Genomic DNA, 57,671 nt, shown 5'->3' with positions numbered 1-57,671 from the left:
CATTGTGCACAGCTTGTGCAGACAAACTAATTTTCCTACGCCGGCATGATCCGGATCAGGTTCATTTATAGGTCATAAGGTATATGGTTTAGGGCATAGGGTTTTAACCTGTCGCCTTTTACCTCTTACTTTTCACCTATAAAACGGGTATATTCTCAGCCAACTGTTTTGAAGGCACCCCTAAAGTTTATTTTATGGCGCAATATAAGGCTTAGTTTTTATTATTGGGGGGAAAAAAGGTGAAAGACTAAAGAGCAGAGGTGAAAGCGCCCCAATTCGTGATGTCGACCGCAGCATAGCGGAGCACCCGCCTGCTACGGGCAGGGAGAGATCTACCTCGCAATAGATCTCTCCACTTCGCGACGCTCCGGTCGAGATGACGTAATTATAATAAATGAACTCTGGAGTTTAAGAATTCGCGATTGGGTTGGGGGTGATGTAACTGGATAGATATCTCGACTACGTTGCACTCCACTCGAGATAACGGAAAAATTAAACAAAAAATCCCGGTATAAATACCAGGATTTTTTGTTTAAGATTTATTAAGCAGATACTGAAACAAGTTCAGTATGACGACCAATAGTTAAATGTGTATCGCCCTGTTATCAGTTGCAGCAAGCGCCGCTTCTTTTAATGCTTCGGTATAAGTTGGGTGAGCATGGCAGGTACGTGCAATATCTTCGGCAGAAGCACGGAATTCCATTGCAATAACAGCTTCAGCAATCATATCTGCAGCACGCGGACCGATCATGTGTACACCTAAAACTTCGTCAGTAGCAGCATCGGCTAACACTTTAATAAAACCATCGGTATCCATACTCGCTTTTGCGCGTCCACTTGCTTTAAAAGGGAATGAACCCGCTTTATATTTTACGCCTTTTTCTTTTAATTGCTCTTCGGTTAAACCTACAGAAGCAACTTCTGGCCAGGTATAAACCACACCAGGAATTAAGTTATAGTTGATATGCGGTTTTTGTCCGGCAATGGTTTCGGCAACATAAGTACCTTCATCCTCTGCTTTGTGTGCCAGCATGGCACCGGTAATAACATCACCAATGGCATAAACACCTTTAACCGAAGTTTCCAAATGTTCGTTAACCGGGATTTTTTTACCTCTTTCTTCTACCGTAATTCCGATTTTATCTAAACCTAAACCTTCGCTATAAGCCGTACGGCCCACAGCAACAATACAGTAATCAGCATCTAAAGAAATGGTTTCGCCTTTTGGTGTTTCAGCAGTAACCGTTACAGTTTTACCTTTATTGGTTGCGCCGGTAACTTTGTGGCCCATGTAAAACTCCATGCCCAAAGTTTTCTTTAAAACACGTTGAAGTTCTTTACCTAAACCAGCATCCATTGTACCGATAATTGAGGGTAAAAATTCTACCACAGAAACTTTTGTACCTAAACGGGCATAAACTGAACCCAATTCCAGGCCGATTACACCACCACCAATAACCACCATTGTTTTTGGTACTTCTTTAATATTTAAAGCTTCGGTTGAAGTAATGATGCGTTTTTTATCGATTGGTAAAAATGGTAAGGCTGTTGGTTTAGAACCTGTAGCAATAATGACATTTTTAGCAGATAATGTTTCAGTAGAACCATCAGCTTTGGTTACCAGAATGGTATTTTTATCTATAAAAGAACCAACGCCTTCAAAAGAATCGATTTTGTTTTTCTTGAACAAATAGGTGATACCGGCTGTATTTTGAGCAACAACGTCGTCTTTACGGGCGATCATCTGTTTCATATCAACCTTTAAATCTTTTAAGTTGATACCGTGAGTGGTAAATGTATGGGCAGCGTTGTGGAAATGCTCTGAAGAATCTAACAAAGCCTTAGATGGGATACAGCCTACGTTTAAGCAGGTACCTCCAAAAGTTTTATATTTTTCTACTACTGCAGTTTTTAAACCTAACTGAGCACAACGGATTGCGCCTACATAACCGCCCGGCCCTGAACCGATAACAACGACATCGTATTGCATAATTTCTTGATAATTTTAATTAGCCAAATGTAGGGAAAAAAGGCGGAAAGCTGAAAGCAAATTGGCCAATACTAAATGATGCATTAACAGGTAAGCAAGGGCTGAGCCTCAATATAATGCCATAACAAAGCACAAAAGTCCGTTGGTTTGATGAGCGTACAAAACATTTTACTTTCAACGTATAAAATGTGCTGTTAAATTCAAACCTAACGGACTAATGAACGGGGGCGTTAGTCGGAAGTTTTTAGTCGGAAGTCCGGAGTTGGTGTTAAGCGATTGGCGTTTCGCGTCTGGCGTTAACTAAATGATATACAATCCACGCCGTGAACCATCAACCATTAAACCATCAACCATCAAACTAATGACTATTGACCAATGAACTAATGACCAATAAACTACAAACTATACGATGCCGAAGCACTCAAAACCGCCCCGCTTGATGTACCTTCACTTTTCAGTTCCCCGTCAACATAAATGCGTGCTTTTAAGGTAGAAGTCGCATTTGCACCTGTTGCACCGGCAGCAATATTTAAAGAGATGGTTCCGGCAGGTACCGTAATTTCCTGACTCGTCCAGGTAGTGCCGCTTAAGCTGGTTGCAGTGGTTACCTGGGTATCATAACCATAAACTACTGTACTGATGTTGCTACCGGCAGAGGCTTCAAGTTTAAAAACTACCTTGTGCGAACTTTTTGAAGGAGTTTCTGCATCGTCTTTTTTACACGACATTAAGCCGGTAAATAAAACCAACGCAAAGAAAGAAAGTACAAATGTTTTAATTTTGATGTTTTTCATAATTAGATTTTAAAAAATAGAACTGCAAATAAACAAATGCGTGTTTTGCTGTGCAATAACCGGAAAACACCATTTTTTTCTACCTGATTTCAGGTATATTCTGACTTTAATTTCTGGTTGATGGATAAAGCATGCATTTTTAGTTTTAATGAGAAATTACATCACCCTGTTTTTATCCCTGATTTTCTGTTCTTTATATGGCAGGGCACAGTTGCAACCAGCAGATAAACAATATACCGACAGCCTGAACAGCCTAATTAATGGCAATGCACCGGATAGTATAAAAGCTATAGCCGGTTTTAAACTAACCGATTTTTGGGCTGATAATGATAGTACAAAAGCAGTAGCTTTTTTAACTAAGGCAAGAAACCACAGCAGGAAAAACCCGGTTCTTTTTGCCAGGTCATACTGGTACGAATCTTTAATTTACCTGGAAAAGGATTACCCAAAGGCAGAAAAGCTTCTCATCCATGCCGATTCATTATTGAGCAGGTTTAACACAAAAGGCATTTACCGTTTAAGATCGATGGTTTGGCATAACTATGCTTTAATACAACAACATAAGGATGACCTCAAAACCACGCTGGATATATTGATCAACCGCGCTTTACCCCTTTCTAAAAAGGCTGGCGAAAAAGAATTTATCGGTACAGAATATGTTTCTATTGGTACCATACTGATGAACATCGGTCAATACGAAAAAGCAAAGCCATACCTGCACCAGGGCCTGAGTGCCTTAAAAGACGCTACTCCCGATAAATATTACCTGCTCGTTAATCTATACATCACCATATCTCAAAATTATTATCATTTAAAGCATTACAGCGAAACCAAAAAGTACCTCGATCTTGCAAAAATAATATTGGATAAGTCGGATCATGTTCGCACAGGTTATCCAATGGCAGTATTCTGGCTCGATTACTATAAAAGCACCACCCGTTATTTCATTAATACAAAGCAGGAAAAACTGGCCCTGGCAGATGCCGGCAAGGCAATTAAACTAGCTGAGCAGCTGAAAGATAATTATACGCTACAGGAAATTGTATTTGAGAAATACCGGATCCTTTTCGATCAGAAAAAATTTGCCGAAGCCAGAAAAACATTGTTACAGGTAGTCGGTCAGCCAGAAATTAACACGCTTGCAACCAACAAACTCCGGCTAACCGAGGCGCTTTCGGAGGTAAATTACGAACTGGGCAACTTTAAAGAAGCTTACCAATTGCTCAAAAAAAGCAAGTTGCTTAACGATAGCCTCAACGAAGATAAAACCAAAGAAGATATTAATGCGCTGGAGATTAAATATAAAAATGCCGAAAACCAGAAAAAGATTGCCCATTTAAACGCAGAAAAAAAGCAGCATGCAGCGATTATCAAAAACAATAAAATAACTACCCTGCTGCTCATCGCCGCTTCATTTTTTCTCCTGGTAATTATTATTCTTTTGTTCTTCTATTTTAATGGCTATAAAAAACTGGCAGAACAGCGGGCCATTAACTATAAGCAAAAAGTGGATGATTTACAGCAGAAACAACAGCTGGAAATTAGCCGGGCGATGCTTAATGCCGAGGAAAAAGAAAGAAACCGGGTAGCACAAGACCTGCATGATGGGCTTGGCGGCATGCTATCGGGACTGAAAATAAACTTATCCAATTGGGCAAAACACCGTGAAATGCAATTGCACGATGTAGAATTACAACGGATTGTTACCCAGTTAGATGGTTCTGTTACCGAGCTAAGGCACATTGCAAGAAACATGATGCCGCAGACTTTATTAAAATTCGGACTGGAAACGGCACTGAAAGATCTGGCAGAATCGGCCATGAGCCATGAGCTGCATATCGATTTTCAGGCATTAAATATCTCAAAAAACATTGCGCTCGAAGAACAGATCATCATTTACCGGATTGTACAGGAAATCCTGACCAATACCTTAAAACATGCCCGTGCTACTGAAGTAGTTTTGCAGTGCAGCGAGAACGAAAACCACTTTTACATCACCATAGAAGATAATGGAAAAGGTTTTGATACTTCAACATATAAAAAGGGAATGGGCATAGAAAACATCAAAAACAGGGTGGCTTACCTCAAAGGAAATTTTGAAATTGATGCTCAACCAGGCAATGGTGCAACTTTTAACATCGAAATCCCAATTAGTTATGAATAAGAACATTAAACTAGCCGTTGTGGACGATCACCCGATTGTGATCCAGGGAATTGTGTCGCTAATTAACAACCTCGGCAATATGGAAGTGGTGGGCAGTTTCCAGTCGGGCAGCGAATTAATTATTTTTTTAAATGATCATGAACTGGATATCCTGTTGCTTGATATCATGCTGCCCGACATTAATGGCATTGAACTTTGCGCCCAGGTTAAGAAAATATCGCCGGCAACGGCAGTTATTGCCATTAGCAACCATACTGAAAGGAGCATTATTATGCAGATTTTACAAAACGGTGCCAGTGGTTATATTTTAAAAAATGCTTCAGTAGAAGAACTAAAAAACTGCATCGAAACCGCGCTTAACGGAGAACTGGCTTTTAGTAAAGAAGTGATGGAAATTATTGCCAAACCATCAATCAACGATTTAAAAGGCCGCCCCAAATTTACCAGGCGCGAAAAGGAAATTTTACGTTTAATAGCACAGGGAAAAACCACAACAGGCATAGCCGACGAACTTTTTTTGAGTCCGCTTACCGTAGAAACCCACCGCCGCAACATGATGCAAAAACTCGACGTTAAGAATTCCATTGAGCTGATTAATATGGCTACAGAACAGTTGCTGATTTAGCCGGGAGTTTTGAGTTGGGGGTTTTGAGTTGGGGGTTGGGAGCTGGGAGTAAATTTTTCTGTAAACTATAAACCATTGACTAATGGACCAACTAAACTATCAACCGTCAACCAATAAACCATTGACAAATGACTAATAAACCATTGACTAATGACCAATAAACCCCTCTTAAACCTCCTGCCCAAAAGTCAGCAAATTACTATCCGGATCAAGCATGGCAAATTCTTTCTGCCCCCAGGGTTTCGTTTGCAAACTTCCGGCCGGATGGATACTTTGTTGCGTATCTAACATCGATTGGTAAAGCCCGTTTATATCATTGGTACGGATATAAACCTGGCCATAGTTTTCTTTGGGATCGAGTGCTTCGAATAAAAAGAAGTGAATCTGCACATGGTCTTTCTGCACCATCAGGTAATCACTAAAATCGGCACTGCCAATATCTTTAAAACCCAGTTTATTTACATAAAAGTTTCTGGTAACTGCTTTATTCCGCATGGGCAGTTTCGGATTGATTGCTGTAAGCATATTTTTTTTATTTCAAAAATGAGGATTTTTCTCAAAAGCAGCACTTGATCGAAATCAGGAAATTTAATGGCTTGCCCTAACCCGACTTAAGGTTTCAGGAGCGATTTTAAGATAAGAAGCAATCATTTTAACCGGAAAAACCTGAACAATAAGGGGTTTGGCATTTGTAATGTAGCCATACTTTTGTGCCGGACTTAATGCATGATCGAACAGGTAAGTCCGGTGGTTTGGTTGGTTAAAAACCCGACCGAAGCTTAAAAAAGATTGTGATTTTACAATCAGTTCATGCAGGTGCTGTAAACTCAATTCAATAACTTCAGCAGCCTCAAATGCTTTAATGGCGGTGTGTGATGGTTTTTGATCGATCAAGCTCGGGTGGTTATACATCCATTCTTCCGGCAGGTGCAAATCGATAATTGTTTCATTTATGCCATCAGATTGAAACTGAAAAAAGGATCCCGACAAAATGAAATAAACAGATTGACAAACCTCACCCTGGCGCAATAGCAAATCATTTTTCCTGAATACCTTCCGCCGGATTTTTTCTTCAAAAAGAAGCATATCCTGAACTGAAAACGATCCGACACTGGCTAAAATTTCCTGAACAGACATGGCATTAAACTTATTGATCAGCAATTTTTCTTGTTATTAAATACGCAACAATCAAATTGGGTATCCAGCATAACCAGGCAACAACCAGATAGGCTTTTGAAAAATCGCCATAAATCATTATCAAAACCGGAAGCCATATCCTCAAAGTAACCGCAGCAAAGCAGGCCGCATAACTATAAATCATCATTTTTTGATGTTTTACGATTTCGCCGTTTTTAATGGATAAATAAGCTTTTAGGGTGGTGTAGAACCAAATGATGCCTAAACAAATAAATCCTGCAGAAGAAACCACTCCACCGGTGGCGAAAAAACCAATATAAATACCTGCCAATGCACTAAGCAGCACCGCAACAACATATACTTTACCCAGTTTTCGGTGTAATTCAATACGTCTGTTTCTCATTTTCGGACTGAACTGTATCCAGCCAATAAACAAGGCGATTCCCCCTAAAACAATGTGCGTATAAAAACCGATGTTCCAGAAAGTATTGGTTAAGAGTTCAACAGATTTTGAATTTAAAAGGCCAAATTTTCTGTCGATCAAAAAGTAAATTATCGGATAAAGTCCAATCAGCATCGAGAAGGTAGCCAATAAAATCCATAATCCTTTTTTCACCATAAAAATTTCTATTGCTTTCCGCTAAGCTAGTTAATTTTCCAAAACTAAATCAATCCCTTTTGCAGCATAAATTCTTTGGCATTGGCAAAACTAAGGAAAAGCTCATCAGCTATTTTTAGTTTTTGATGTGCACGTACATTGTTCTGTATCGCGTAACAGGTAATGCCTGCAGCCATGGCCGATTTAACGCCGTTTAAGGTATCTTCAAAAACAATGCATTCGTCCTTTTCCAAACCCAATCGCGCTACGCAGAGGTTATAACTTTCAGGATCAGGCTTTGATTTGCTTACATCTGTCCGCGTGATAAACAAACTGAAATACTTCGCCAAACCATTACGCTCAAAAACTGCTTCGACATCAATTTTCGGACTGGCAGTAACCACTGCAAGCGTAAGTCCTTTTTCGTAAGCAAACTGCACAAATTCTAAAGCAAAGGGCATTAACCGGATATCCGTTGTTCTAAAACCATCAAAAGTTATTTTCTCCCTCCTATCAATAAAGCTATCTAAATCTTCATCAATTTTGTACCGGTCGATAATCGTTTTTGCGTTTTTCGGTAGTGGAATGCCCGCATAATTGCTTAGCCAATCTTTAAAATCGATGCTTACATTATAGTCACACAAAAAGGTGTTCCAGCAATCGAAATGAAATTTCTCCGAATCGATTAATGTACCATCTAAATCGAAAAGCAATGCTTTTATTTTACTCATTATAAGTTAGAATTGGTTTAAGGAATAATTTCGAACAGGAAAAACTGCTGTACCTGCGATTTCCCGAAATTATTATCGACACAAAAAATTAAAGATTGATGTCCGTTTGCAAGTTCCGGACCAAAAGTTACCCCTTCAAAATTATCGATATGCCTGTTTAAAGTATCAAAATCGAAAAGTAGTTTTTTGGTTAAAGGCTTCGGCGGATTTTTCACAAAAGATGCATTATCGATTTCATTTTCTGCACCGTTCAGGTCAACAAGGTAAAGCTTTAAAAAAGTATGGTCATCATGCCCTTTTGCCCAGGCTCTTTCCATAACCAGAAGCGTATGGTTGTTAACCGCCAGTATTTCAGAAATGCCGTTGATATTCCAGTCGTTATTTACAGTAGGTTTAACCGGTAAATCGCCCAGGTTGTACGCATATTGCGCAACATTCTTTTTTGTGGCCACATCGAATTTCAAGATCCGCGTTAAAGCCTTATCATATCCAAAAGAAGATTGCGGGCCATCCTGATATAAAGGTTCTTCCAGGCTGGCATATAATGTTTTGTAATGATCGGCATAGGTCAGTCCTTCAAACAATGCATTTTTACGTGCACCGCTCTCCTTCTTGGTAAAGTGAAAGCCTTTTGGCAGTGGTAAAGTATCTAAAAATTTTCCGGCCGTAGAAATAAAAGTTAGGCTGGGCTGAACGATTGTAGTATCGCCATTTTTAAATAACCGCTCTCCCTCACTGCTCCAGATCATCTGTTTAGTAAGCGGATTATAACGTACCGATTCGCCATCTGGTTTTACACTTTTATCCGTACCATATTTGGGATATTGCTTTCCATTTTCCTGTAGGAGATAGGTAACACCGGTAATCCGGATGGTATCAATTTTATTTGCTTTGAGATCAATCTGTGCGGTATAAATCCTCGCCGGACTAAACTGCGAGGGATCATCACTGATGAGGTAATATTGATTTTGCGCTGCATCATAATCAATGCCCGATAAACCGCCCACCACTGTATTTTGAAAATTTAAGTTTAGCGGCAAAACGTATTCGTGAAGAAATTTAACCGATGAGATACTGGTTTCTACCTGCTTAACCGCCACATTTTTGGTTACCGAACAGGAGGAGAATACAACAGCAAAAAGAGCATAAACAAAAAAGAACTGGCGTATGGGTTTCAAATCGACATGTTTAGGATGTAAAAATATGGATTTTGCGGCAACAATTAATAGTTTTTGCCACGGAGGCTCAAATGGGCACGGAGTAATCTCATCTTGGATAAGGTATTGACTACCAAAAAATATCTCCGTGCCAATCCATACATCTGTGGCTAAAAAAAAGTCGGATGGCAATATCCAATTTCACTTATAGTTTTTGCCACGGAGGCTCAGATGAGCACGGAGTAATTCTATCCTGGATAAGGTATTGAATACCAAAAAATATCTCCCTGTCAATCCATACATCCGTGGCTAAAAAAAAGTCGGATGGCAATATCCAATTTCACTTATAGTTTTTGCCACGGAGGCTCAGATGAGCACGGAGTAATCTCATCCTGGATAAGGTATTGACTACCAAAAAATATCTCCGTGCCAATCCGTGCATCTGTGGCTAAAAAAGTCGGATGGTAATATCCAATTACACTTATAGTTTTTGCCACGGAGGCTCAGATGACCACGGAATAATCTCATCCTGGATAAGGTATCGACTATCAAAAAATATCTCCGTGTCAATCCGTGCATCTGTGGCTAAAAAAAAGTAGGATGGCAATATCCAATTACACTTTATAGTTTTTGCCACGGAGGCTCAGATGAGCACAGAGTAATCTCATCCTGGATAAGGTATTGACTACCAAAAAATATCTCCGTGCCAATCAGTGCATCTGTGGCTAAAAAAAAAGTAGGATGGCAATATCCAATTTCACTTATAGTTTTTGCCACGGAGGCTCAGATGAGCACGGAGTATCTCATCCTGGATAAGGTATCGACTATCAAAAAATATCTCCGTGTCAATCCGTGCATCTGTGGCTAAAAAAACAGTGGGATTGCAACATTCGACTACACATTTATAGTTTCGCCACGGAGGCTCAGATGAGCACGGAATAATTCTATCCTGGATAAGGTATTGACTACCAAAAATATCTCCGTGTCAATCCATACATCTGTGACTAAAAAAAAAGTAGGATGGCAATATCCAATTTCACTTATAGTTTTCGCCACGGAGGCTCAGATGAGCACGGAATAATTCTATCCTGGATAAGGTATCGACTATCAAAAAATATCTCCGTGCCAATCCGTGCATCTGTGGCTAAAAAAAAAGTAGGATGGCAATATCCAATTTCACTTATAGTTTTTGCCACGGAGGCTCAGATGAGCACGGAGTAATCTCATCCTGGATAAGGTATTGACTACCAAAAAATATCTCCGTGCCAATCCGTGCATCTGTGGCTAAAAAAAAGTCGGATGGTAACATCCGACTTCACGCTAAACCCACTATTTCTAGAACAACTTACCAATTACGCGGTAAGTAACATTCGTCCCATCCACTATTTCTTCATAATACACATCATCAGGCGAAACAAAGTATTTCTCATTTTTAATCGTCACCTCTCTGCAACCTTCAGGCAATTGGTTAATGATATCACCGATATTGTGCGTATCCACCGGACCATCTGTCGTATTTAAAACCCCATCTTTTCCGGCTACCACATACACTGTTTTACCATCCGCATTTTCTTTTTGTGTATAGTAAACACCTTTATATTCGTAATAATCTACCCCGTTAATGGTTACCTGATTTGCATCCGATGGTAAATTCGGAACCTCAGCACCAACTGGCGGCGTTACCACTTCATATTGATCATTGTTTTGCTGATAGAACAAACCACCGGAATAATAAAACTGGTTCGGACCATAATAAAAAGGATAATAACCGTAAGGCAATACACCGATCCTGAAACCTAAAAACGGTCTGTAAAAATTGTAGTAACTATAGTATGGTCTGTAATATGGCCTCCCGAAACCAGGTCTGTAACCATAACCCGGTCTGCCATAACCCGGACGATAGCCCGGCCTGTTGTAACCATAACTTGGTCTGCCTGAACGGATGCCCGGAGAATAACTGCCCCTGCCGGGTGCACGCATAGATGGCTGACGGGAAATGGAACCCCCGCCCCTTGATGAGCCAATAGAACCTGATCTGCCTCCGCCGAAAGAACCTCCGCCACCACCACCTCTGCTTGCCCGCTGCGCAGAAACACTTTCGATACTTAAGGTTGCAATCATCGCTGCTGCAGCGAAAACAACCAATCCTTTATTTAATAACCTATTCATTTTTTTGTGTTTAATTCGATTATCAATATGACGGTTAAAATTCTTAAAAGATTATCCCTTAACAACATTTAACTAAATTTTGATAAAGCAATGACGAATAGAAGGTTATTCACCACAAGTCAGGAAGACACAATTTCTTTTTCACCCCCAAACCTCCAACCCCGGTCCCCCGACTTTCGGACTATTCCATCTTACCTCTTCCAACCTTACCCCCTAGGCCTCCAACCCCGGTCCCCCGACTTTCGGACTATTCCATCTTCCATCATTAACAAACCTTTTACCGGCTATTTTTTCTAATCAATCACTAATCACCTATATTTAAATTTTATTCCCAAAAACTAAAACAAATGAATCTTCAAAGAATTTTTGGCCTGTTGTTTTGCCTGTTTATTTCCAGCGAATTATTTGCCCGGCAAACTGATTCGGCCTATGTGAGAGAGAACTATACCAAAATAGAACGCCAGATCCCCATGCGTGATGGAGTTAAGTTATTCACTTCCATTTACATACCCAAAAATCAAACCGAAAAATATCCTTTTTTAATTAACCGTACCCCCTATACCGTTGCCCCTTACGGCGAAGATAAATATAAGCTGAGCCTGGGCAATTTCCCGGCCATGATGCGCGAAGGATTTATTTTTGTTTACCAGGATGTGCGCGGCCGATGGATGAGTGAGGGCACTTTCGCCGATATCCGCCCGCAAGTACTGGGCAAAAAAGGTAAAACAGCCATTGATGAGAGTACAGATACTTACGACACCATTGATTGGTTAATAAAAAATGTAAAAGGCAATAACGGTAACGCCGGCATTTATGGCATTTCGTACCCGGGTTTTTACTCTACTACTTCCTTGCCAAATGCGCACCCGGCTTTAAAAGCCGTTTCGCCACAGGCGCCCGTTACCGATTGGTTTTTAGGAGATGATTTTCACCATCGCGGCACTTTATTTTTAATGGATGCCTTTAGTTTTATGGGCAGTTTCGGCGTTCCGCGACCTCAACCCATTACACCTGATAAAGGGCCAAAAGGCTTTCAGTTTCCGATTCAGGACAATTACCGTTTCTACCTGGAAGCCGGATCAGTTAAAAACCTTAAAGACCGTTATTTTGCAGACAGCATTAAATTCTGGAACGATTTATTTAAACATCCAAATTTAGATACCTTCTGGAAATCGCGTTTAATTACCCCACATTTAACCAATGTAAAACCTGCCGTTATGGTAGTGGGCGGTTTCTTCGATGCTGAAGATGCTTATGGCACTTTTGCCACCTACAAAGCCATTGAAAAACAAAATCCAGGTGCAAACAATATCCTGGTAGCCGGCCCCTGGTTCCATGGTGGCTGGGTACGCAGTGATGGTTCTTTTCTTGGCGACATCAACTTCGGCAAAACCACCAGTATCGATTACCAGCAACAATACGAGCTACCTTTTTTTAAACATTATTTAAAAGGTGAAGGCGATTTTAATGCTGCAGAAGCAAACATTTTCGTAACGGGAAGTAACGAATGGAAAAAATTTAAAACCTGGCCACCACAAGATGTAGAAACCAAAAACCTGTACTTACAACCTAATGGAAAACTGGCTTTCGAAAAGGTGGGCAGAACCGATAGCTGGGACGAATATGTAAGCGATCCTAATAATCCGGTTCCTTACCAGGATGGTATTCAGGCTAAACGAACCCGCGAATATATGATCGACGATCAGCGTTTTGCTGCCCGCCGGCCAGATGTTAAAACCTACCAGACCGATGCTTTAACAGAAGACATTACCCTAACCGGACCGGTACTGGCCAACCTGGTAGTTTCTACCACCGGAACTGATGCCGATTACGTGGTAAAACTGATTGATGTTTACCCTGAAGATGCCCCTAACCCGGTACCAAACCCAAAAAACCTGATCATGGGCGGTTACGAGATGCTGGTACGTGGAGAGATTATGCGTGGCAAATACCGCAACAGTTTCGAAAAGCCCGAAGCTTTTGTTCCGGGAACAATTACCAAAGTAAATTATCCTTTGCCAGATGTAGCCCATACCTTTAAAAAGGGACATAAAATTATGATCCAGATCCAGAACTCCTGGTTTCCTTTGGCCGATCGCAATCCACAGAAATTTATGGACATTTATCAGGCCGAGCCACAGGATTTCCAGAAAGCAACACACAAGATTTATCATGATGTACACAACAGTTCTTTTATTACTGTTTCGGTATTAAAATAAACCCGTCCGCCCCGGTTCGTGTCCCCACGAACCGGATGAGCAAAACTTTACTTTTGAGTTGTCCATCCTGAGCCTGTCGAAGGACCGACAACAACAACTTAGCTTATTATTCTTAAAAAATGAAATACCTTAAACTCATCATCATCCTGCTTTCAGCCTCCACGGCCTTTGCGCAAAGCGATGCAGGATACCCAAAGTTAAACTACACCAAAAAAGAAGTGTATATCCCCATGCGTGATGGCACCAAACTTTTTACCGCCATTTATACGCCCAAAGATGCCTCAAAGGATAAAAAATACCCGATGATTATGCAGCGCACCTGCTATAGCGTTGCCCCTTACGGCGAAGATAAATTTCCGGCACGTTTAGGCCCTTCAGAATTAATGATGAAAGAAGGATATATCGTGGTAATGCAGGACGTACGCGGTCGCTGGAAAAGTGAAGGTACCTGGACAAACATGACACCTGTAATCGACAATAAAAAAACAAAGAAAGATGTAGATGAAGGTTCAGACACTTACGATACCATCGATTGGCTGGTTAAAAATGTAGCCAATAACAATGGCAAAGTAGGCCAGTGGGGAATCTCTTATCCGGGTTTTTATACCGCAGCCGGCATCTTAAGCAATCACCCTGCATTAAAAGCTTCTTCGCCGCAGGCTCCGATTTCCGATTTCTTTTTTGACGATTTCCACCACAATGGCTCCTTCTTACAAAGCTATTTCTTTACCTTCCCGGTATTTGGTGTTCAGAAAACCGATACTACTTCAAAAGCCTGGTACAACAACCAGATGATTTTGCCAAAAACAAAAGATGGCTATCAGTTTGCTTTAGATCTTGGCCCTTTAACCAATGCCGATAAATATTATAAAGACAACTTTTTCTGGCAGGAAACCGTAAATCACCCAAACTACGATGAGTTTTGGCAAAAACGCGGATTGTTAAAACACTACAATACCGTTAAACCTGCCGTAATGCTGGTGGGTGGCTGGTACGATGCCGAAGATTTATCAGGTCCGCTAAACATTTACAAAACCATCGAAAAGAAAAACCCCAATGCCTATAATACCATTGTTATGGGACCATTCGGACATGGAAGATGGAGCCGCGAAACCGGCCATACCATGCACAGCAATGTTTATTTCGGCGATAGCATTGCCACTTTTTATCAAAATGAAATTGAAGCCAAATTCTTTAACCATTTCTTAAAAGGCAACGGAGATAAAAACTCTGGCCTGCCAGAAGCCTACATGTTCGATACCGGTAAAAAACAATGGGAAACCTTTACAAAATGGCCAACTGAAAAAGCCGGCAAACAAAGATTATATTTGGGTGCCGATGGCAAACTGAGCATGACTGCCCCATCAGCAGCTGGCTCAGTAAATTATATCAGCGATCCTTTAAAGCCAGTTCCATATACCGAAGATTTAACCACTAGCTTAGGTTTTACCCCGCACAATTACATGAGTGAAGATCAGCGTTTTGCGGGCAGAAGACCAGATGTGCTTGTTTACCAAACCGATGTATTGGATAACGACATTACCTTAGGCGGCGAAATCATGTCGCACCTTAAAATTGCCACTACCGGTACCGATGCCGATTTCATTGTAAAACTGATCGATGTGTATCCTGCCGATGAACCGAACAATCCTTACATGCCAAACAAGAATATTACCTTAAGCAATTACTGGCAAATGGTACGTTCGGAGGTAATGCCGGCCCGTTTCCGCAATAGTTTTGAAAAACCTGAAGCTTTAGTGGCCAATCAAAAAACCGATGTTAATTTTCAGTTGCAGGATGTATTGCATACCTTTAAAAAAGGACACAGGATTATGATCCAGGTGCAGAGTACTGCTTTTCCATTGTTTGCGCGTAACCCTCAGAAATTTGTAGAAAACCCCTATAAAGCAACAGAAGCCGATTATATTAAAGCCACACAAACCGTTTTTAACGACAGCTTTATTGAGGTTGATGTGATCAAATAAGCTAAATCGTCATTGCAAAGCCCCGGTTCGTGTCTCCACGAACCGGAAACTTATCCAATCAATAAATAAATGAAAAAACTATTTATTCTTTTCGCCCTTGCTTTCAGCATTCCTGCCACAAAGGCACAAATGCTGGGCAAAAACCAGGTAAACTCCAGGGCCGATAGCCTCCGTGGAACACTTACCCCTTTGCGTACCTGTTACGACATTAATTATTACCATTTAGATGTGAAAATTGATATTGATCAGAAATCCATCACCGGCAGCAACGAATTTGCCTTTACCGCCGCACAGGATTTTACTAAACTTCAGTTCGATCTCTTCGACAACCTTAAAATAGAAAAGGTAGTGTACAGGGGCACAGATTTACCTTTTACAAGAGAGTATAACGCTGTTTTTGTCACCTTCCCCAAAGCCATTAAAAAAGGAAGCAAAGATAAATTCACTGTTTTTTATTCAGGTAACCCAACTGTGGCCAAAACCCCGCCATGGGATGGTGGTTTCATTTTCAAAAAAGATGCCGCAGGCAATCCCTTTGTTTCTGTAGCCTGCCAGGGGTTGGGAGCCAGTGTATGGTGGCCAAATAAAGATCACCAGAGCGATGAAGTAGACAGCATGTTAATCAGCATCAGCATACCGAATACTTTGCAGGAAATATCAAACGGAAGGTTAAGAAATACCGTCGATAAACACGATGGTTACAAACAATACAACTGGTTTGTAGGTAACCCCATCAACAATTATGATGTAACTTTTTATATCGGTAAATATGCACACTGGCAGGATAGCTTTGCCGGCGAAAACGGAAACCTGAGTATCGATTACTGGGCATTACAAACCGACAGTGCAAAAGCCCGCCCGCACTGGGATGCAGATGTTAAACCCATGTTAAAATGTTTCGAATATTGGTTCGGTCCTTACCCATGGTATAAAGATGGCTACAAACTGGTACAGGCGCCGCATTTAGGAATGGAGCATCAAAGTGCCGTTGCCTATGGCAATCAGTTTAAACAGGGTTATTTAGGCAGAGATTTAAGCGGTACCGGCCATGGATTAAAATGGGATTTCATTACCATCCATGAGAGCGGACACGAATGGTTTGGCAATAACATCACTTCAAAAGATATTGGCGACATGTGGGTGCACGAAGGTTTTACCAATTATTCTGAAGTGTTGTTTACCGAATGTACCGAGAACAAGGCAGCTGCCGATGAATATGTTATCGGATTACAGAGAATCATTCGCAACGATATTCCTGTAATTGGTCCTTATGGCGTTAACAAAGAAGGTTCAGGCGATATGTACCCCAAAGGTGCAAACCTGATCAGCATCATCCGTCAGCTCATTAATAACGACGAAAAATTCAGGCAGATCCTCCGTGGATTAAACAAAACTTTTTATCACCAGACCTTAACCACTGCCCAGATCGAAAATTACATCGCCAAACAAAGTGGTTTAAAATTAGATAAGATTTTCGATCAGTATTTACGGTACACCAAAATACCGGTTCTCGAATATAAAATCGAAAATGGCAGTTTATCTTACCGCTGGGTAACCGATGTTAAAGGTTTCGATATGCCTGTGCGCGTAACCCTAAAAACCGGTGCTTATACTTTAATTAAACCAACAAACAATTGGAAAGCCATTAAAGTTGATGCCAGCATAAACGCCGGTAACTTTAAACACGATCCGCTGTTTTATATTAATGTTAAGAAAGGGTAATACCCGCCAAACTTCGGAAGTTTCCCCGGCCCTGTAACCCGGTAACTTCCGAAGTCGCCCAGGAACGATAATTTTCAACTTGTGCAACTTTTCCCAAAAACAACCGTCTTATAAGAAAAGCTCATTATTTATCTAAAAAATAAAATCTATAACCATGAAAAAAGTATTTGCAATATTATTGGCATCATTAACACTAACCGCTGGCATTAACGCAATTGCAAAAGACGGCACAGGCATCAATGTATCAGGCAAAAGGAACGACGACCGCAACGTTAAAAATTTTAACGGCGTAGCTTCAGCAGGCCCCATCAATGTAATTGTAACTTTAGGCAATACCGAAAGCTGCCGCTTAGAAGGCGATGCAGAAGCAATTGCTTCGATTGTTACCGAGGTAAAAGGCAATATTTTAATTATCCGCCCACAAACCAGTATCAGAAGCTGGTCTAACAAATACGAAGGCAAAAAAATTACGGCTTATGTAACCGCAAAAGAGCTGGCCAGCTTAACCATAAGCGGCTCCGGCAACCTCACCGTTAACGGAAAAATCAGCACAGGCAGTTTAACCACAACGGTAAGTGGCTCGGGCAATATCAAAGCTTCTGCCGATGTAGATGACTATAGTGGTGTAATCAGTGGTTCTGGTTCCATAAGCATCAATGGCGGTGCAGATCATGCAAAAGTGGTCATCAGCAGTTCAGGTACATTTGCCGGTAAATCTTTTTCAACAAAAACACTAACCAGCACCATCAGCGGTTCGGGCACTGTAAATATTGCCGTAAGCGAAAGCATCAGGGCGGTAATCAGCGGATCAGGAAATGTAAATTACTCCGGCAACCCTACTATCGATAAAACCGTTATCGGTTCAGGCGGTGTAAGAAAAGTATAAAATCAGATTCCTCATATAAAAACGCCCGAAGCAATTCAGGGCGTTTTTTTTTGCGTTTACATTTTCCCTCATAATGAATAACCTTATAGGCCCTTATATGTCTTACATGGTTAATATATTAAGAAAAATCGTAATTGCGAGGCACGAAGCAATCCTACTACTATGGGTGCACATTTAAGCTATGCTCCGCAACAAAAACCCATTGTAATGTAATAACCTTATATGATCTTTATACTTGATTTTTACCTAAAAATCTTTCACCGGGCACAGCCGGTTAATGATGGATTATGTAGGTTTGTTCATTTGGTGAAACAGAGGGAGCTCTGCAGAGGTGCAACTTCAAAGGGATGATCGGTGCTTTTAATGAATGTAAAAAAACCAATGAGCCTTAGCCTTGGGATTCTTTTAATTTTATTATGATTAAGTTGATATATATTTTTTAATTGCTTTTACCACGAAATATGTGATAAATGCTAAAATAATACAATAATACCTATAATTATTTTAAATGCTAATATTTGCCATATGAAATGGTTGATTTCAATATTTTTCATAACTCAAAAAAAATGGGCAAGAAAAGCAATTCCATGATATGCAGTATTGCTTTTCTATATGGGTTTTTTAATTATTCTATATCTGATCTAATAATTTTAAATAATGGAAAAATCGTTATATTTTTTTGTAGGATATCAGGATACAATAATGATGATATCATATTTATAGTGGTATTGCTATCTAATATAATATTTTTAGCATTCGGATTTTGGCCATATTCAGGGCTGTTTAAAATTATAATTGGAATCAATAAAATATTTTTTTTAAAATTTTTATCAACAAAAGATTCATAGGCTATATTTCTAAGCTGTTTATAATTTGGAAATACTTTATACCCTATGCTATCTGATGATAGTATATCTGCAACCTTTATTGTATTTCCATTCTTTTCTAAATTAATCTTGATATTAAATGTATATATATCTTTTTTCCCCTTCAGTATGTCAATATTCGTCTGAGATCCTAAAAGCTTTACAATTTTATTTACCAGATAAGTATTATTATCATGGGATGTATAAGATTGAGCCGAGCTATCTTTTGATAATATAAAAATTAGAAGAAACATTGTAGCTAGTGCTATTGTTTTATTTTTCATATATAACTATAATTATGGACATTTTGTACCTGTATAACCTGGTTTGGTTGTATCTCTTTCCTGGTCATTAATTAATCTGTCACTTGGTGAAAGTTCAACAATTCCTCCGTGTGCAAGAGCACTGGCACGGTCTGAATTGTAATTTGTATTAAAAGTTTTTATTGCTTCAGAGAGTCCGTTCAAATAGTTATTTGCAGCAAGTTCATAATGCCCATTAATCTCCTTGAAAAGTGTTCTACCTCCATTGAATTCTAAGCTTCCAAAAGTTGCGGCAAAAACATCTGCAGATAAGGTTGCTTTTGCATAAGCAACATATGCATGTAATGCTTCGTGATACATCGTTACTAAAATGTATTCCTGACTAGATTTGCTCAATACATCAGGATTTAAACTTATTGTATAAGTTGCTCCAGAATTTGGAGCACTCCCAGAAAACTGATCATATCTTCCATCAATTGCAGTATTTTTAAGAGTATTATCCACACGGAATTTCAGATCAATAGGATCTATACCAAAAGTTTTTTTTATGAGCTTTGCTATATTAGTATTCAAATCAGGCAACTTGGCTAAAAGTGCCTGTGCACAGGGATATCCCCGTAAACTGTCTATTATATCTTTGTTTTTTCTTGCTGCATCAACAGGCAAAGGTTTTCTACCTACACCAAAGCCTCCATCTCCTGAAAATCCCCCTCCATCTCCATTATCTGGCTGAAGTGTTTTATCACACTGATAATACCCCCCGCCAATCTGCTGAGAATAGCAGGAGAAGGTGCTCTCTCCTGGCCCTGGACATATTGTTTGATAAACCGGTTGAGATCCGCAGATACCTTCCGTTGTAGGTTTATCCTTATCATATTGAACTTCAGAATAATGTGTATCTATTTTACCATTTGTATAATGCCAACCAGTATTGTAGCTACTGTTCAAATTATAATACTGGATCACTCCGGAGAAATTACCTGTTTTTTGGTAATGGACATCGGATAGGATCTGATTTTTATCTTCGCTTAAAATGTTCATATAAGCAGACCTGATTGAGCCAGCAACCTTATCCTTGATGATGACCAACTTAAATATACTTAATTTATTGTAAAGTTCAGCGTCTTTAAGATCTATTAACTTACCTGTAGTAAAGATATTCCTAGTATTTTCCAGATTAACCTCATAAATATATTCTTTGTTGGTTTCACTCATTTTGGCTTGATCCCAAAGCGGGTTGAAGCCTTTAAGCATGCCTTCATCAGTTAAAGCTGCCGTTTGATCCGCAAACCACGATTTTAATTCTAAGACATTAAAATTTATATCCTGATCACCCTGTTTATTATTATTTTTCTTACAGGATGTGACAAGTAAAATTAATGCTGCCAGGATAAGTGATATTCTTTTGGCGTCATGTAATTTTTTGTTTTTTTCATAGTTGATTGTTTTCATACATAAATAGATTTTATAAATCAAATTTATTTATAGTCTATTTTATTTAAAAATAAAATAGACTATAAATTTACACCTAATAGATTGGCTATATATATTATTTTATCAATAATTTAAAAAGACCCCTTTTCTTAATTTCTTACATGGTTAATACATTAAAAAATGATTATCTCGTGGTTCCTGTCTCCACCAGCCACAATTCTTTGAAAACAGCATCCGGTTATTTAAAGAAATTCAATTTAATATCCCTTCATTTGTATATTGAAACCGGCTTAACACAACATTGACCAGTAAGCATACCAATCATGAGTTTATTCAACCTATTTAAAAAGAAAAACACTGCAGAAGAAAATGCCCCGTTAACAGAAAATGATCCATTGGAGAATTTTCCTGAGCTCCTTAGCGCCAAGCTTTTATTCCTTAAAAAACCAATTCTCGATAGCAATCTGCTTTTAACTGAAGTAGAAAAACATTTTGCGAAAGTCGACCATTCCTTCACAAAAAGTACCCTGATTTTTTCTTTCCCCGATCATACCATTCAGCTGGCCGACGGAGCCGTTCCGGCACAATGCACCATCATGATACCCGATCAGGAAGAAGCCGAAATCGACCTTCCAGATGCTGCCTTTCAACAAAACTGGCATTGGCCCGAAGCCAATCAGACGGCTAAAAACTGCACCTATGAAATATTGGTAACAGATTTCATGTCGAGGACATTACCCTATAAGGAAAGGCTTAATTTATTTATGGATTTCCTGGTGGCGGTGATCAGGGTAACTCAACCAAATGCAGTTTATTCCTCACCCGCACAGAAAATTTTAAACCCTGCCAATATCACCAGCATTTGGGATACTGATAAAATGCAAACCCTAAATGCCATCTGTAATGTACGGCTTTACAATGTGAGCAACGATGCAGATCACAAAGAATTATTAATGGATACCTTAGGTCTTCACACCATCGGATTGCCGGATTTTCAAATCAGGTTCTCTGTGGCAAACGAAAATGAAATCGCAAATTTATTATGGACATATGCTTACTATGTTTATGAATACGGCGATGTGATCTTAGATGGAAATTCACTCGAAGGAGTAAATGCAGGTTCAAAATGGAAATGTGAGAAACAACTCTCTCTTGTTGCCCCCGGGAGAGTTGTAGTAAATGTTATTCCGGATTAATTATCTTCGCTTATCTACCTGCCCTCATGAAAAAAATAGTATTAGTTTCTTTATTGATCTGCACCGTAAGCTTTGTTTATGCGCAGGAGCAAACGCTCGATAAAAAATACCGCCCCGTGGTAACCAGTTTCATTAATGCGGTTAAAAGCGGAAATATTGAAAAGCTGGGCAGCAAAATCAGCTACCCTTTAAACAGGGCCTACCCCATCCCGCCCATTAAAAACAAGCAGGAATTTGTTAAGCGTTACAAAGAGGTTTTTGATGATAATTTAACCAAAAAGATCATTAACTCTAAAGTAAATACCGATTGGGATGCCGTTGGCTGGCGTGGCATTATGTTGCTAAATGGCGAATTGTGGCTTGATACCAATGGCAAACTCCTTGCCGTTAACCACCAATCGAGGTTAGAAGCCAAAGAGCAGGCCAGGTTAATTAATGTTGAAAAAAGCAGTCTGCACCCATCCATCAGCAATTTTATTCAGCCTGTACTTGTTTTCGAAACGGCACAATACCGGGTGAGGATTGATGACCTTGGCAATAACAATTACCGCTACGCTTCATGGCCTATAAAAAGTAAAATGAGCGACAAACCCAAACTGGTTTTAAGTAATGGGAAATGGGCACCCGATGGCAGCGGCGGTAACCACAATTACCAGTTTAAAAGCGGCGATTATTTATATACCTGTTTCATTAACGTAATGGGCGAAGAAAGTACGCCACCAGCTTTATTGGTGATTAGTAAAGCAGGAAAAGAAATTTTATCCCAGCCCGCAAAGAAACTGACCCCTTAAATATGCGCTTATGCTTACCGAAACCTTAAAAAAACTTTTTAACAGGGACCTTACCAGACTAAAATCGGAAATTGAAGCCTACCGGAACGAAGCTAATTTATGGCGGATAGATCGCGGTATTGCAAATTCGGCCGGAAACCTTTGCCTGCACCTCATCGGTAACCTGAATACCTACATCGGCGCTACTTTGGGCGGCACCAGTTACATTCGCAACCGCGAACTCGAATTTTCCTTAAAAGATCTCCCGCAGCAGGAGTTGCTTAAAATGATCGACGAAACAAAAACCATCGTTAACCAAACTTTGGAAGGACTAAGTAACGAGCAAATAAGCGGCGAATACCCTTTACTCGTTTTCGATGAAAAAACTTCCACCGAATTTTTCCTTGTGCACCTCACCACACATTTAACTTATCATCTGGGGCAGATTAATTACCACAGAAGGCTGTTAGATCAGGAATAAGTGTAAGCGTGAGGCGTTTAGCATAAAGCGAGCCGTTTTAGATTTTATCACAAAGAGTTACGTTACCGTAGTTACGTCATCCCGACCGGAGCGTCGCGAAGTGGAGAGATCCATCCAGTTACCTCACCCCCAACCCAATCGTGAATTCTTAAACTCCAGAGTTCATTTATTATAGTTACGTCATCTCGACCGGAGCGTCGCGAAGTGGAGAGATCTATCCAGTTACCTCACCCCCAACCCAATCTCGAATCTTAACCAAAGAGTTTAGTCACCATAGTTACGTCATCTCGACCGGAGCGTCGCGAAGTGGAGAGATCTATCCAGTTACCTCCCCCCAAACCCAATCGTGAATTATTAAACTCCAGAGTTCATTTATTATAGTTACGTCATCTCGACCGGAGCATCGCGAAGTGGAGAGATCTACATAGTTACATCACCCCAAACCCAATCGCGAATTATTAAACTCCAGAGTTCATTTATTATAGTTACGTCATCTCGACCGGAGCGTCGCGAAGTGGAGAGATCTATCCAGTTACATCACCCCCAAACCCAATCGCGAATTCTTAAACTCCAGAGTTCATTTATTATAGTTACGTCATCTCGACCGGAGCATCGCGAAGTGGAGAGATCTACATAGTTACATCACCCCAAACCCAATCGCGAATTCTTAAACTCCAGAGTTCAGCCCTTATCGTTACGTCATCTCGACCGGAGCATCGCGAAGTGGAGAGATCTACATAGTTACATCACCCCAAACCCAATTTGACAATCAGAACTCATTAAGGATTCATCCAGTCCACACATTCCATGGCGATCTATTCCATTACAATAACCTACATTTTAATTTTTCACAAAAAACATTTAACTTTTTACAAAATCAATCGAATTTATTAAAACATACATCGAAGTTTTTACAACTTACATTATACTTTTTAAAACAGTATTTACACTATTATAAAGAGACATTTAAAATCTTTCAACTGCATTTACATTTCTTTCAACTTCAATCATAAAATTTTCATAACTAATTCAAAATCGTTCAAATATATTTGCAAATCTTTGTACCGCATTTACATTTTTTTTAAAGCATCATTTAATTTTTTTAACCTATATTTAAAACATTCAGTGATGCATTGCCGTACAGGCAACCGCATTACCTATTGTTAAATCATCCCCGATAAACTGAATACTTTTTTTATCACTTAACAGATTTACAATATGTTGATTCTAAATTTAATCCCCATCTTCGTTGCAAGGGGTATCGAGAGGCCTTCAACCTATCTCATTAAAGCTGGTTTCAGTGCACATTCTGCACACTATCTCTTACATGGCAAAACCCGGTCTGTCCGGCTAGACCATATCGAGAAACTATGTAAACTTTTAATCTGCGAGCCAAGCGATCTTTTTGTATGGTATCCCGAAAAAAATGAAAATATCCCCGATACCCACCCCATTACCAGACTGAAAAAACCAGAGATAAACGAAAGCATCACAAACCTGATAGCCGATTTACCATTTAAACAGCTTGCAGCAGTAGCAGCAGCAATTAAAGAAAAGAAAGAAGACGGGCTTGCACCCCAAACAAAAAAGGAGGCTTAAGCCTCCTTCAATATCTTTTAAAACTGAACCCCGATTAACCACATATTTTCGATGTAATTAATTTTTTGGCTTGCCTTATCGTATTCATCCCAGCCTGTAGTATGCACATTGGTTAAATTAGTTGCTCCAAACTTAGTGGTATTCTGTAAATAAACATTTTTCCAAACGTAAAACTTAAGCCCGATTTTAGCCGAAACCCCATAACCCGAGATATTCCAGTGGTTGTTTCTGCCCAGGCCAAATAAACGCACATCAGAACGGGGAACCATCAACCCTCCGCCTAAACCGGTTTCTAAAGTTAGCGAAGTATTGCCGCCAGGTGCCACCCAGATATCATCATAACGCTCCACCTCAATATTGGCGTAGTTAAAACCATCGGTATGTTCGTAAGTAAGCATGCTTTCCTTAACGTTTATACTTTGACCATTGTAATCACCAGCCAATGCGCCCGTAGCCACATTTTCAGGGGTAATATTTGGTCCGATATGACCGGTAATGGCCACCGTTTGAGGAATATCCATTACATATTTCATGTGGTCCCAGCCGATAGAAATACTGTAATTATCTTTGATAAAATAACCCACGCGAATATTATATTGTGGTACCGTAATTAATCCCGGGTTTAAATAATCCCAGCTTAATTTTGATTGCCTGTCGTGTGCAACCACATCTTTTAAAGTAAAATCATAATTCGGCCCCTGAAACCTGATATCACTCTTACCGTACCAGGAACTGTTATAGCCCCAGTGAAAAAAGAAATCGCCCTTACGCGAAAAATTCCTCTTATGCTCAGGATTAAATAAGCTTTTCGAAGTGGGTGTATGATCTGTTGTTGAGCTTAGAGCCTCCTGTGCCTGCATCCGCTTGCCAAACAAGAGTGCTAAAAATAGAATGGTAAATTTTTTCACGCGGCAAATTGAGCAAAAAGACCAGTCATTTACAACACCTTTAACATTTGGTAAGCTTTATGATACAAAAAATGACTTTAAATCATTAAAACCTCGTATAAACTGCCAGCTGAATAATGTTGTTGATGGTGTTATGGGTTAAACCATGACTAGCCTGATTCATATAGCCGGCCTCCAGATCAAACTTTTTCGAAAAGCGGTATCCCACAGCAAGATAGGCCCTGTTCTGATCGAACACACTATTATTGATTTCGCTCTTATTTTGAAGATTTAAAAATACCTCATTTTGCAAAGCCACAAAAGGCCCCTTTGTAAATGTAGGCTGCGTTTTTTGTAAAGGCTTGATTAACCTGAAGAAATAACGGAACCGCTGCGAAAACACATCTTCACCTGTTCTGCCGATAAAGCGCTGCTCTACCCTAAACCTGTGACTGGCAAATACCGAACTGATTTTATGGTTGTAAATATACTGCTCAAAAATGCGGTGCTCGTGTAGTGTCAAATCTGCCGCTCCGGCAACCTCCGTGGTTGTAGTTTGCCACAAATACCCCAGGGCAACATTACTTTTATCATTAATGAAATATTGTACCGCAGGCCTCACCAGAGTATTGCGCACATAACCCCAGTCATCCGCAGAACGAACCTGAAAATCGAACTGTAATCCCCACTTATCATTAAATTTAGTATTGTTTAAAAACATAAACCAACCCGAATGATGATATTGGGTTTGCGCATACAGCTTTCCTGATGCCATGATGAGAACCATCGCGGCAGATAATAATATTTTTTTCATAAAAAGATAAACCGGTTTTATCTGTGTGCCGCTAAATTAAGAGATTTATATTAAAATAAAGGAACAGTCTTTTAATTAGTCCCGAAGTTGGAGGACAGATGTCCGAAGTTTTCAGCCCTGATTCCAATTTATTAACCTCTTTGCGCCTTTGTGGTTAATTAAACCGAAATGTAATCGCCTGATAAAAAACGTTCAGTAACACTCACCTCTGTGTGTGCGCTGTGCCTTTTCTCTATTAACGCTATGGTAAAAACAGGCGATACCGTCTCCTCCTTTGCAGTTAAAAACAAATTTCATTTAACGTTAAACAATTAAAAATATATCTTCGTTAAAGATTTGGGCATTAGGGCATTTTCAATAACCTAAAAATTGCGCTTATTTTAACATTACAAAACGTAAAAAAGAACAAAAATGATTATCGAACCTAGAATGAGGGGCTTTATCTGTTTAACCGCACACCCTGATGGTTGCGCACAAAACGTAAAGAATCAAATTGAATATGTAAAATCAAAAGGAGCTATTGATGGTCCTAAAAAAGTATTGGTAATTGGCGCTTCAACCGGTTTCGGTTTAGCTTCACGCATTGCTGCTGCTTATGGATCAGGCGCTTCTACCATTGGCGTATTTTTCGAAAAAGCTCCTTCTGAAGGAAAAACGGCTTCACCAGGCTGGTACAACAGTGCCGCTTTTGAAAAAGAAGCACATGCTGCCGGTTTATATGCAAAAAGCATTAACGGCGATGCCTTCTCAAAAGAAATCAAAGAAAAAACCATCGAACTGATCAAAGCCGATCTTGGTCAGGTTGATCTCGTAATCTATAGTTTAGCTTCTCCGGTAAGGAAACATCCTGATACCGAAGTATTGCACCGTTCTACTTTAAAACCAATTGGTGGTACCTATACCAACAAAACTGTCGATTTCCATACCGGTAATGTGTCTGAAATTTCTATCGAACCAGCTACCGAAGAAGATATTACCAATACCGTTGCCGTAATGGGCGGCGAAGACTGGGCCATGTGGATTGATGCCCTTAAGGCAGAAAACTTGCTGGCCGAAGGTGCCACTACCGTAGCATATTCTTACATCGGCCCTGCATTAACCGAACCGGTGTACCGCAAAGGAACCATTGGCAGAGCAAAAGACGATTTAGAAGCTACCGCTTTCAAAATCAGCGATAAATTAAAAGATATTGATGGCAAAGCCTATGTATCAGTTAACAAAGCATTGGTTACACAGGCAAGCTCAGCTATTCCTGTAATTCCATTGTATATTTCATTATTGTACAAAGTAATGAAAGCCGAAGGCGTACACGAAGGTACCATTGAGCAGATCCAGCGTTTATATGCCGATCGTTTATATACCGGCAGTCCGGTTCCTGTCGACGAAAAAGGAAGAATCAGGATCGACGATTGGGAAATGCGTGAAGATATCCAGGCTAAAGTTGCAGAACTCTGGAAAGAAGCCACTACCGAAACTTTACCAGCAATTGGTGATTTACCAGGTTACAGATCTGATTTCTTAAGCCTTTTCGGCTTTGAAATTGATAAAGTAGATTATCAGAAAGATGCACAGGAAGTAGTGGAAATTGAAGGTTTGGTAAACTAATAACATCATAACCACGAGATATCTTCATTTCGACTGTAGCGCAGCGGAATGGAGAAATCTATAAGTTAATTACAAACGGCTGGCCTTATAGCCGGCCGTTTTTATTCCCCCGATAATATGAATTTCGATTTACAACCTACACTAGAAAACGATCTGATTAAAGTAGTTCCATTAAAAGAGTCTGACTTTGAAGCACTTTTTGCTGTAGCTTCCGATCCGCTGATCTGGGAACAGCACCCCAACAAAGACCGCTACAAAAGAGAAGTGTTCGAAAATTTCTTTAAGGGTGCAATCGAATCGAGGGGCGCTTTTATCGTTTACGAGAAAGAAACCAATAAAATAGTGGGCAGCTCCAGGTACTACGAACCCGATGAGGCAGACAATTCTGTTGCAGTTGGCTATACCTTTATTGCACGCGAATTTTGGGGCAAAGGACACAACAGGGCTTTAAAAACCTTAATGCTTGATTATGCTTTTCAGTTTGTAGATAAAGTAATCCTGCACATCGGCGCAACCAATTTCCGTTCGCAAAAAGCATCAGAAAAGCTCGGCGCAATTAAAATCTCCGAAATCGAAGTAGCTTACTACGGCGAACCCATAAAATGGAACTTCGTTTACCAGATTGATAAAGCAAACTGGGTAGCTTAATCTCTGGTATCGCCATTTCGAGCGGAGTGCAATGCAGCCGGGAAGTCTAACAGTTTAACCACAGATTTACACCGATAAACACAGATGCAATTACCTTATCTGTGTTCATCCTTTCATCTTGGTTAATACAGCAGAGAAAACTGCCACAGAAACGCAGAAACACGGAGAATCTTAGCGCAATTATAAGCCGCAAAATTCGTCATTGCGAGAAGGCTTTTTCAGCCGACGAAGCAATCTTTCCAGCAAGGATCATCAACAGGAAAGATTGCTTCGGCCGTTCCTCCTCAGCAATGACGACCCTATTCATAGGTCTGTAAATATATCATAGCCGAAAGAAGTGAATCATCCCGGAGTGCTGTCATTTCGAGCGGAGTGCAGCGCAGCCGGGAAATCTAACAGTTTAACCACAGATTTACACCAATAAACACAGATGCAATTACCTTATCTGTGTTCATCCTTTTCATCTTGGTTAATACAGCAGAGAAAAACTGCCACGGAAACGCAGAAACACGGAGAATCTTAGCGCAATTATAAGCCGCAAAATTCGTCATTGCGAGAAGGCTTTTTCAGCCGACGAAGCAATCTTTCCAGCAAGGATCATCAACAGGAAAGATTGCTTCGGCCGTTCCTCCTCAGCAATGACGACCCTGTTCATAGGTCTGTAAATATATCATAGCCGAAAGAAGTGAATCATCCCGGAGTGCTGTCATTTCGAGCGGAGTGCAACGCAGCCGGGAAATATAACAGTTTAACCACAGATTTACACCGATAAACACAGATGCAATTACCTTATCTGTGTTCATTCTTTTCATCTGTGGTTAATATAACCGGCTCTTCCCCCAAAGTTTATCTTTCAATCTGTGTTAACCATATCGTTAAATCCCATTCGTTATGTCATCCTGAGCGGAGTCGAAGGATCTAAACAGTGCCAATAATACTAAATGAATTAATTCCGGGTGTTTTGGCCACCAATAAACACAGATGCAATTACCTTATCTGTGTTCATCCTTTTCATCTGTGGTTAATATAACCGGCTCTTCCCCCAAAGTTTATCTTTCAATCTGTGTTAACCATATCGTTAAATCCCACTCGTTATGTCATCCTGAGCGGAGTCGAAGGATCTGCACAGTACCAATAATACTAAATGAATTAATTCCGGATGTTTTGGCCACCAATAAACACAGATGCAATTACCTTATCTGTGTTCATCCTTTTCATCTGTGGTTAATATTCCCTTATCCAAACCTAAATCACAAGAGCATAACCGAATAAAATCGTATTTATCCTTTAGTATTGTTATCTTTGTTTAATTCTCCATTCCACTCACCTTTCAAAACAAAACAATTAAATAAAATATGGCTAAATCTCAGGCAACATACAGTAAAAAAGAGAACGAAAAAAAACGATTAAAAAAGAAAAACGACAAACAAGAGAAAAAAGAAGAGCGTCAGGCAAATGCTAAAAAAGGCTTATCTCTTGAAGACATGATGGCTTACGTTGATGAAAACGGAAACATCTCCTCTACCCCACCAGATCCGAAAAAGAAAGTGGTAATCAATACAGAAGATATTCAGATCGGTATTTCAAGACAAGAAGACATCATTGATGAAAATCCTGTTAAAAAAGGAACAGTTACTTTCTTTAACGACAGCAAAGGTTACGGCTTTATTAAAAACACCGAAACCCAGGATAGTATTTTCGTTCATGCAAACGGTTTAATCACCCAGATTAAAGAGGGCGATAAAGTTACCTTCGAAGTAGAAATGGGCCAAAAAGGACCAACTGCTGTTAAAGTTTCAAAGGTTTAATTACCTTAATCCAATTCTTTTTGCAATTCCGGATTGCAAAACATGATTAAAATTCTGCAGAAAACTCTGCTGCGCTTGGTTTTATAACCATATATAATTCCGTCTATTAAGCATAAAACCTTGCGCATAATTTTATTCATCATACTTATTTTCTGAAAACCCGGTTTAGAAAATAAATAATCTCCACACATTCCTGTTATATGCAGTAGCCCGAATAATTTAAAATGGGCAACCTATATTTCGTGGCTGTCTTTCTTATTTTTTCTTTACACATTAATGCTTATTTTATCTTGCTGTAAGTAAATGACATAGGATTACGATGTAACAAAATTGTAGCTTTTATCAGGTCGCAACCGTTTATAAAAATAAAAAAGATGTAATCCCGGTGTGGAATTTGCATAAGGTTTACATCATTACAGTACACACAAAGAAAAATACATTATGAAAAAGTTAATAGCATTTGCACTGGTTGCATTTTTAGGAGTATCAACAGCGATGGCCCAACAAGTAGATTTACGTAGAAAAATTAATGTTAGCGGAACTGCAGAAACTGAAGTTACTCCCGATATTATCTACATCGGCATTTCACTTAAAGAGTATTTAAACGGAAAGAAAAAAACAGACATTACCGAACTGGAAAAACAACTGTTTGCCGCAGTACAAAAAGCAGGTATCCCAAAGGAAAACTTAACCATCAGCAATTTGAGCAGCTGGAATTACGAAACAGAGAAAAAGAAAAACCCTGATTTTTTAGCAAGCAAACAATACCGTTTAAAAGTAAGCGACCTGAATAAGTTCAATGCAATATTAGAAGCTATCGATGCCAAAGGAATTGCCAATACAAATATCGAAAGCTACGATTATTCTAAAATTGAGAGCTTAAAAAAAGACCTTAAAATTAAAGCCTTATTAGCTGCAAAAGATAAAGCAACTTATATGGTAGAAGCTTTAGGTAATAAATTAGGTGGTGTAATTGAAATCCAGGATGGTGGAGACAATGTGATACAACCGGTTTACAGAAATTTCGCAATGAAAGCTGAAATGGCTGATGCTGCTGGCGCTCCGGAAATTGATTTCAAAAAAATTAAACTGAATTTCACAGTAAATGCCATTTTCGAGATCAAATAATCATTTTAACACTTAATTTAATCCTTTTTAAAACCTACCAGAACAATTTGGTAGGTTTTTTGTTAGGTAGAGGTCGAACACTAAAAAATTAGATATTATGAAAAAATTCATCTACACGTTAGCCTTGATTTTCTCTTTAGGCATTAGTTTTAATTCAGCTCAGGCAGCTGATAAACCTGCGAAAAATCCTACAGAATTAACTGCAGAACAGGCAGTGAAACTGGAAAAAATTAAAACCCGTGTTGAAGAAATCAGAGACATGGATAAATCTAACTTAACCAAAGCAGAACGTAAAGCTTTACGCAACGAGTTAAGAGAATTAAAAGGTCAGGCCCGTGCCGTTTCCGGAGGTGTTTACCTTTCAGTTGGTGCCATTATCATCATCATTTTATTATTGATCTTGATTTTATAAGCAATACACAACACTCATCTATCTATAAAAACAAAAAGCTTTGCATTACTGCAAAGCTTTTTTTATGCACCTCACCCTTGTCAACGGGCGAAGAATATGCAGTGTCTGTGCTTTCCCTCTCCTGCAGGAGAGGGATGCAAAGACAGAAAAATTAGCAATTCCTTTAATAGGGTGAGGTTAATCAATCATTTCAAACCCTGTATATTTCACCAATGCCTCCGGAATTTTAATTCCGTTTTCGGTTTGGTAGTTTTCTAAAATGGAAGCCACAATACGTGGTAAAGCCAATGCACTTCCGTTTAACGAGTGTGCCAGTTGTGCCTTGCCTTCTTTTCCTTTAAAACGCAGTTTTAAACGGTTACTCTGGTAAGTTTCGAAATTTGATACAGAAGAAACCTCAAGCCAACGCTCCTGTGCAGCACTCCAAACCTCCATATCATAAGTCATGGCAGAGGTAAAGCCCATATCGCCACCACATAAACGCAATACGCGGTAATGTAGCCCTAATTCTTTTAAAAGTGACTGAACGTACAGGCTCATATCTTCCAGCGTTTCATAAGATTTATCCGGATGGGTAATCTGTACCACTTCAACCTTATCAAACTGGTGTAAACGGTTTAAACCGCGTACGTGTGCCCCATATGAGCCTGCTTCTCTACGGAAACAGGGCGTATAAGCTGTATTTTTGATCGGTAAATCTTCTTCCTTAACAATTACATCGCGGTATAAATTGGTTACCGGAACTTCGGCCGTTGGAATTAAATATAAATCATCAACGGTTGAGTGATACATCTGTCCTTCCTTATCAGGTAACTGTCCGGTACCAAAACCCGAGGCCGCGTTAACCAAGTGTGGTACCTGCATTTCTTTATAACCTGCAGCTGTAGCATGATCTAAAAAGAAATTGATTAATGCACGTTGTAATCTGGCTCCTTTTCCTTTATATACCGGAAAGCCGGCACCGGTAATTTTTACACCTAATTCGAAATCGATAATATCATATTTTGCAGCCAGTTCCCAGTGCGGTAATGCTTTGCTGGGTAACTGAGCAGGCTCACCATGTGTTAATACAATTTCGTTCTCTTCTGCGGTAGATCCTTGTTTTACTAAATGATATGGTAAGTTTGGCAACTGAACAATTAAGTTATGCTGAGCAGTTTCCAGCTCATTCAGTTTATCGCCCAGGTTTTTGATGTTTTCTTTATGAGAAGCCGTTTGTGCTTTAATGGCTTCTGCCTCTTCTTTTTTACCCGTACGCATTAAATCACCAATTTGTTTAGCGGCTGCATTCGCCTCAGCAGAAATATTATCCAGCGAAGTTTGAGTGGAACGGCGGTCTTCATCAATTTTAATGATTTCGTCTACCAGTTCGGGTTGTTTAAAATTACGGATACTTAAACGTTCTAAAACTTTCTCTCTATTTTCGCGGATATAGTTAACTTGCAGCATTATTTAATTTTTTAAAGCAAAGATAATAATTAAGTCGTCATTGCGAACGCAGTGCGGCAATCTCTCTAAAAAAGATTGCTTCGTTGTTCCTCCTCGCAATGACGAATGTAGAAAAATATGGATGGCAAACTATTTCTCGTACCAACGCCCATAGGCAATTTGGAGGATATGACCTTTAGGGCAATCCGTATATTAAAAGAATGCGATTTGATCCTCGCCGAAGATACCCGCACCAGCGCCCCGATGCTCAAACATTTTGGGATCGATAAAAGGGTTTTCTCGCATCACCAGCATAACGAACATAAGGCAACTTCGGAGATTATAAAGTTTTTAAATGAAGGACAGAAAATTGCGCTAATTTCTGACGCCGGCACACCAGCCATCTCCGATCCAGGTTTCTTTTTGGTGCGTGAAGCCATTAAAAATGATATTGCAGTTGAATGTTTACCGGGAGCAACCGCTTTTGTACCGGCTTTGGTAAACTCGGGCTTACCTGCAGATGCCTTTTGCTTTGAAGGATTTTTACCAGTAAAAAAAGGCCGGCAAACCAAGTTTAAAAAGTTAGCAGAAGAAGACCGCACCATTATACTTTATGAAAGTCCGCACCGTTTATTAAAAACCTTAGAAGAATTTGCACAATATTTGGGGGCAGACAGGCAGGCATCGGTAAGCAGAGAACTCACCAAAATGTTCGAAGAAACCGTACGCGGCACTTTGGTAGAAATAAAATCACATTTTGAAAACAATACATTAAAAGGAGAATTTGTAATTTGCATAGCGGGGAAACCCAATGTTAAGAGCAAAAACAAATACGAGGATGCTGAGGAATAGCTTGTTTTAAATTAGAAATATGGAAAGTTTAATTTCAAATCATTTACACGAAATAAAAAATCTCTTTAAAAAATACGATGTTAAAGAGGCTTATTTATTTGGTAGCGCTGCCAAAAACAATCTAAAAGAGGACAGTGATATTGATTTTTTAATTAATTTTTCTAATCAATCTGATTTTGAAAGCTACGGAAATAATTATTTCGATTTACTTTATGCCCTACAGGATTTATTAAAAAGAGATGTTGATTTATTGGCTGAAGAAACATTAAGTAATCCTTATCTTATTGAAAGTATTAATCAAAGTAAGATTCAATTGATATGAGTACGTTAGAAGAAAAGAAACTGCTTACCGATATTAAAATTTCGATTGAATCTATTTATGAGCATTTGGAAAACAACTTCGCTTTTGAAATTTATAAAGCGAACAAAACCAAACGAAGAGCGGTTGAACGTGAACTTGAAATTATAGGAGAAGCCATTAATAAGCTACTAAAGATAAATCCCGAAATCATCATTTCATATTCAAGACAAATTGTTGATTTAAGAAATAAAATAATCCATTCATATGACAATGTTAATGATATGGTTATATGGAAAATTATAATTAAAGACATACCAGTTTTACAAAAAGAGGTAGAAAATTATCTCGAAGACAAAATTTAAAAATATTATGACAAGTATAGATAGATTTTTAAGTGACGAACAAGATCCTAAAGCGGTTGAAAAAGTTATTGGAAAATTAAACGACCTGTTAACTACGGGCGAAGAGCTTTTATATTTAGCGGTACAAAAAAAACCTGCAGTAAATTTAATGCCGGATAGTATCGCGATCTCTAACAAACGTATTTTCTATTGCGAGCCTGGTAATTTAGGCCTAACGATGAATTTTAAAGATATATCGTGGAAAAACATTAAGGAAGTTTCTTTCAAGGAAGATTTTTTTACCTCTAAGTTTATCTGTGTACCACAGAGCGGTGAAAATATTGTAACCGAATATATTCCAAAAGTACAGGCCCGTAAACTACATCAGTCAGCCAGCCAGCAACTGGAAGAATATAAAGAAATGCTGCGTCAGCAAAAATTGGAAGAAAACCGTGCAACGGCGTCTCTTACCAGCGTAAATGCGCAACCTTTAGCCGAAATTCCGGCTTATGAGCCAACTCCGGAGCCTGTTCAACCTGTTATTCAGCTGGCAGAAGTTGTAGAAGAGCCGGAAGATGAAACGACCTTAAAATTACGTAAACTTAAAACTTTGTACGATAAACACCTGATTACGCAAGAGGAATATGAAGCTAAAAAAGCGGATATTTTAGATAGTTTGTAATTAATACTGTCATGCTGAGGCAATGCTTGCCCCGATCTATCTCGGGAAAGCATCCCTAACATAATTGCACTGTACTTATAATAACAAAAACAAGGTCAGTTCTTTGTCGCTTAGAGATTCTTCCTGCGTCAGAATGACAAGTAATTTTATATGAAATCTAAACAAACCTATCTCCTCGCCTTAGCCAGTGCATTTTTACTTTGGCTGGCCTGGCCGCCGATGCCTTTTACCACTCCGCTACTATTAATTGGCCTGGTTCCGCTTTTTGTTGCTATTGAAGCCATCGCCAGTGATACAGCTAAGAAACAGGGCAAAAGGATTTTTTTAACTGCAGGTTTAACCTTTTTGGTTTGGAATACCGCATCTATTTATTGGGTGTATAATGCCATAAGTGCATATAATGGATGGATTGTAGCTTTACCGGTTTCATTAATTCCTTATGGCTTAGGTGCGTTATTAATGACTTTTGCCTTTTGGTTATATTACCGCCTGGGTAAATATGTAAATAAAAAAATTGGTTACCTGGGTTTAATCGCCTTTTATATTGCATTAGAATATTTACAACAAACCTGGGATTTAGCTTTTCCCTGGATGACTTTAGGCAATGGTTTGGCCGGCATGCACCAATTGGCGCAATGGTATGATCATACCGGAATTTACGGTGGTTCATTATGGATCTTAGTCAGTAATATTTTAGCGTTCGAAGCCTATAAAAAACTGAAATCACAAACTGGTTATTTAAGGTTCAGAACTTTGGGCATTTGGGTTTTGGTGGTGATTATTCCCATTGGCATCTCATTAACAAAATATTTTAACGCTGAACAAAAAGGAACACCAAGCAATGTAGTGGTGGTTCAGCCTAATATCGATCCTTATCAAAAACTGGAGAATATTCCAGCAGCCGAGCAGATCAGAATTTTAACACACCTATCCGATTCAATCGGACAACCGAATACTGAATATTTTATCTGGCCGGAAACGGCAATCCCTAATTACGCAGATGAGGATAGAATCAGAAGCAATAATGATTTCATTAACCTGCAAAGCTTTTTATCAAAGTATAAAAACGGAACATTGATTACCGGTATTGAGAGTATTAAAACTTATCAGGATAAAAAAACCATCACCGCAAAATTTGATAATCAGAGCGGTATTTATTTTGATAATTTCAATACGGCCATGCAGGTGGAGAATTCTGCAAATGTTCAGTTCTACCATAAATCGAAATTGGTGCCTGGGGTAGAAAAAATGCCCTTCCCAAAAGTATTTTCATTTTTAGATGGTGTTTTTGCACAATTAGGCGGAACTGTGGGCGGATGGGGCTGGCAGGATAAACCCAGCGTACTTTATGCCCAAAGTGGTATTGGAGTTGCTCCGGTGGTTTGTTATGAAAGTTTATGGGGCGATTGGATCGGCGAACAGGTTAAAGATGGCGCACAGTTTATTGCCATTATTACAAATGATGGCTGGTGGGGAAATACCTCCGGAAAAGACCAGCACATGATGTACGCCAAACTCAGGGCCATTGAAAGCCACCGCGATGTAGCCCGTTCGGCGAATACCGGAATTTCCTGCTTCATTAACCAACGCGGTGATGTAATACAAAGCACTAAATGGTGGACCAGAACTGCCTTGAAAGCAAATATTAACTTAAACGACGAGATTACTTTTTATGTAAAAAGCGGAGACATTATTGCCAAAATATTCAGTGTTTTAGCGGTAATTTTAGCTTTGATTATTCCTTACAGAAAATGGGTAAAAAAGTAAAATTAATTCCGTAGTTATCTTCAATTTTAAATCCATGCAACAAATAAAAAATATTAGATGGTCTTTCCTGTTATTGATGTTAACCCTAAATTTTGGTTGCGATCAGATTTCAAAAAAAATTGTCCGTACCGAAATCAGCGATTACGAACACATCAGCATTATTAAAGATCGTTTCACCTTGCTTAAAGTAGAAAATACGGGCGCTTTTTTAAGTTTAGGCGATCAGATGCCTTATATTTTCAGACTGATTATTTTAACAGGCTTACCACTCTTATTTTTGTGCTACGGCCTATATTATCTATTTGCTAAAAAGAATCTCCCCGTTATGATGCAAGTTGCCCTGTGTTTCTTAATCGGCGGAGGCATCGGCAACCTGTACGACAGAATTATCTACGGATCTGTTACCGATTTTATGCACATGGATTTTTATATCTTCCAAACAGGTGTTTTTAATTTTGCCGATATCTCAATCATGATCGGAATCGGAATATTGCTTTTTCAATCCATCAGAAGTAGTACCACAAAACAACAGGAGGAGCAGGAACAATTAGAACGCAATACTAATTAAAAATACAAAATTTACGTATTAAACATACGTTTATATATTTTTTGTAGTATATTTAGTGTTGTAATACTCAATTACAGCACATTACGATCTAACTAAAAAACCTAAACTATGAAAAACCTGTTAAAAAAAATTGCTGTGATGGCTTTGCTCTCAGCAGTAATGATCTCATGCTCTAAGAAAAATGACATCTCAACCGATCCGGAAACCGAAACCACACAAAATCAAAAAGTTCTTGCCTACATCAAAAATCTTGGATTTACAGATGCACAGATTGTAGATAGCGGGGATAATTATGTGGTTGACGGCGATATTGTTTTCAATAAAAAAATGGAAGTTCCGGCTGATTATGGAAAAGCGATAACAGAGCAATATTACAATGGTTATATTGTAACCAATAGCAATAATATCCGCGTAAAAATCGATCCTTCGATAACCAGCATGACCAGCGAAATCAATTCTGCAATTAACCAGTGGAATACAGTGCCCAATTCTAAAATCAAATTCGTAATTACAACAGGCACCGTTTATGATATTCTGATCAAGGTGGATAATACAATCGGAGGCTCTACTTGCGGACAAGCCTATCTGTCGACCTCTAACGGCAAAGCCGGTAACACCGTTTGGATTAATCAGGCTTTGATCCAGAACAATTCTTTCGCACAGCGTACAAGAACCATTACACATGAATTTGGCCATACCATTTCATTTAAGCACACCAACCAATCTACAACAACCAATGTTCCGGGAGTTGGCGGAACCGATGCACAATCATTAATGAACGGCGGGCAATGTGGAAGTGGCGCTACTGTTTTATCGGCCAAGGATAAACAAGCTACTGCAGTATTGTATCCTTTATAATTAAAAATCAGATAAATAACCTAACAAGATCGTAATGAAAGAGAAGCTGTTTCTTTGAGGCAGCTTCTTTTTTTTAAAGCTTTACAGGAAGCTAAAAATAATTTTGCATAAGAATTTCTTAACAAAGAATTCCACCATTTAAACAAACATATATTTATCTTTAGGTGTTAAACAATTTAAAACAACCAAAAATTAAATTCCATCATGAAAAGAAATGCAACGGCCGTATGGCAAGGTTCTATTAAAGAAGGTAACGGTAACATCACTACACAAAGTACTACTTTAAACAATACTCAATACTCATTTAATTCGCGCTTTGCTGAAGGTGTAGGCACAAACCCTGAAGAGTTAATTGCTGCTGCACATGCAGGCTGTTTCACCATGAAATTATCTGCCAATTTAGCCGAAGCTGGTTTTACGGCTACCAAGCTGGAAACCAAATGCGAAATTAACCTGGATCCATCAAAAGGTGAAATTGTAGAATCGCACTTAACTTTAACAGCTTCTGTACCTGACTTAACACAAGAAAAGTTTGATGAACTGGTAGCAGATGCGGAGAAAAACTGCCCGATTTCTAAATTATTAAATACAACCATTACAGTTGATGCTACTTTAGCATAAGTTGTAATAACCCAGAGTTCGTCATTTCGGGCGGAGTGAAACAAAGTTGAGAAATCTAACAAGATAGATCTCTTCGCTACGGTCGAAATGACGTTCTTTTATGGTATAATTACAAAAACTAAAAATTAAGATTTATCATAACTTAGCTTAATCATCTTAGTTAACAATTCCCTAAAACAATCAAACCAACAAATAGACAGTTTTCAATTGGCAATTTGCACTACACAATTTAAACAATTAACCGTTTAACCAGTTAACCAACAAGTAAACAGTTTTCAATTGGCAATTTGCACTACACAATTTGAACAATTAACCGTTTAACAGTTAACCAACAAGTAGACAGTTTTCAATTGGCAATTTGCAGTGCACAACTTAAACTATTAACCGTTTAACCAGTTAACCAACTAATAAACAACAATTGAACAATCAAATTCAAACCTTCTAACATTTCAACCGCTACACCATATACTTCCCTACAATCGGCATTCTTCTACCCATACCGAATGCTTTAGGCGATACCCTTAAAATAGGTGGTGTTTGATAACGTTTAAATTCGGCAATATTTACCATTTTCAATATGCGCTGTACCAAGGCCTCATCGAATCCCTGGGCGATGATGGCTTTTGAGCCTTGTTTCTTTTCGATATGCTGGTACAATATTTTATCGAGGATTTCATATTCAGGTAGCGAATCAGAATCTTTTTGATCAGGCCTTAATTCTGCCGATGGCGGTTTAACTATCGTATTGACCGGAATAATTTCCCTTTCCTTATTAATGTATTTTGCCAGCTCGAAAACCTGCATTTTATAAACATCACCAATAACCCCTATGGCACCGCACATATCTCCGTATAAAGTACCATAACCTACCGCGCATTCGCTTTTATTTGAGGTATTGAGTAAAATATAACCAAACTTGTTGCTCATGGCCATATTTATAATTCCGCGGATGCGGGCCTGAATATTCTCTTCGGTAAGATTAAAAGGCAAGCCTTTAAAAGCCGGCGCTAAAATATGATCAAAAGCTTCGGCAACTTCTTTAATCGGCACAATTTCGTGCATACAGTCAATATTGTTTACCAGATCCAAGGCATCCTGAACGGAGTGATCGGATGAAAATTTTGAAGGCATTAAAACCGCCATTACATTTTCTGATCCTAAAGCGCGACAAGCCAAAGCACAAACCACAGCAGAGTCAATTCCACCGGATAAACCTAAAACCGCTTTACTAAAACCTGATTTCCTGAAATAATCCTTGATACCTAAAACCAGTGCATCATGAATCTGCTCAATATCCGTCAGCCTTTCCGATTTGGGGTATTTATTACGCACGCTTTCAACCTCGTCTAAATCAAAAACCTGCAGATCTTCCTCAAAATATTTCATTTCTGCTTTCATTTCGCCATCAGCATCAAATACCAGCGAACCACCATCAAAAATAATTTCGGTCTGTGCGCCAACCTGATTTACATAAAATACCGGAAGTTTATATTTTTTTGCATTATCGGCCAATACCTGTATCCGCTCATCATCATGTGTATAAGAAAACGGCGAAGCAGCAATATTGATCATCACATCCGGCTGTTCTTTAATCAGCTCATCCATTGGATTCGACACGTACAATGGATTATCATTGATGTTCCAAAGGTCTTCGCAAATGGTTAAGGCAATTTTTTTTCCTTGAAATTCGATACAGCTAAATTGCGTCGCAGGCTCAAAATAACGGTACTCATCAAACACATCGTAGGTAGGCAGTAGCGCTTTTTTTACCACCGCTTTAACTTTTCCCGCTTCGATAAAATAGGCTGCATTAAATAAATCTTTTCCCTGTAATACCTCATTTTTAATTGGTAAACCAACAATACAGGCTATATCCGTACAATATTTGGCTATTTCCTGAACGGCATCTTCGCAAAGCACGATAAATTCATCAAATTCCAAAAAATCCCTCGGCGGATACCCGCAAATGGCCAGTTCGGCAAATACAACGAGATCAGCACCTTTAGCTTTCGCCAGCTGGATATGTTCGGTTATTTTTTGGGTGTTGGCCTCAAAGTTTCCGATATGGTAATTGAGTTGTGCTAGCGCTATTTTCATGTTTGTAGTAGGTTTTAGGAGTATCGGGTATTAGATAATAAGTATCAAGAAAATATTTAAGACTAAAAAAACACGCCAAAGTTGAGTGCCAGATAGTGGTTTTTAACATTTCTGCCTTTATCGGTTACAATATTGGTAAAACCGTTGTTAAAAGTTAAACCGGCTACGATACTGGTATTTCCGGAAACATCAAACTCTCCACCGCCACCAATAATTAATCCGGCACGGTAAAGTTTAATATTATCAGATACATTCAAATTATCGCCTGCAACCGCTCCATCGGTTACAGCATCCTGCTTGGCACTGATGTTAAATGAATTAGACAATCCAAACTGGCCATACCAGCGTTTTCCATCTGCCTTTACGGTCTTTAATTTAACCGTTAGTGGCAGGTCTACGTATTGCAGCTTATATTTTAAATCATAAGCTTTTGGAATAGAGCCACCTGCATAATATGGCTGCGCATTTACTTCTGTACTTTTTCCATTTATAGATGTAATGGTTAACGCGGTAGAAAAACTATAATTAGGCGCAAAATTGAAATCGCCGATCAATCCATAAGAAAACCCCAAAGTTATTCCATCTGTTTTTCCCTGCTCGGGTTTAATCCAGCCAAAAGTTGGTGTAGCGGTTAAACCTAACCTGAAGCCGTAATTGGTTAAAGATGAATTTTGCGCCCATGCGCCGAAACTTAAAAGAGATAAAATTAAAATGGCCGATATTCTTTTCATGCTATAGCTGTTTATATATATTTGTTCTACATGACATATAACGTAAAACAATGGCAAATTTATCTAATTTTTCTTTTTGCCATGGCATTTATTTCCTGCAAGCAAAGTAAGCGGCCTGATGTAAGTAAAATACAGGTAGATATTAAGATTGAAAGATTTGATAACGAGCTATTTGCAGGAAAAAACAAAAACATTACTGAAGTAGATCAACAGCTTCGCTCCAGGTATGGCGTATTTTATGATGATTTTATTCACCGGATATTAGACAGTAAATATTCCAATACCGAGTCGCTGGCCAATTTATACCACGACCAGGCTTACACCGATTTAACCAAAGAAGTGGATAGCGTTTTTCCGAATCTAAAGCCTCAGGAAGAGGGATTAAGCGAAACTTTCAAATACATCAAATACTATTACCCGAAAGCAAAAATCCCAAGATTTATTTCTTTTGCATCGGGTTTTGCCTACCAGATGCCTGTTGGCGACAATTACCTTGGCATTGGTTTGGATATGTTTTTGGGCAAAGACAGTAAATTTTACAAAGCCATTGTACAAAGTGTTCCATTATACCTCTCCAGGAGATTCGTCCCTGAATATATTGTACCACGCGTGGCAGAAACCTATGCCCATGAAGAACTTTTTACCGAACCCGACGAAAACAGAACACTTTTATCTAAAATGATTTTTCAGGGCAAAATATTGTATTTTCTTGATCAGGTTTTACCCGAAAATGTAAGCGATTCGACCAAAATAGGTTATACCCAACAGCAATTGGATTGGGCACAAAATTTTGAAGGCGACATTTGGGCATATTTTTTGGAGAACAACTTTTTGTATGAAACCGATTATCAAAAGATCCAGGTATTTTTATCTGAAGGACCTTTTACTCCGGGTTTAGGCGAAAACAGAGATTCGGCACCAAAATTGGGTGTATGGATGGGTTGGCAAATTGTAAGAAAATACATGGCAGCACATCCTGAAGTTACTTTACAAAAATTAATGGCAGATAATGATGCACAGAAAATATTAAATCAATCGAAATACAAACCGAAACAACAGAAATAGTTTTCGGCTGGCAGTTATCAGTTTACAGTTAAAGGATTAACCAGTTCAAACAATTAACCCAAAAAAATGAGAGTTGGCATAGTATTATCAGGCGGAGGCATTAGGGGAATAGCACATTTAGGCGTTTTGAAAGCCTTTAGCAATTTGGGCATTACATTCAGCCACATCAGCGGAACGAGTGCAGGCGCTATAGCCGGGGCTTTTTTTGCGGCTGGCATTGATCCGGAGGAGGGTTTGAATATTTTCCTTAAAACCAAACTCTGGCGTTTCGTTCGCCCGGCAGTAGGTTCTCTGGGGCTGATTAATATTGAGAATACCGCGCTAATTTTAAAAGAATATTTCCCCGAAGATACCATTGAGAAACTAAAAATACCTTTAACCATTGCTGCCGTGAATTTTAGTGAAGGCCGCCTGGTTTATTTCACCAAAGGACCGCTAATCAGAGCGGTACATGCTTCGAGCTGCATCCCCGGAATTTTTAAACCCATTATGATCGACGGACAAATGTATGTGGATGGTGGCATTTTAAATAATTTCCCTGTAGAACCTTTGATGGAAGATTGCGATTTCATTATCGGTTCATCCTGCAATCACCTTAAACCTGTAGATAAAATTACCGGCATTACCAATTTAATGGGTAGAGCTGGTATTATGTCGATCAACCATGACATGGAAAGAAAGGCAAAATTCTGTAATGTACTTATCGAGCCAAAAGGTTTAGGTGCCATTAGTACTTTTGATATGAAACGTGCCGAAGATATTTATTGGCTGGCACACGAAGAGGCATTAATTACCATAAAAAACAGCCCGACTATTTCTGAGCTCATTACCAAACCCTAAGCTAATTATTAGGCAAGCAATCATATTGTATTATTAATAATACAATATCGAATTAAAAAACAATCAAATATATAGCGTGTAATAAATACACTTATGCAATAAAAATATTACATTTATTTTGGTATTTATGTAATATTATTTTACTTTAGGATTATACTTCGCAAATGCAGAGTATATTAACCTAAACGTCTGTCTATGTTTTTTAGTCTGTTCATTCTTTTTCAGATGAGAAGAATTCCGGTTTTTACGATCTTCTAACTTGATTTCCGTCAAAATAACAGATCATTAATTTTTACCTAAAAAACCTAAAACATGAAATTCTTAAAATTAAATAAAGCGCTGATTGCTGCGCTTGCATTAACTACTGTATTGTATTCTTGTAAAAAAGAAAAACCTACAGAAACTGCAGATCTTCAAAAGCCAGAAGCTATGTCTGTGAATAAGCTTAGCGAGATCAAGATTTGTACAGAAAGAACTTTTGATGACGGTACTACCCCAAGAGGTGCCGTTATAAAATCATCAAAGTGGACCAACGGATCTACCATTAAAGTAAGTTTGAACGGCGGTACAGCTGTTGTAAGGGCGAAAGTAATTCAGTTTGCCAAACAGTGGGAACAATATGCAAACATAAAATTCAATTTCGTAACCAATGATAATACTGCAAAGATCAGGGTAACTTTTGATAGTGGAGGTTCATGGTCTTATATTGGAAAATCGACTCCAGCCAGCGGCGCAACCATGAATTATGGCTGGTTAACCGATACCACAGACGATTCGGAATACAGCCGCGTGGTAATACACGAATTTGGCCATGCGCTGGGAATGATCCACGAGCATCAGCATCCTTTAGTTAGTATTCCATGGGATAAACCAGCTGTTTACGCTTATTATGCTGCTGCACCAAATTATTGGGATCAGGCCACTACTGATAATAATATCTTTGCTAAATACAGCACTACGCAAACCAACTATAGCGCTTATGATAAAAATTCGATCATGCACTATTCGGTTCCAAACGAATTAACCATCGGCGATTATGAAGTGGGATGGAACACTGTTTTATCGCCTACTGATAAAACGTTTATCGCTTCAGTATATCCATTTTAAATAAAATACCTGCACATAGTGGTTTAATTCGCCACTATGTGTATTTTGCTTTGTATAAACCTAAAACCAATATGCAGATCACCTTGCGGATTTTCTCTTTTAAATATTGCTTAACCTGTTTAATTCTGATTTTATTTTACAAAACTTCATCTGCACAGGATGCTCCGCATAAATGGGAAATAAAGCCTTATGTTGGCTTTCAGCAATCCAGATTTGATTGGTCCATTGCAGGTAATTCCTCAGGTACAAATCCAAATATACTATCAGAGCTGATCTGGAAAAACCTTAAAGGGCCTGGCTATGGTTTAGATATCAAGTACCATATTACCAGCAAACTAAGTGTAAAAATTGCTAATCAATACAGTAATATCACTAAAGGCGATGCTGAGGATACCGATTATGCAGATGATAACAGACAAGGCGCATTTTATTTTGATCTGCTCAATGCCAACAAAGGCTATTTGTATAATACTGATTTACAGCTTGATTATCAACTTTTTAAAACAGGAAAATTCAACATTAATCCGGTTATCGGAATTTCTTACAACCAGCAAAAATTTCACCTTTTGGAAAGTGCCAGTAACCCTGAAAGCAATGGCCTAAACTCTACTTATGAGGCCAGGTATAAAGGTTTCGATTTCGGAGGGACATTTGTTTTTAAAACAGATGCATTTAGCATTGGTACCACGGTTTTAGGAGGATTTTACACTTATTCTGCAAAGGCTAACTGGAATTTAATCCCCGATTTTGCCAAACCTGTTAGTTTTACGCACAAGGCCAACTCATTTGCATTAAGTGGCGGTGTTAATTTATCGGTACCGTTGACTAAAAATTTAAGTGTAGATGCTGATTATAAAATCAATAACATCAATACTTATTCAGGAGTAGATAAAGCTTATTTTAATAACCGTAATACTGAAGAAACCCAGTTTAATGGTGCAAATTTTAGAAAAAATGCAGTGTTTCTGGGACTAAAGTTTAGCTTTTAAAAAAAGAGGATTATAGCGCTCTTTATTTTTTTAGAGCAACCAGACGTTCACCTTCTAAAACAGGAATAGCTTCGCAAACATTTAACTGTAGGCAAAAAACCACATCTTCTTCGATATTCAATTGAGCCAAACGGTGACTATGTGATGATTTGTGCAGGTATTTCCGCAGATCATCTTTAGCTAAAAGGTATAAATCTTCAGCAGCTACGCTGGAATCATCAAAATGTTCAAAATTCTGACGGAGTTTATTTACTACCGCTCCGGCGAATAAGGTATCTTCTAAATTGAACTGATCTTTCCAGCCGGCACACAATAAAAGCACATTTTTATCTTCGCTTTTCAAATAAGAACAAAGTGAGTCTAAATTAAGAAATGATCCGACAACTACCTGATAAGCCCTTTTTTGTGCTAAATGCAAAGCTTTGGTTCCGTTAGTAGTAGTAAGGACAACTGTTTTGCCGCCAACTTTTTCTTTAGTATAGGAGAAAGGCGAATTACCAAAGTCATATCCTGTTACCACCTCTCCGTTTCTTTCTGCTGCCAGCAAGAATCCGCTGTCGCGATAATTTAAACAATCTTCTACATTAGCTACCGGAATAATGGCTTCAGCACCATTATCTATCCCATAGGTAATAGATGATGTAGCTCGTAAAATATCGATCACCACCACAATGCTTTCTTCTATATCGTATAAACCGATTAATGCTGGTGTTAAACAAACTTCTATTTTTTTTGACATGTGGTGAGTATTATTCATTTATAATTTGTTTTATCTTCTCTTCTAACATTTTTTGATCAGGTAGATAAAGTTGATATTTAGATACGAAGATTTTATTTGAAAGTCCACCAGTAGCATATTTAACTAAAAACTCATTTTTATCTGCAGCAATAATAATCCCAATGGGATCGTTATCGCCCTCAACATTTTCTTCTTCTTTAAAATAGTTGAGGTAAAAATTCATTTGGCCAATATCCTGGTGTTTTACTTTTTTGGTTTTTAGGTCGATTAGCACGAAACACCTTAATATCCGGTGATAAAATACGATATCAACAAACATGTGTTCATTATCTACCGTTATTTTAAACTGTCGGGCAACAAATGAAAAACCTTTACCTAATTCCAGTAAAAATTTCTGCAGATTATCGATAAGCCTTTTCTCTAATCCGGATTCTTTAATAATACTTCCTGTTGGAATGTTTAAAAACTCAAAAATATAGGGGTCCCGTATTAAATCATCAGAACTATTGATTACCAGACCATTTTCGGCTAAAGCAAGTACACCTTCTTTATTTTTACTTAGGGCCAGTCTCTGAAATAGAGCTGAATCAATTTGGCGCTTCATTTCCCTAAAACTCCAATTTTCTTTTATGGCCTGTGTTTCGTAAAAACTTCTGGCAAGATCATCAGAAATGGTTAAAAGTTCTGCATAATGACTCCAACTTAGCAAAATGCCAGACGGTGTTTGGCTTTTTGGGAATTCGCCAGACAGTGTCTGGCGAATTAAATCTTTATCTATTAAAGGTTGAAATTTGGGGTAATTAATATAGAACAAACGCATCAGCTGCAAACTCGAACGGCTAAATCCTTTGCCATATTTTAATTTCAAATCTGCAGAAAGCGTTACCAATAACTCTTTCCCATATTCAGCTCTCTGTTTACCTCGCTGTTCAAAATCAACAATATACCGTCCGATTTTCCAGTTGGCAATAATCAGCTCAATATTGATGGCCTTTACGGCATTTTGCCTGGCTGTTTGTAAGGTAGATCCAATGTGGTAAAGCAGCTCATGATATTTATTTTCTTCCGGTTTCATCAGTTCACAAATATTGCTGCTTTGTTAATCCTATTTATAAAAAGGAAACTTAACCACTTTTGCTTTGATAGGCGTGTTGCGGATGAGGATAAAAACTTCTGTACCTTCTTTAGTAAAATCTTTTGCGATGTAGCCCATACCGATTGCTTTTTGCAATGATGGAGCCTGTGTACCAGAAGTTACTTTACCGATAATATTGCCTTCAGCATCAGCAATCTGGTAATCGTGACGTGGAATACCACGATCGATCATTTCGAAACCAACCAGTTTCTTTTGGATACCAGCTTCTTTTTGCGCCAGTAATGCTTCAGAATTGGTAAAAGTTTTAGAAAATTTGGTAATCCAGCCTAAGCCTGCTTCAATTGGCGATGTGGTATCATCAATATCATTTCCGTATAAACAGAAACCCATTTCTAAACGTAAAGTATCACGCGCACCTAAACCAATTGGCTGAATGTTATAAGGCGCACCAGCTTCAAAAATGGCATCCCAGATCTGATCTGCATATTGATTTTCGAAATAAATCTCAAAACCGCCGGCTCCGGTATAACCTGTTGCAGAAATCACCACATTTTCAATACCTGCAAAAGTACCTTTAACGAAAGTATAATATTCCATCGATGCCAGATTAACATCAGTCAGGCTTTGCAATGCATCTGCGGCTTTTGGACCCTGAATAGCCAACAAAGAAGTCTGATCAGAAATATTGTGCATTTCTACCCCTTCGGTATTAAACTTTTGGATCCAGTTCCAGTCTTTCTCAATATTTGATGCATTTACCACCAACATATAGGTTTTATCATCAATTTTATAAACCAAAAGATCATCTACAATTCCACCATCCTGATTTGGCAAACAAGAATACTGAACTTTTCCATCGTATAATTTAGAGGCATCATTACTGGTTACACGTTGGATTAAGTCTAGCGCATTTTCGCCTTTCAGGATAAATTCGCCCATGTGGCTCACATCAAAAACACCTACACCGTTGCGAACAGTTGCATGTTCAGCATTAATACCCTCGTAAGTAACAGGCATATTATAACCTGCAAATGGAACCATTTTAGCGCCTAAAGCGATGTGTTTTTCTGTTAATGCGGTATTTTTCATTCGTGAATATTATTTTTTATGATAATAAAGCAGTTTTAATTTGTTTATGCACTTATTAAGCTGCAAATTATGAAGTATTTTGAGTTTATTCTTCTGCGGGGCAAAACTACTAAGAAAAAGGCGAAATTCTGGCTTAATTTTAATGAGTTTTCAATAGATTTTCACTTTATCCACAAGCAAAAAATCATCATTTCGGGCGGAATGTAACGCAGTCGAGAACTACGTAAGTGCTCAGCGAAGCTAATCTATCTCGAAATAGATCTCTCCGTTCCGCTGTGCTTCAGTCGAGATGACGATCGTGTTATTAGCTACGCGCTCACCAATTCCTCGTAAATCTTTAACATTTTACCGGAGATTAAATGAACGCCGTGATCATTCTCAACGGTTTTACGGGCATTCTCACCGATTTCCATCCAGCGTTTTGGGTTAATGATGCACTGCAAAATTGAACGGTAAAATTCATCCGCCGAATCAGCGATTAAAATATCATGTCCATGCCTGCAATTAATCCCTTCGGCAGCAGTAGTGGTGGCAATGATGCATTTTTTCATGGCCATGCCCTCAATAATTTTAACTCTCATACCTGTACCCGAAATTAAAGGTACAATCATGATGGCTTTTGAGTTCATAAACTCTACCGCATCAAAAACCTCTCCTTCCACAATCAGGTTTTCGGAATCATATTCGAAAAAATGTTTCTGCATGTTTTTTCCGGCAATATAAAAACGGAGGTCTTTATTCAGCTTTTCGATATCAGGCCAGATATCATCCAGAAACCATTCTAAACCCTCCTGATTGGGCCGCCAATCCATTGCTCCTAAATGAAAAAGTGTAGGGAAACTGGTTTTGGTTTTATCTACTTTATATTTCTCTAAATCAATAGCAACGGGAAAAACGGACATTGGTACTTCACAGCCGAAGCGCAATATACTTTGCCGGTCGGGCTCGCTGATGGCGAAAATCTGGTGGAAACGGTTAATCTGATCGGTTTCGTAAGCTTTAAGCCTTTGAGCTAAAAATGCGAGGTATTTACGGCGAACGAGAAATTTTTCTGAATGGGAAAGTCGTTCCCAGAGGGTAAATTCGATATTATGGGCCCTGTAAATTAACTTGGCATTGCTGTTTGCCTTCACCACATCCAGATATGGCACTACAAAAAGCCCTTCGAACTGGATAATATCAAAAGCATTTTCGCGCAGCAGGTTTTCTAATTGACGCGCAGCATCCTCACTGTAATAGCGTGATACATTATAAGATTCGTTGGTAAAAATGTTAAAAAATGCCGACCAAACATTTACTTCGGTATCTAAATCGTAGGTATGGTATTTAATCTGTTCAAAAACGGGATCGTAAATGTCTTCAATATCGATCCTTCCTTTTGTGGGGTTAAGACTAAACAAAGTGATATCTGCACCAAGTTGCAGCAAACCTTTTATGGTATTGTAAACCACAATGGGATAACCGCTATTTGGCGGAAAGGGAATCCGCTTAGTAATTAACAGAATTTTCACAATGTTGTGAAATTACGAAATTTTAGGCGTTTTTTGAAAACAGTTCTAACTGCGGATCGCTAACATTAAAAGTTTTGCGGTGAAAAGGTGATAATCCGATCTCAATTACTGCTTTACGATGCGCAATGGTTGGATAGCCTTTGTTCTGTTGCCAGTTATAATGCGGATAATCGATATGCAGGTTGGTCATATATTCATCGCGGTGCGTTTTGGCCAGTATGGAAGCCGCAGCAATGTTTAAATATTTCCCATCGCCTTTAACAATACAGCTATGCGGAATCTGCGGATAGGTTTTAAAACGGTTTCCGTCAATAACGAGGTATTGAGGCTGGGTATGCAGCTTTTCGATTGCGCGGTGCATGGCTAAAAAGGAAGCATTTAATATGTTGATGCGGTCTATTTCTTCATGATCGCAGGAGGCTACGGCCCAGGCTAAAGCTTCCTGTTCGATAATTGGCCTTAATAAAGCCCTTTGATCGTGTGATAACTGTTTGGAATCGTTTAATCCTTCAAGCACGAAACCCTTTGGCAAAATTACCGCAGCTGCAAAAACAGGCCCGGCAAGGCAACCTCTTCCAGCTTCATCACATCCGGCCTCTAATAATTCTTCCTGATAGCAGTTTAACAACATATTGCAAATTTACTGAAATAGAGCTACTAAGGAAATTATTTTGTTCAACATCTTTTAAACATTAATTTTAGGATAAATTGCCTGGAGTTATAATGAGAATGGTTGTAGAAGCGCCTGGTCCAGATTGAATCGTCATACTGCCCCGATTTCCACATCGGGATAAGCATCTTTTTAGCGTGAAAGACCCTGAAATAAATTCAGGGTGACGACCGCCTTAATGAAAAAACTGTTGCAAACTGTCCATAGGGATATTAATTATCCAATTCATGTTAAACAAGAATTTAAAACCATGAAATACAACGAAACCCTTGCCCTCAGGGTAGCCGAACGTTTAATGCATATACCTGACGTAGAAGAAAAACTGATGTTTAACGGATTGGTGTTTATGGTGAACGGCAAAATGTGTATTGGTGTTTCTAAAGAAGGCATGATGGTGCGACTGGATCCAAATGAACTGGAAAATTTATCAGATAAGGATGGCTGGGAACAGATGGTGATGGGCAGCAGACCAATGAAAGGTTATATTTCGGTTTCGGAGGATGTACTAAGCCGTAATGATGAACTCGATTTTTGGGTTAAGCTTGCCCTGGCATTTAATCCTTTTGCAAAAGCATCAAAAAAGAAATAAAACCCTCTGGCAAGGTAAAAAAACTGGCAGGAGCCATATTTTTTGATTAATTTTAAACTTCTAATCAAATTTTATGAAAAAAAGGGCTGTTATAGCAGCATTTCTGCTATTTACTTCTTTTATTGTTCTGGCTCAGGTTAAAACTACCACATTAACAGAAACTCAACAATTAGCTATACAATCAAAAACTAAAACCTCTGATGGGCACTACTGCAATTATTGCAAATTGAATTATCCTGAATCTCATTTTCCCTGCATTATGAAATCGATTAAGGGTAAACTGGATGCAGCAACCGGAGATATTAATTTTACAGCCGGACAAGCAATTAGCGGCATTGTGGTTAAAGGCAGCAAAAATACAGAAGATTTAATTACTTTTATTACTAACGAAAATGGTGAAATAGAATTTAACAACATGGCTACAGGAAATTATAAATTTGTGGTTTCTGTTCCATCTACCAATCCAAATTCGAGGGTGGCAGGTTCGCCAATTGCTGGTGTAATACTTAAGGGAGGGAAAAAACAGGGCGGAAATCCAATTACACTGATAACGAATGAAAACGGCGAAATAGAACTCCAAAATATACCCGCCGGCAATTATAAGTTTACGGCTACAGGAGCTTCTGAAGATGAAAAAAGCAACACTTTGTATAAATCAGTTTATTCGGAAAAAGTAAATCCATAATATATCATTAAATTTACGCTACATTCCATTTTTGGCACTATTATGGAATCTTTCAAATCTGTGCATCTTTAAATTGTTACACATTTAAAACACACATTATGAAACGTTTAAATTTAATATTGAGCTTTGCCTTTCTTTCGATCGGGGTTCAATCTTTTGCCCAAACCAATAAAGAAACTACAGTAAAAATTGTAGCAGATAAGAATTATACTTTTGTTGCCAATACCGCCATGCCTATGGCCAATAATGATATTAGCCGGGTGTTAAATATGATGCCTGGGGGACAAGGTGGTTCTACAATCAACCTCACAGGTTCTCAATACGACGTAAGGGTAACGAAAGATAGTGTAATAGCCTTTTTGCCTTATTATGGAAGATCATATTCTGCACCTTTAGATCCGAGTGAGGGCGGAATTAAATTTACCTCGAAAGATTTTACTTATACGGAATCGAAGAATAAAAAAGGAGCTTATACCATCCAGATTAACACAAAGGATGTAAAAAGGGAAAACTACCGGTTTACCATCAATATTTCTACCAATGGTTATGCGCAGTTAACGGCCAGCAGTGTAAATAAACAACCAATAATTTTTAACGGTTATTTAAATGAACCGAAGAAAAAGGATTAATATAACAATCTAGCTCCGAAACTCGTCATTGCGAGAAGGCTTTTTCAGCCGACGAAGCAATCTTTAAAATATGGATTATAGCGATAGTTGTAAGATTGCTTCGTCGTTCCTCCTCGCAATGACGATAATGTTGCTATTTCTTTACCAACTCAATCTGGAAAATATGCGGCCATTTTTTACCGGCCACAAAAAGCCTTTTAGTTGCTTTATCATAAGCGATTCCGTTCAATACATTATTGGCTTTTGCATCTTCTGTTTTGAAATAATCGGCAGGTAACAATCCGGATAAATCAACCTTGCCTTCTACAGCACCTGTTTCGGGGTTAATGATGAGGATATTATTTGTAGTGTACACATTTGCATAAATCTTACCATCAATCACTTCCAGCTCGTTTAGGTTTTGAATAGCTCCTTTGTTATCAAAAACATCAATTGATCCGGTTTTTTGGTAAGTATCCTTATTCAGGAAAAAGATGGTGTTGGATCCATCAGTATTCAATACTTTCTGTCCGTCAAAAGCAAGTCCCCAACCCTCTCTGCCTGTAGTGTACGAAAACTCTGATAGCTTTTTAAAAGTGGCTTTGTCATATACAAAACCCACTTTTTCGCGATAGGTTAGCTGAATAATTTTGCTGCCAATTACGGTGATCCCTTCGCCAAAATATTGTTTATCCAGGTCTGCTTTCTGCAGGATTTTACCAGTTGCAGGATCTACTTTACGTAAGCTGGAATGACCATAATCGCCTGCACTTTCGTAGAAAAAGCCATCGTGGTATTCTAAACCTTCTACATAAGAAGCGGTATCGTGAGGCAGAGTTTTAATTACTTTATAAGTATATTCTGCTGGTGCCTGAGCGGCCAGAATATTGATGTTTGAGGTTAAATCTTCTGATTTCCCTTCGCCGAATATCTTTGCTGTTAGCAGGTGATTGCCCAATTTTAAACCAGCAGTTCTAAGTTTTATTGCTGAGGTATCGGTTTTCGAAACCACTTTAATGGTATCGATCAGGTACACTACCGAATCTACTTTTTGCTCAGTTCCAAACTGTACTTTAACATCAAATTCGTTGCCCGATGGTACGTTAAGACCAATCATTGGTGAAACAAAGTTTCTATAGGTTGTAGTTGTAGTATCTTTACAAGCACTTATAAATGCAAGCGCAACTCCTATAAACATGAAATTTTTGATGGGGTTAATCTTCAGGCCAAAACGCATCTTCTATATGGTTTAAATTATAATTTTTATTTTTTGTAAATGTAATTGCAATAATATCAAAACGGATGTCATTTTGATGGTTCATGATGTCAATATAAGCATTAGCTGCCAATTCCATTTGGATTTGCTTTGCTTTGTGCACAAATTCTTCCGGTTCGCCAAAGGCGACAGAGCTGCGGGCTTTCACTTCCACGAAAACCATAATGCCGTCTTTGTAAACGATTAAATCGATCTCCGCCTTGCCATGGGTCCAGTTTTCATCCAAAACCTCATAACCCTGATCTTCGAGATATTGTTTGGCGATGCTCTCGCCCTCTTTACCTAAATCGTTATGAAGCGCCATATTTAATTATTGAATGAGTGAGTTTTGAATGAGTGAATAAATAATGATTGAGTTTTGAATGAGTGAATAAATAAATTTCGAAGGAGTAAGATCTGAATGAGTGAATGGGTATCCAAATATATTATTTTCAGTCGGCCATTTCACCATTCAATCATTCAATCAATCAATCATTCTCTAATTCAATCATTACTTAACATATTGAATGATTGGGTTTTGAATGAGTGAATAAATAAATTTCGAAGGAGTAAGTTTTGAATGAGTGAATGGGTATCAAAATATATTATTTTTCAGTAGGCCATTTCACCATTCATTCATTCAATCAATCAATCAATCAATCAATCATTCTCTAATCTCTAATTCAATCATTACTTAACTATAACAGAGCCCAGGAACTTTGAAATTTCCCTTTCTACACCTTTAATTACACCATAACGCTGCATTAAAATCATCTGGTTATCCTCGTTCTTTTCTTCTTTAATCTCTTTTAACAAATTCAGCAGTATTTTCTCGACTTTACGTTTCTTAAGGTGAAAAATACCGCCCAAAATCGTGGCTTTTAAATTCATCGATTCATCCTTCACATAAATAAGGTGTTTGTTGAGCCAGTTTTCACTCAAAGCATATTCGGAGGTTGAAAGTGTAATGGCCAGATCAGCAATTACCCTATCTTCGTGCTTCACAAAATGGTTCGATGTGGGTAAACGTCCATTATCGATTTCCGATTTATAATAATCGATAATCCTTTTACAAAGCGGATCATCAAATTCAACATCGGCAAGGTTTTGCAAAATAAACGGACCGATATACATGTCGTCAATCTTGTCCCAGTTTACAAATTCATGTCCGTAAGCTAATAACAACCGGATAATCTCTTTCTCCTGAAATTCCTCTTCTTCTACCGGTTCGGGCTCGTAGCCCCCAGGACCAGCGCTATCATCCCATAAATCATCCGGCGGACCAAGCGGCTCCGGCGCACCAGAGGAATAAGGTTTAGGACTCGATGATGGATTTGCACGTTGATGGTTATCGAAGCTTTTCTTAACCTTTGCTGAGCGCATTTTATTGAGCTCGCCTAACAAAATATGCTCATCAATTTCGAGTAAACTGCTGCACTCGCGGATAAAAACGGAAGCCTTAATCTGATCGGGAATCTTTGCAATACTTTCTACAATATCGCGGATAATGCCTGCACGTTTGATGGGATCGTTGCCGGCATCTTTAAGCAGCACATTGGCTTTGTATAAGATAAAATCTTTTCTGTTCTGCTCTAGGTAAGTTTTAAAGGCCCCGGCACCAACGTGGTGCATGTAAGAATCGGGGTCGTGACCATCGGGGAAGGAAACAATTTTTACGTTCAATCCTTCTTCCAGAATCATATCTAAACCCCGCAACGAAGCTTTGATACCCGCAGCATCGCCATCAAATAAAATGGTGATATTCTGGGTAAAACGCCCGATCAGTTTGATCTGCTCTACGGTTAAGGAAGTACCCGAAGAGGCCACCACATTTTCTATCCCGGCCTGGTGCACCGAAAGAACATCGGCATAGCCTTCGGCCAGGTAACAGTTATCAAGATCGCGGATGGCTTTTTTGGCATGAAATAAACCATAAAGCACATTCGATTTATGGTAAATTTCACTTTCGGGCGAGTTTACGTACTTGGGAACGTTTTTATCGGTTTTTAGCGTTCTACCCCCAAAACCAATAATCCTCCCCGTAAAGTTATGGATAGGAAACATTACACGTCCGCGGAAACGATCGTAAATTTTGCCGTTATCGTTTTTAATCGATAATCCGGTAGCTTCTAAAAACTCTAATTTATGGCCTCCATTTGTAGCGCTTTGTGTTAACGCATCCCAAACATCAGGCGAATAACCCACTTCGAACTTTTTAAGGATATCTTCCCGAAAGCCACGTTCTTTAAAGTAACTTAGGCCAATACCCCTGCCCTCGTCGGTTTCCCAAAGCTGTTTTACAAAAAAAGCACTGGCGTATTGTGAAACAATATAGAGGCTTTCTTTAGCACTTTGTGCTTCGGCATCCTGCGGACTAAGTTCGGTTTCTTCAACTTCTATATTGTATTTATTGGCTAAAAATTTAAGCGCTTCGGGATATGAATATTTTTCATGGTCCATAATAAAGCGCACCGAATCGCCTCCTTTACCACAGCCAAAGCATTTGTAAATGCCTTTGGTTACGGATACGTGAAAGGAAGGTGTTTTTTCGCCATGAAAAGGGCAATTACCGATTAAACTGGTTCCGCGTTTTTTTAAATGCACAAAATCCCCAACTACCTCCTCAATACGGGCGGTATCCATTATCTTATCTATTGTTTCGCGGTTTATCATACTTGTTATTGTCCGTCATTGCGAGGAGGCACGACAAAGCAATCTATTTTTCTATTTTATTTTTAAACTATTAATGCCGTGCAGGAAAGATTGCTTCACTCCACCACACAATCCTTTGCTTCAGTTCGCAATGACGCAGCAAAGATCGTCATTTCGAGGAGGCTTTTTCTGCCGACAGCTTATCCCGAATTTGGAAGCAATCTTTAATGCTTTTATTATTTTTTCAATCTATATTCCAAAACTGGAAAGATTGCTCCACCACACAATCCCCCTTCTTCAGTTCGACTGCCCAAAGTCGTCCTTTAGATTTGTTTTGATATTTAATTTTAGGATAACAAATATCTAATTTGCTTAATTATTAATCAGATTACCTAAAGCGGTAGCGGCACATTAAAAAGTCGTCAAGGTTTTTATGCCTAAG

At 38.8% G+C, this 57,671-nt stretch carries 53 protein-coding genes; 30 read left to right on the top strand and 23 right to left on the bottom strand.

Features of this window, described 5'->3' with window-relative positions; translation table 11 throughout:
• Window positions 1–583: 583 nt before the first annotated feature.
• Window positions 584–1,990 (bottom strand): dihydrolipoyl dehydrogenase, encoded by a 1,407-nt coding sequence (gene lpdA / locus ABD769_RS20225; RefSeq protein WP_344853175.1) that lies wholly within the window; start codon window positions 1,988–1,990, stop codon window positions 584–586.
• Window positions 1,991–2,385: 395 nt separating this feature from the next.
• Window positions 2,386–2,784, bottom strand: a complete 399-nt coding sequence (locus ABD769_RS20220) for a hypothetical protein (protein WP_344853174.1) — start codon at window positions 2,782–2,784, stop codon at window positions 2,386–2,388.
• Between the two features lie 148 nt (window positions 2,785–2,932).
• Between ABD769_RS20220 and ABD769_RS20215 the strand changes: the two genes are divergently transcribed.
• Together ABD769_RS20215 and ABD769_RS20210 are read left to right on the top strand one after the other, a co-directional pair.
• On the top strand, window positions 2,933–4,948 hold the full coding sequence (locus ABD769_RS20215) for an ATP-binding protein (protein WP_344853173.1): 2,016 nt from the start codon (window positions 2,933–2,935) through the stop codon (window positions 4,946–4,948).
• On the top strand, window positions 4,941–5,573 hold the full coding sequence (locus ABD769_RS20210) for a response regulator (RefSeq protein WP_344853172.1): 633 nt from the start codon (window positions 4,941–4,943) through the stop codon (window positions 5,571–5,573). Before ABD769_RS20215 ends, ABD769_RS20210 begins: the two co-directional genes overlap by 8 nt.
• A gap of 168 nt (window positions 5,574–5,741) precedes the next feature.
• On the opposite strand, the gene ABD769_RS20205 is transcribed toward ABD769_RS20210, so the two are convergent.
• The 6 genes from ABD769_RS20205 to ABD769_RS20180 all read right to left on the bottom strand — a co-directional run bounded on the left by ABD769_RS20205 (window position 5,742) and on the right by ABD769_RS20180 (window position 11,365).
• Window positions 5,742–6,098: a bleomycin resistance protein gene (locus ABD769_RS20205; protein ID WP_344853171.1), complete on the bottom strand. Its 357-nt coding sequence runs from the start codon at window positions 6,096–6,098 to the stop codon at window positions 5,742–5,744.
• Window positions 6,099–6,161: 63 nt separating this feature from the next.
• Complete coding sequence (locus ABD769_RS20200) at window positions 6,162–6,710, bottom strand: Crp/Fnr family transcriptional regulator (protein WP_344853170.1); 549 nt, start codon at window positions 6,708–6,710, stop codon at window positions 6,162–6,164.
• A gap of 10 nt (window positions 6,711–6,720) precedes the next feature.
• Complete coding sequence (locus ABD769_RS20195; RefSeq protein ID WP_344853169.1) at window positions 6,721–7,329, bottom strand: DUF2306 domain-containing protein; 609 nt, start codon at window positions 7,327–7,329, stop codon at window positions 6,721–6,723.
• A gap of 44 nt (window positions 7,330–7,373) precedes the next feature.
• A complete protein-coding gene (locus ABD769_RS20190) occupies window positions 7,374–8,039 on the bottom strand; it encodes an HAD family hydrolase (protein ID WP_344853168.1) in 666 nt (221 codons plus the stop codon).
• A gap of 17 nt (window positions 8,040–8,056) precedes the next feature.
• Window positions 8,057–9,217, bottom strand: a complete 1,161-nt coding sequence (locus ABD769_RS20185) for an esterase-like activity of phytase family protein (protein ID WP_344853167.1) — start codon at window positions 9,215–9,217, stop codon at window positions 8,057–8,059.
• A 1,314-nt stretch (window positions 9,218–10,531) separates the two neighbouring features.
• Window positions 10,532–11,365, bottom strand: a complete 834-nt coding sequence (locus ABD769_RS20180; RefSeq protein ID WP_344853166.1) for a DUF6515 family protein — start codon at window positions 11,363–11,365, stop codon at window positions 10,532–10,534.
• 347 nt (window positions 11,366–11,712) lie between these two features.
• On the opposite strand from ABD769_RS20180, the gene ABD769_RS20175 reads away from it, so the two are divergent.
• The 4 genes from ABD769_RS20175 (at window position 11,713) to ABD769_RS20160 (ending at window position 18,177) form a co-directional block, all read left to right on the top strand.
• On the top strand, window positions 11,713–13,584 hold the full coding sequence (locus ABD769_RS20175) for a CocE/NonD family hydrolase (RefSeq protein WP_344853165.1): 1,872 nt from the start codon (window positions 11,713–11,715) through the stop codon (window positions 13,582–13,584).
• 119 nt (window positions 13,585–13,703) lie between these two features.
• Entirely contained in the window at window positions 13,704–15,569 is a 1,866-nt protein-coding gene (locus ABD769_RS20170; RefSeq protein WP_344853164.1) for a CocE/NonD family hydrolase, read from the top strand.
• 69 nt (window positions 15,570–15,638) lie between these two features.
• The gene (locus ABD769_RS20165; RefSeq protein ID WP_344853163.1) at window positions 15,639–17,291 is read left to right on the top strand and encodes a M1 family metallopeptidase; all 1,653 of its coding nucleotides are present in this window, start codon (window positions 15,639–15,641) and stop codon (window positions 17,289–17,291) included.
• Between the two features lie 154 nt (window positions 17,292–17,445).
• Window positions 17,446–18,177 (top strand): head GIN domain-containing protein, encoded by a 732-nt coding sequence (locus ABD769_RS20160; RefSeq protein ID WP_344853162.1) that lies wholly within the window; start codon window positions 17,446–17,448, stop codon window positions 18,175–18,177.
• 625 nt (window positions 18,178–18,802) lie between these two features.
• On the opposite strand, the gene ABD769_RS20155 is transcribed toward ABD769_RS20160, so the two are convergent.
• Both ABD769_RS20155 and ABD769_RS20150 read right to left on the bottom strand, forming a co-directional pair.
• Entirely contained in the window at window positions 18,803–19,327 is a 525-nt protein-coding gene (locus ABD769_RS20155; protein WP_344853161.1) for a hypothetical protein, read from the bottom strand.
• A 12-nt stretch (window positions 19,328–19,339) separates the two neighbouring features.
• Window positions 19,340–20,758 (bottom strand): hypothetical protein, encoded by a 1,419-nt coding sequence (locus ABD769_RS20150; RefSeq protein ID WP_344853160.1) that lies wholly within the window; start codon window positions 20,756–20,758, stop codon window positions 19,340–19,342.
• 305 nt (window positions 20,759–21,063) lie between these two features.
• Here ABD769_RS20150 and ABD769_RS20145 point away from each other — a divergent pair, with 305 nt between their 5' ends.
• The 4 genes from ABD769_RS20145 to ABD769_RS20130 all read left to right on the top strand — a co-directional run bounded on the left by ABD769_RS20145 (window position 21,064) and on the right by ABD769_RS20130 (window position 24,786).
• Window positions 21,064–21,936, top strand: coding sequence for a DUF4261 domain-containing protein (locus tag ABD769_RS20145; protein ID WP_344853159.1), 873 nt, complete (start codon window positions 21,064–21,066; stop codon window positions 21,934–21,936).
• Between the two features lie 26 nt (window positions 21,937–21,962).
• Entirely contained in the window at window positions 21,963–22,727 is a 765-nt protein-coding gene (locus ABD769_RS20140) for a hypothetical protein (RefSeq protein WP_344853157.1), read from the top strand.
• Window positions 22,728–22,737: 10 nt separating this feature from the next.
• On the top strand, window positions 22,738–23,187 hold the full coding sequence (locus ABD769_RS20135; RefSeq protein ID WP_344853155.1) for a DUF1572 family protein: 450 nt from the start codon (window positions 22,738–22,740) through the stop codon (window positions 23,185–23,187).
• Between the two features lie 1,218 nt (window positions 23,188–24,405).
• Window positions 24,406–24,786 carry a helix-turn-helix domain-containing protein gene (locus tag ABD769_RS20130; protein WP_344853154.1) on the top strand — a complete coding sequence of 127 codons (381 nt, stop codon included), beginning with the start codon at window positions 24,406–24,408 and terminating at the stop codon, window positions 24,784–24,786.
• A 17-nt stretch (window positions 24,787–24,803) separates the two neighbouring features.
• Here the strand turns inward: ABD769_RS20130 and ABD769_RS20125 are convergent, their stop codons facing one another.
• Both ABD769_RS20125 and ABD769_RS20120 read right to left on the bottom strand, forming a co-directional pair.
• The gene (locus tag ABD769_RS20125; RefSeq protein ID WP_344853153.1) at window positions 24,804–25,694 is read right to left on the bottom strand and encodes a hypothetical protein; all 891 of its coding nucleotides are present in this window, start codon (window positions 25,692–25,694) and stop codon (window positions 24,804–24,806) included.
• A gap of 85 nt (window positions 25,695–25,779) precedes the next feature.
• Window positions 25,780–26,487: a DUF2490 domain-containing protein gene (locus ABD769_RS20120; protein ID WP_344853152.1), complete on the bottom strand. Its 708-nt coding sequence runs from the start codon at window positions 26,485–26,487 to the stop codon at window positions 25,780–25,782.
• 411 nt (window positions 26,488–26,898) lie between these two features.
• Between ABD769_RS20120 and fabV the strand changes: the two genes are divergently transcribed.
• The 5 genes from fabV (at window position 26,899) to ABD769_RS20095 (ending at window position 32,088) form a co-directional block, all read left to right on the top strand.
• Window positions 26,899–28,092, top strand: a complete 1,194-nt coding sequence (gene fabV, locus ABD769_RS20115) for an enoyl-ACP reductase FabV (RefSeq protein ID WP_344853151.1) — start codon at window positions 26,899–26,901, stop codon at window positions 28,090–28,092.
• 117 nt (window positions 28,093–28,209) lie between these two features.
• The gene (locus ABD769_RS20110) at window positions 28,210–28,740 is read left to right on the top strand and encodes a GNAT family N-acetyltransferase (protein ID WP_344853150.1); all 531 of its coding nucleotides are present in this window, start codon (window positions 28,210–28,212) and stop codon (window positions 28,738–28,740) included.
• Window positions 28,741–30,095: 1,355 nt separating this feature from the next.
• Window positions 30,096–30,548 (top strand): cold-shock protein, encoded by a 453-nt coding sequence (locus ABD769_RS20105; RefSeq protein ID WP_316824371.1) that lies wholly within the window; start codon window positions 30,096–30,098, stop codon window positions 30,546–30,548.
• Between the two features lie 441 nt (window positions 30,549–30,989).
• Window positions 30,990–31,676, top strand: coding sequence for an SIMPL domain-containing protein (locus ABD769_RS20100; RefSeq protein ID WP_344853149.1), 687 nt, complete (start codon window positions 30,990–30,992; stop codon window positions 31,674–31,676).
• Window positions 31,677–31,773: 97 nt separating this feature from the next.
• Window positions 31,774–32,088, top strand: coding sequence for a hypothetical protein (locus ABD769_RS20095; protein ID WP_344853148.1), 315 nt, complete (start codon window positions 31,774–31,776; stop codon window positions 32,086–32,088).
• Between the two features lie 177 nt (window positions 32,089–32,265).
• On the opposite strand, the gene serS is transcribed toward ABD769_RS20095, so the two are convergent.
• Complete coding sequence (gene serS / locus ABD769_RS20090) at window positions 32,266–33,537, bottom strand: serine--tRNA ligase (protein WP_344853147.1); 1,272 nt, start codon at window positions 33,535–33,537, stop codon at window positions 32,266–32,268.
• Between the two features lie 117 nt (window positions 33,538–33,654).
• On the opposite strand from serS, the gene rsmI reads away from it, so the two are divergent.
• The 8 genes from rsmI to ABD769_RS20050 all read left to right on the top strand — a co-directional run bounded on the left by rsmI (window position 33,655) and on the right by ABD769_RS20050 (window position 39,506).
• The gene (gene rsmI, locus ABD769_RS20085) at window positions 33,655–34,368 is read left to right on the top strand and encodes a 16S rRNA (cytidine(1402)-2'-O)-methyltransferase (RefSeq protein WP_344853146.1); all 714 of its coding nucleotides are present in this window, start codon (window positions 33,655–33,657) and stop codon (window positions 34,366–34,368) included.
• Between the two features lie 19 nt (window positions 34,369–34,387).
• Window positions 34,388–34,690 carry a nucleotidyltransferase family protein gene (locus ABD769_RS20080; protein ID WP_344853145.1) on the top strand — a complete coding sequence of 101 codons (303 nt, stop codon included), beginning with the start codon at window positions 34,388–34,390 and terminating at the stop codon, window positions 34,688–34,690.
• On the top strand, window positions 34,687–35,031 hold the full coding sequence (locus ABD769_RS20075) for a HepT-like ribonuclease domain-containing protein (protein ID WP_344853144.1): 345 nt from the start codon (window positions 34,687–34,689) through the stop codon (window positions 35,029–35,031). The genes ABD769_RS20080 and ABD769_RS20075 overlap by 4 nt, the downstream gene beginning before the upstream one ends.
• Window positions 35,032–35,038: 7 nt before the next feature.
• Window positions 35,039–35,692, top strand: coding sequence for a PH domain-containing protein (locus ABD769_RS20070; protein WP_344853143.1), 654 nt, complete (start codon window positions 35,039–35,041; stop codon window positions 35,690–35,692).
• A gap of 150 nt (window positions 35,693–35,842) precedes the next feature.
• The gene (lnt, locus tag ABD769_RS20065; RefSeq protein ID WP_344853142.1) at window positions 35,843–37,459 is read left to right on the top strand and encodes an apolipoprotein N-acyltransferase; all 1,617 of its coding nucleotides are present in this window, start codon (window positions 35,843–35,845) and stop codon (window positions 37,457–37,459) included.
• A gap of 34 nt (window positions 37,460–37,493) precedes the next feature.
• Complete coding sequence (lspA, locus tag ABD769_RS20060; RefSeq protein WP_344853141.1) at window positions 37,494–38,027, top strand: signal peptidase II; 534 nt, start codon at window positions 37,494–37,496, stop codon at window positions 38,025–38,027.
• Between the two features lie 108 nt (window positions 38,028–38,135).
• A complete protein-coding gene (locus ABD769_RS20055; RefSeq protein WP_344853140.1) occupies window positions 38,136–38,885 on the top strand; it encodes a M57 family metalloprotease in 750 nt (249 codons plus the stop codon).
• Between the two features lie 204 nt (window positions 38,886–39,089).
• On the top strand, window positions 39,090–39,506 hold the full coding sequence (locus ABD769_RS20050) for an OsmC family protein (protein ID WP_344853139.1): 417 nt from the start codon (window positions 39,090–39,092) through the stop codon (window positions 39,504–39,506).
• Between the two features lie 456 nt (window positions 39,507–39,962).
• Here the strand turns inward: ABD769_RS20050 and ABD769_RS20045 are convergent, their stop codons facing one another.
• Complete coding sequence (locus ABD769_RS20045; RefSeq protein WP_344853138.1) at window positions 39,963–41,603, bottom strand: NAD+ synthase; 1,641 nt, start codon at window positions 41,601–41,603, stop codon at window positions 39,963–39,965.
• 62 nt (window positions 41,604–41,665) lie between these two features.
• Entirely contained in the window at window positions 41,666–42,334 is a 669-nt protein-coding gene (locus ABD769_RS20040) for a porin family protein (RefSeq protein ID WP_344853137.1), read from the bottom strand.
• 30 nt (window positions 42,335–42,364) lie between these two features.
• Here ABD769_RS20040 and gldB point away from each other — a divergent pair, with 30 nt between their 5' ends.
• From gldB to ABD769_RS20020, 4 genes are all read left to right on the top strand, one after another.
• Window positions 42,365–43,399, top strand: a complete 1,035-nt coding sequence (gldB, locus tag ABD769_RS20035; protein WP_344853136.1) for a gliding motility lipoprotein GldB — start codon at window positions 42,365–42,367, stop codon at window positions 43,397–43,399.
• 66 nt (window positions 43,400–43,465) lie between these two features.
• Window positions 43,466–44,239, top strand: coding sequence for a patatin-like phospholipase family protein (locus ABD769_RS20030; protein WP_344853135.1), 774 nt, complete (start codon window positions 43,466–43,468; stop codon window positions 44,237–44,239).
• A gap of 312 nt (window positions 44,240–44,551) precedes the next feature.
• A complete protein-coding gene (locus tag ABD769_RS20025; RefSeq protein ID WP_344853134.1) occupies window positions 44,552–45,346 on the top strand; it encodes a M12 family metallopeptidase in 795 nt (264 codons plus the stop codon).
• Between the two features lie 71 nt (window positions 45,347–45,417).
• Window positions 45,418–46,335, top strand: a complete 918-nt coding sequence (locus ABD769_RS20020) for a hypothetical protein (RefSeq protein ID WP_344853133.1) — start codon at window positions 45,418–45,420, stop codon at window positions 46,333–46,335.
• A gap of 22 nt (window positions 46,336–46,357) precedes the next feature.
• On the opposite strand, the gene ABD769_RS20015 is transcribed toward ABD769_RS20020, so the two are convergent.
• The 5 genes from ABD769_RS20015 to ABD769_RS19995 all read right to left on the bottom strand — a co-directional run bounded on the left by ABD769_RS20015 (window position 46,358) and on the right by ABD769_RS19995 (window position 51,401).
• Window positions 46,358–47,074, bottom strand: coding sequence for a 2-phosphosulfolactate phosphatase (locus tag ABD769_RS20015; protein ID WP_344853132.1), 717 nt, complete (start codon window positions 47,072–47,074; stop codon window positions 46,358–46,360).
• Between the two features lie 10 nt (window positions 47,075–47,084).
• Window positions 47,085–48,149 (bottom strand): PDDEXK nuclease domain-containing protein, encoded by a 1,065-nt coding sequence (locus tag ABD769_RS20010; protein WP_344853131.1) that lies wholly within the window; start codon window positions 48,147–48,149, stop codon window positions 47,085–47,087.
• 30 nt (window positions 48,150–48,179) lie between these two features.
• Window positions 48,180–49,259: a glycine cleavage system aminomethyltransferase GcvT gene (gene gcvT, locus ABD769_RS20005; RefSeq protein WP_344853130.1), complete on the bottom strand. Its 1,080-nt coding sequence runs from the start codon at window positions 49,257–49,259 to the stop codon at window positions 48,180–48,182.
• 308 nt (window positions 49,260–49,567) lie between these two features.
• Entirely contained in the window at window positions 49,568–50,770 is a 1,203-nt protein-coding gene (locus ABD769_RS20000; RefSeq protein WP_344853129.1) for a glycosyltransferase, read from the bottom strand.
• 22 nt (window positions 50,771–50,792) lie between these two features.
• The gene (locus ABD769_RS19995) at window positions 50,793–51,401 is read right to left on the bottom strand and encodes a ribonuclease HII (RefSeq protein WP_344853128.1); all 609 of its coding nucleotides are present in this window, start codon (window positions 51,399–51,401) and stop codon (window positions 50,793–50,795) included.
• Between the two features lie 289 nt (window positions 51,402–51,690).
• On the opposite strand from ABD769_RS19995, the gene ABD769_RS19990 reads away from it, so the two are divergent.
• The 3 genes from ABD769_RS19990 (at window position 51,691) to ABD769_RS19980 (ending at window position 53,343) form a co-directional block, all read left to right on the top strand.
• A complete protein-coding gene (locus ABD769_RS19990) occupies window positions 51,691–52,029 on the top strand; it encodes a TfoX/Sxy family protein (protein ID WP_344853127.1) in 339 nt (112 codons plus the stop codon).
• A 259-nt stretch (window positions 52,030–52,288) separates the two neighbouring features.
• The gene (locus ABD769_RS19985) at window positions 52,289–52,714 is read left to right on the top strand and encodes a SpaA isopeptide-forming pilin-related protein (protein WP_344853126.1); all 426 of its coding nucleotides are present in this window, start codon (window positions 52,289–52,291) and stop codon (window positions 52,712–52,714) included.
• A 98-nt stretch (window positions 52,715–52,812) separates the two neighbouring features.
• Window positions 52,813–53,343: a DUF4251 domain-containing protein gene (locus tag ABD769_RS19980; protein ID WP_344853125.1), complete on the top strand. Its 531-nt coding sequence runs from the start codon at window positions 52,813–52,815 to the stop codon at window positions 53,341–53,343.
• Between the two features lie 133 nt (window positions 53,344–53,476).
• Here ABD769_RS19980 and ABD769_RS19975 read toward each other — a convergent pair whose 3' ends face one another.
• The 3 genes from ABD769_RS19975 to dnaG all read right to left on the bottom strand — a co-directional run bounded on the left by ABD769_RS19975 (window position 53,477) and on the right by dnaG (window position 57,250).
• A complete protein-coding gene (locus ABD769_RS19975) occupies window positions 53,477–54,520 on the bottom strand; it encodes a glutaminyl-peptide cyclotransferase (RefSeq protein ID WP_344853124.1) in 1,044 nt (347 codons plus the stop codon).
• Between the two features lie 16 nt (window positions 54,521–54,536).
• A complete protein-coding gene (locus ABD769_RS19970) occupies window positions 54,537–54,902 on the bottom strand; it encodes a YraN family protein (protein WP_344853123.1) in 366 nt (121 codons plus the stop codon).
• Window positions 54,903–55,267: 365 nt separating this feature from the next.
• Window positions 55,268–57,250, bottom strand: a complete 1,983-nt coding sequence (gene dnaG, locus ABD769_RS19965; protein ID WP_344853122.1) for a DNA primase — start codon at window positions 57,248–57,250, stop codon at window positions 55,268–55,270.
• Window positions 57,251–57,671: the final 421 nt, after the last annotated feature.

Origin of the sequence: Pedobacter jeongneungensis (assembly GCF_039538295.1) — a bacterium.
Taxonomy (GTDB): domain Bacteria; phylum Bacteroidota; class Bacteroidia; order Sphingobacteriales; family Sphingobacteriaceae; genus Pedobacter; species Pedobacter jeongneungensis.
The sequence above is the reverse complement of the archived record's forward strand: the minus strand, read 5'-3'. Positions and strand labels throughout refer to the sequence as shown.

What these genes read in the sequence shown, in the direction of transcription:
- ABD769_RS20070 (WP_344853143.1), top strand. Translation starts at nt 35,039, where the DNA reads ATGACAAGTATAGATAGATTTTTAAGTGACGAACAAGATCCTAAAGCG.
- ABD769_RS20010 (WP_344853131.1), bottom strand. Translation starts at nt 48,149, where the DNA reads ATGAAACCGGAAGAAAATAAATATCATGAGCTGCTTTACCACATTGGA.
- lpdA (WP_344853175.1), bottom strand. Translation starts at nt 1,990, where the DNA reads ATGCAATACGATGTCGTTGTTATCGGTTCAGGGCCGGGCGGTTATGTA.
- ABD769_RS20130 (WP_344853154.1), top strand. Translation starts at nt 24,406, where the DNA reads ATGTTGATTCTAAATTTAATCCCCATCTTCGTTGCAAGGGGTATCGAG.
- ABD769_RS20195 (WP_344853169.1), bottom strand. Translation starts at nt 7,329, where the DNA reads ATGGTGAAAAAAGGATTATGGATTTTATTGGCTACCTTCTCGATGCTG.
- ABD769_RS20140 (WP_344853157.1), top strand. Translation starts at nt 21,963, where the DNA reads ATGAAAAAAATAGTATTAGTTTCTTTATTGATCTGCACCGTAAGCTTT.
- ABD769_RS20110 (WP_344853150.1), top strand. Translation starts at nt 28,210, where the DNA reads ATGAATTTCGATTTACAACCTACACTAGAAAACGATCTGATTAAAGTA.
- ABD769_RS20040 (WP_344853137.1), bottom strand. Translation starts at nt 42,334, where the DNA reads ATGAAAAGAATATCGGCCATTTTAATTTTATCTCTTTTAAGTTTCGGC.
- gcvT (WP_344853130.1), bottom strand. Translation starts at nt 49,259, where the DNA reads ATGAAAAATACCGCATTAACAGAAAAACACATCGCTTTAGGCGCTAAA.
- ABD769_RS20160 (WP_344853162.1), top strand. Translation starts at nt 17,446, where the DNA reads ATGAAAAAAGTATTTGCAATATTATTGGCATCATTAACACTAACCGCT.
- ABD769_RS20200 (WP_344853170.1), bottom strand. Translation starts at nt 6,710, where the DNA reads ATGTCTGTTCAGGAAATTTTAGCCAGTGTCGGATCGTTTTCAGTTCAG.
- ABD769_RS19975 (WP_344853124.1), bottom strand. Translation starts at nt 54,520, where the DNA reads ATGTTTATAGGAGTTGCGCTTGCATTTATAAGTGCTTGTAAAGATACT.
- ABD769_RS19985 (WP_344853126.1), top strand. Translation starts at nt 52,289, where the DNA reads ATGAAATCGATTAAGGGTAAACTGGATGCAGCAACCGGAGATATTAAT.
- ABD769_RS20165 (WP_344853163.1), top strand. Translation starts at nt 15,639, where the DNA reads ATGAAAAAACTATTTATTCTTTTCGCCCTTGCTTTCAGCATTCCTGCC.
- ABD769_RS20180 (WP_344853166.1), bottom strand. Translation starts at nt 11,365, where the DNA reads ATGAATAGGTTATTAAATAAAGGATTGGTTGTTTTCGCTGCAGCAGCG.
- ABD769_RS20170 (WP_344853164.1), top strand. Translation starts at nt 13,704, where the DNA reads ATGAAATACCTTAAACTCATCATCATCCTGCTTTCAGCCTCCACGGCC.
- dnaG (WP_344853122.1), bottom strand. Translation starts at nt 57,250, where the DNA reads ATGATAAACCGCGAAACAATAGATAAGATAATGGATACCGCCCGTATT.
- ABD769_RS19970 (WP_344853123.1), bottom strand. Translation starts at nt 54,902, where the DNA reads ATGGCGCTTCATAACGATTTAGGTAAAGAGGGCGAGAGCATCGCCAAA.
- ABD769_RS20120 (WP_344853152.1), bottom strand. Translation starts at nt 26,487, where the DNA reads ATGAAAAAAATATTATTATCTGCCGCGATGGTTCTCATCATGGCATCA.
- ABD769_RS20220 (WP_344853174.1), bottom strand. Translation starts at nt 2,784, where the DNA reads ATGAAAAACATCAAAATTAAAACATTTGTACTTTCTTTCTTTGCGTTG.
- ABD769_RS20215 (WP_344853173.1), top strand. Translation starts at nt 2,933, where the DNA reads ATGAGAAATTACATCACCCTGTTTTTATCCCTGATTTTCTGTTCTTTA.
- ABD769_RS20155 (WP_344853161.1), bottom strand. Translation starts at nt 19,327, where the DNA reads ATGAAAAATAAAACAATAGCACTAGCTACAATGTTTCTTCTAATTTTT.
- ABD769_RS20205 (WP_344853171.1), bottom strand. Translation starts at nt 6,098, where the DNA reads ATGCTTACAGCAATCAATCCGAAACTGCCCATGCGGAATAAAGCAGTT.
- fabV (WP_344853151.1), top strand. Translation starts at nt 26,899, where the DNA reads ATGATTATCGAACCTAGAATGAGGGGCTTTATCTGTTTAACCGCACAC.
- ABD769_RS20210 (WP_344853172.1), top strand. Translation starts at nt 4,941, where the DNA reads ATGAATAAGAACATTAAACTAGCCGTTGTGGACGATCACCCGATTGTG.
- ABD769_RS20025 (WP_344853134.1), top strand. Translation starts at nt 44,552, where the DNA reads ATGAAATTCTTAAAATTAAATAAAGCGCTGATTGCTGCGCTTGCATTA.
- ABD769_RS20145 (WP_344853159.1), top strand. Translation starts at nt 21,064, where the DNA reads ATGAGTTTATTCAACCTATTTAAAAAGAAAAACACTGCAGAAGAAAAT.
- rsmI (WP_344853146.1), top strand. Translation starts at nt 33,655, where the DNA reads ATGGATGGCAAACTATTTCTCGTACCAACGCCCATAGGCAATTTGGAG.
- ABD769_RS20030 (WP_344853135.1), top strand. Translation starts at nt 43,466, where the DNA reads ATGAGAGTTGGCATAGTATTATCAGGCGGAGGCATTAGGGGAATAGCA.
- ABD769_RS19980 (WP_344853125.1), top strand. Translation starts at nt 52,813, where the DNA reads ATGAAACGTTTAAATTTAATATTGAGCTTTGCCTTTCTTTCGATCGGG.
- ABD769_RS20190 (WP_344853168.1), bottom strand. Translation starts at nt 8,039, where the DNA reads ATGAGTAAAATAAAAGCATTGCTTTTCGATTTAGATGGTACATTAATC.
- lnt (WP_344853142.1), top strand. Translation starts at nt 35,843, where the DNA reads ATGAAATCTAAACAAACCTATCTCCTCGCCTTAGCCAGTGCATTTTTA.
- ABD769_RS20135 (WP_344853155.1), top strand. Translation starts at nt 22,738, where the DNA reads ATGCTTACCGAAACCTTAAAAAAACTTTTTAACAGGGACCTTACCAGA.
- serS (WP_344853147.1), bottom strand. Translation starts at nt 33,537, where the DNA reads ATGCTGCAAGTTAACTATATCCGCGAAAATAGAGAGAAAGTTTTAGAA.
- ABD769_RS20045 (WP_344853138.1), bottom strand. Translation starts at nt 41,603, where the DNA reads ATGAAAATAGCGCTAGCACAACTCAATTACCATATCGGAAACTTTGAG.
- ABD769_RS20020 (WP_344853133.1), top strand. Translation starts at nt 45,418, where the DNA reads ATGCAGATCACCTTGCGGATTTTCTCTTTTAAATATTGCTTAACCTGT.
- ABD769_RS20150 (WP_344853160.1), bottom strand. Translation starts at nt 20,758, where the DNA reads ATGAAAACAATCAACTATGAAAAAAACAAAAAATTACATGACGCCAAA.
- ABD769_RS20105 (WP_316824371.1), top strand. Translation starts at nt 30,096, where the DNA reads ATGGCTAAATCTCAGGCAACATACAGTAAAAAAGAGAACGAAAAAAAA.
- ABD769_RS20095 (WP_344853148.1), top strand. Translation starts at nt 31,774, where the DNA reads ATGAAAAAATTCATCTACACGTTAGCCTTGATTTTCTCTTTAGGCATT.
- ABD769_RS19995 (WP_344853128.1), bottom strand. Translation starts at nt 51,401, where the DNA reads ATGTTGTTAAACTGCTATCAGGAAGAATTATTAGAGGCCGGATGTGAT.
- ABD769_RS20100 (WP_344853149.1), top strand. Translation starts at nt 30,990, where the DNA reads ATGAAAAAGTTAATAGCATTTGCACTGGTTGCATTTTTAGGAGTATCA.
- ABD769_RS20175 (WP_344853165.1), top strand. Translation starts at nt 11,713, where the DNA reads ATGAATCTTCAAAGAATTTTTGGCCTGTTGTTTTGCCTGTTTATTTCC.
- ABD769_RS20055 (WP_344853140.1), top strand. Translation starts at nt 38,136, where the DNA reads ATGAAAAACCTGTTAAAAAAAATTGCTGTGATGGCTTTGCTCTCAGCA.
- ABD769_RS20015 (WP_344853132.1), bottom strand. Translation starts at nt 47,074, where the DNA reads ATGTCAAAAAAAATAGAAGTTTGTTTAACACCAGCATTAATCGGTTTA.
- lspA (WP_344853141.1), top strand. Translation starts at nt 37,494, where the DNA reads ATGCAACAAATAAAAAATATTAGATGGTCTTTCCTGTTATTGATGTTA.
- ABD769_RS19990 (WP_344853127.1), top strand. Translation starts at nt 51,691, where the DNA reads ATGAAATACAACGAAACCCTTGCCCTCAGGGTAGCCGAACGTTTAATG.
- gldB (WP_344853136.1), top strand. Translation starts at nt 42,365, where the DNA reads ATGACATATAACGTAAAACAATGGCAAATTTATCTAATTTTTCTTTTT.
- ABD769_RS20075 (WP_344853144.1), top strand. Translation starts at nt 34,687, where the DNA reads ATGAGTACGTTAGAAGAAAAGAAACTGCTTACCGATATTAAAATTTCG.
- ABD769_RS20050 (WP_344853139.1), top strand. Translation starts at nt 39,090, where the DNA reads ATGAAAAGAAATGCAACGGCCGTATGGCAAGGTTCTATTAAAGAAGGT.
- ABD769_RS20080 (WP_344853145.1), top strand. Translation starts at nt 34,388, where the DNA reads ATGGAAAGTTTAATTTCAAATCATTTACACGAAATAAAAAATCTCTTT.